The organism is Salinisphaera orenii subsp. orenii MK-B5, assembly GCF_003788635.1.
GTDB lineage: Bacteria > Pseudomonadota > Gammaproteobacteria > Nevskiales > Salinisphaeraceae > Salinisphaera > Salinisphaera orenii.
In genome coordinates, this window is sequence record NZ_AYKH01000034.1 from 1 (window position 1) to 55470 (window position 55470).

The following is a 55470-nucleotide window of genomic DNA, read 5'->3' on the forward strand; positions in this document are numbered from 1 at the left end:
GCAGGCCGCGGGCTTCGTCGTAGGACAGCCCGCTGATTCCGGACTGCGTCATCGACCGGCCCAGGGAGTGGGCCACGGCGAACGCCGAGGCGCGGCGATAGAAAGCGAACCGGCGTTCGTAGACCGGCAGCACGTCGTCGACCGTCTCGGCCTCGCCCAGGCGGTCCTCGAAATCACGACGCTTGGCTGCCAGCCAGTCCATGAAGGCCGCGTCGGCGGCCACGTCCTCGGCCAGCTCCAGCGTCCATGTCATGTCGGTCTGCAGCGTGCAGACGCCGATGAAGCGTCCGCCGACGGCTTCGCGCATCATGCGCGGCGGCGTGATCCCGAGCCAGAAACCTTCCGGTTTGCGATAGAGATAATAGGACTTGTCGGGCACCGGCTGGAAACGGAAATCGCTCTCCAGCACGAACATCGAAGTGAACAGCTCGGTGGTGACCTGTTCGATGTGCTTGGGCGGCACCTCGGCGAGCGCGCCGCGCTGGTCGTCCAGCGTGGCGAGCACCGTGGAACCGCCCTTGCCCTGGGGATTGGGATTTCGGGCCATGGCGTCTCGGGGTCCGGGTTCGGCAAGCGGTGACCGACACTGTAGGGCAGGGCAGCGTCCGCGTCAGGTGCTGTGGTCGATGCGTCGCGCCCGCCGCCGTCTCGAGCGCGTGCCTCAGATGCCCGGCCGCCGTCATGGAGGCCAAGCGATGTTGATCGGCCGATCGCGGCGCCCCGCTCGGGTAGCGTGCCGGGCGGCACCGCCGGTGGCCATCGATCCGCTACGCGATGCCCGTTGCGCCGGCCCCCGGCATCGGCGACGTTCGGCTGTACGAGGCCGCCCACGTGGAGGCCTCGGCGCTCTGCCGACGGGTCGTGACGAGCGCCGGTGGCCTGCGCGGTCGGGCGCCGCCGCAACATCGGGCCGCCCGTATCCTCGGTGCAATACGCCCGCCGCGGTCTGTGGGCCGGCGTCTGCGCCACGTCCAGCGACGCGGGCGCCAATGATCAGCCGCGGGTGCTCAGTGATTCCGCCTCTTATCGATAATCCCGGTGGCACAGTTCGAGCGTTTGATCGCGGCGCTTGCCGCTGCTGACCGGTTTCACGTGTCGTTCTGAAGCGCCGGGGGAATGTCGTCAGGCGGTCGGGACCGCGTTCCGCGATCGCCCGGCGATCGCAGGGCCCGGACGGTCGATGCGGCGCGGCGGCGCGCGAATCGGCAGAGCCTCCGCCGGAGCGTCCGCTACGCACGCGCATGGCGACATGGCGCGCCGATCCGGCGGCCGCGACGCGTCATTCCGGCCCGGTGGCCACCGGGCGCGCCGGATCGCTGCTCCAGGCGCTCCAGGAACCGGGATACAGCCGTGGCAGCGGGCGGCCGAGCACGGCGTGGGCGAGGATCAGCTGACAGGCGCTGATGCCGGAGCCGCAGTAGGCGATGACGTCGTCACCCCGTGGCAGGGCGCGTTCGAGATCGGCGCTCGGCAGAAAGGCGCCCTGCGCGTCCAGCATCGATGCGCCCGGTACGCTGCGCGCGCCCGGAATGTGGCCGGCGGCGGCATCGAGCGGTTCCACCTCGCCGCGGAAGCGTTCGCCGGCGCGGGCGTCCAGCAGCACGGCGTCGCCCCGGGCGACGTCGTCGGCGCTCGCGATCAGGCGATCATCGAATTCCGGCTGCCAGTCGCTGGTATCGGTCAGCGGGGCGCCGATCTCGACCGGGTAGCCGCCGGCCTGCCAGGCCGACCAGCCGCCGTCCAGCACGTGCGCGGCCGGGTGACCGGCCCATTTCAGCATCCACCAGGCCCGGGCGGCCGCGATCTGGCCGCCCGTGTCGTCGTAGACCACGACCGTTCGGTCGGGCGTGATGCCCCAGTCCCGCAGGCGTGCGGCGAAGTCGGCCTCGGCGGGTAGCGGATGACGGCCGCCGGCGGCCGACGGCGGTGCGGACAGGTCCCGGTCCATGTCGGCATGCCGGGCCCCGGGTATGTGGCCCTCGGCCCACAGGGCGTGGCCGGCGTCCGCATCGGTGAGCCGGGCACGGGCATCGAGCACCACGAGCGGTCGCTGTTCGGCCATCCAGTCGGCGAGCCGGGCGGCGCTGACGAGTGCAGATGACATGAGCGACCTCCGGAGCGTGTTCTGAAATCGGCGGGAATCGGCAGGCCACCCGTCCGTGGCGGTGATTGACCGGGCCGGGCGCCTCTGGAACCATCCGCGATCATCCATCCAGAACGCGGTCATGCGCAATACCTCTTCCGAATCCGCCGACGCCTTGGCCGACGGGCCGCTCGCAGCCCAGCTGCTCTCGCCGGAGACCTTCCCCCGCTTCGTGGACGACTGCATCGCACTCATCGGCGACGAGATCCGCAAGAAGGGCATGACCCTGCGCACCGCCTTCAAGGTGACGCAGAAAGTCAAGCCGGACATCACAGAGCGCACGGTGCGCGAACTCTCGCCCGATTTCGTGCACGCGCTCGAGCCCTGCTACGCCAAGTATCGCGCCGAAGGCGGCGAGGACCTGCGTGCGCATCTCATCGCGCACGAGGACGAGGTTGCGGATGCCATGCTGATCGCGGCCGATCGCCGCGCGGAGCGCATCCACAACCGCACCATCCACTCGGCCTACGGCCGCGTACGCGGACGCGCCCGGCGCGAGATCTCCGAGGCGATGCCGCAGATCGCGAGCGTGATCGCCCGCCACGCCGAATAGGCCTTTTAGAAGGGCGCGGCCCAGGTCGCGTCACCGAAAGCGAAGCCGGCCCCTCGGCATCCGTGCCGCGCCAGCCGCGCCGTCGTTGCGTTCCGGCGGCGGCTCCGGCGCGTCCCGCGCGGATTCCGTGCCACCGTGCGGCGTCTGCGCTGACGGCAGCGCGGTATTCTCTACGCGTCCGACGGCGGCGCTCGTCGTTGGCCGACGGGCGTGTGCCGGCGCCGGGCGGTGGTTGATTGGAGGCCGTGCCCGCTCCTGCGGCAACGATTCGTTCGGCGGGACGCCGACGCGACGGGCATCGGCTCCCGCGCAGTCGATCGGCCGCGCCGGACCGCACCGGCTGCTCGGGCCGGTCGAGGCGAGCGCCGTGTTCGATCTGGCTTGGACGGGCGGCGGGACACTGTGGGCGGCGCCGACACGCGGCAAGGTCGCCGTCATCGCGAGCATCGACAGCGCCGCCGTGGCCGGCCTGTCGCGATGATCGACCGCGGCCTCGCACGGTGCCGATGACCCGGTAGCGAGCACGCCGCCATCGCTCCGGCCGTGCGGTGTCGCGCCGGCGTGCCGGTCTCGGGTTTCGTCGCGTATGGACAGGCGCGCCCGGACGGCGACGGTGCCTACGCCGTCTCGATGGGAGGGCTGCGGGCGCGGCGGAGATGCAGCCGCCGGTCGGCCGCCGTATGGTGCGCGGCTGGACGGACGACGGCCCGTGCGGCCACAAGAACGAGCGGGAGGCGCATGGCGGACAATCAGGGCTCATCCCTCGGTCGGGATTTCGCCGCCGGCGCGCAGGCGGTCCTCCCGCTGCTGCTGAGCGTGCTGCCGTTCGCGCTGATCACGGGCGTCGTGGCGGTCCAGCTGGGCTTCTCGGCGGGCGTGGCGAGCGCGTTCTCCCTGGTGGTGTTCGCCGGTGCGTCGCAGATCGTGGCCATGCAGCTCATCCACGACGGGGCGCCGCTGGCGATCATTCTGCTGACCGTGGCCTTCATCAATCTGCGTTTCACCATGTACAGCGCCTCGATCGCGCCGTATTTTCGCGGCGCTTCGGCCGGCTGGAAGGCGCTGGCTGGCTATCTGCTCACCGATCAGGCCTATGTGCTCGGGCTCTACGGCTTTGCCGAACGCGACGGCATCGGCCGACGGCTGGCGTTCTATCTCGGCGTGGCGCTGCCGCTGTGGTTCGGCTGGCAGGTGGCGACCGTGCTCGGGGCCACGCTCGGCGCGCGGCTGCCGGCGGCCTGGGGGCTGGATTTCGCCATCCCGCTGACGTTCATGGCGCTGGTGATGCCGGCCCTGCGGGACGCGCCGAGCTGGGCGGCGGCCGCAACCGGCGGGGCCGTGGCGGTGGCGGCGCACGACCTGCCGTGGAATCTGGGCCTGATCGCCGGCGCGCTGGCCGGCATCGCTGCCGGCATGGCCGGCGCTCGGATTCGCGGCGACGAGCCGGAAGCGCCGTGAGCCCGCTGATGACCGGCATCACGATCGCCGCGGCGGGCGTGTTGACGTTCCTGCTGCGGTGGTCGTTCATCGGCGCCAGCGACCGTCTCGCGCTGCCGGCGGCGGTGCGCCGGGCCCTGCGCTTCGTGCCGGCGGCGGTGCTGTCGGCGCTGATCTGGCCGGCGGTGCTCGTCAGCGACGGGTCGCTGCACTTGGCCCCGGACAATCTGCGCCTGATCGCGGCGGTCGTGGCCGCCGTCGTGGCCTGGCGCACCCGAAACGTGCTCTACACCATCGTCGCCGGCATGGGCACGCTCTGGGCGCTGACGGCCGGGTTCGGCCTCTGACGCTCGCGCGGGGTTCAGGCGTGAGGGGAGGGCGGCGCCGGGCGTTCGTGATGCGCCGGTGGGCCCGGCTGGCTGTCGGATGGCCGGCCGCGCTCCCGGTGGACGGGATGCCGGGGCGTCGCGACAAGCGCTATCCGAGTTGACAGCGCCCGCCGGCCGGCGGGCGCCGTTGGGGGCAGGTCAGCCGCTGTCGGCGTGTCGCAGCGGCACCGCGGCCTCCGGGCCGAATACCAGCGAGGTGAAGCTCTCCTGAATGTAGAGCGAGACGCTGGATTCGGAATGGCTGCTGTAGCCGATGGAGAAGTCCTGGCCGACGTGCAGCACGAAGTCGCCACCGCGCATGCTCATCACCACCGCGCCGTCCACCGCCGGCGCCCAGACGATCGGCCCCTTGAGGATGCGCCGTACGTGTTCCATCACCGGATAGCCCTGCTGGGTGGTGCGGGTGAGCTCGGTGTAGCAGCGCGGGCCGAGCGCGATCGCGTAGGTGCCGTCGACGCCGGCGCTGCGCAGGGCGTCGGTCGCCTCGGCGACCAGACCCGGATACTGGCCGTAGTCGTCGTCGGCGATGGTCAGCGGGCGATGCTCGGCGGTCTCCATCACGCCGGTGATACCCGCGGCCGCGTAGCCGTTGAACAGGGCGCCGTCCTCCATGAGGGCGGCGCGGCGCGCGGCCTCGGTGACCGCGTCGAGGTCGATGTCCGGCGCGCCGCGGGCGGCCGCCTCGAGCTCGTCGCGATCCATCTCGAAGGGAATGCGGGCCTCGATCAGGGGCTGGACCTGGCGCTGGCGGATGCGTGCGGCCGGCTCGGGCGCGGCGTCGAGCGCCCGGACCCGGCCCAGATTCACCGCGGCGCGGTCCCAGCCGTGCGGGCCCTCGAAGTCGAACAGCTTGCGCCCGGCCAGCATGCGCTTGAGCGTCTGCCGGGCCTCGTCCTCGATCTCGGCCCAGGCGGCGGGGGTGATCGGTGCCAGTTCACGATGCAGATGGTTCATTTCAGTCCTCCCGCAGGCTGCCGACGCCGAGCGAGCCGTCGGCCGCGGCCGTGTCTTCGGCGGCGGTCTCGTCCACGGCGTCTTCCTCGGCGGCCAGAATGTCGCCCTGGGTGAACAGATAGGTGCGCATCTGGGCGTCCAGCGCCGGGTCGCGCCGCCGCAGCCATTCCAGCGTCATCATCGCGTGCTCTTTCTCCTCGTCGCGGTTGTGGCTTAGCAGCGCCTTGAGTTCGGCGTCGTCGGCGGCGTCGATGCGCTGGCTGTACCAGTCGACGGCCTCCAGCTCTTCCATGAGCGAGACGATGCCCCGATGGGCTTCCAGGGTCTGCGCGGACAACAGCTCGACGGGCTCGTGAAACGAATCACTCGATTCGGCCATGGGAATCTCCACAGGATTGTCGTGTCCATCATCGGGCCGTTGCACCGGTCCGCGTCAAGTCGGCGGCTGCGGCCGATGGCGGCGCGCAATCTTCGCCGTCGTGCGTGCCGGGCGTCCGGACCGTTGCCTGGCGCGCCGGTCGCGGCTGTCGTCGCGTCGATCAACGCGTGCCGGCGTCCCGGGTCTCCGCATCGAGCGCGGCCCACCACGGCGCATAGCGGCTGTTGGCCGGATGCCGGCGGCTTTCGTCGGGCGCGCCGTCGCACCACCACACCGGGCCGCGTTCACCCAGCGCGACCTTGGCGGTCTGGACGCGTTCGCGCGCCGCCCGCCTCTCGCCGTCGTCGGCGGCATCGCGGACCGCGCGTCGTGCGGCCATGAGGTCGCGCACCCGGGTGTCACGCTCGGTGTCGGTCAGGGACGGGTCGCTGCGGCGCCACAGGCGGCTGCGGGCGACGAAGTAGCGCCCGTCCGGCGTGATCGGATAGTTCGTGTCCGTCATGGGTGTCGGAGCCTAGTGGATCGTGCGCCTCCGTGCGCGAACGGTCTTGCGGTCCGTCGGGCGGTGCGGGTTTGTGCTCCCGGCCCGCTCGACCTGCGCCGATCGCTCTTGTCGGCGCCCGACGTTATCGATCATGCCGTATCCGGCCGGTGCGACACGACATCGATCGTCGATCCGTGGACACGCCGACAACGATCGAGCTGCACCGCGCGCCCGAGTGTTCGGCCGCACGGCCGTTGCAGGGCCATGCGAGCAGGCACTTTATATTCATGGCGTGAATGTCCGATATCAAATCCATTTACTGTTCGTATTCGTCGGCGCGCCCTAGAATGCGACCCCGATACCGGCGGGCGCGGCGGGCGGATTATCGCCCGAGCTAGCCGCCTGTGGTGTTCACTCAACCCGAGGGAAAAAACGACATGTCTCAGTACTCGAACGACGTTGATGCCGTGGCAGCGCTGCGCGACGCGAACGGCAGCGCCTGGGCTGCCATCAATCCGGAACACGCCGCGCGCATGCGCGCCCAGAACCGTTTCCACACGGGCCTGGATATCGCCAAGTACACGGCCAAGATCATGCGTGAGGACATGGCCGACTACGATCGGGACTCTTCGCAGTACACCCAGTCGCTGGGCTGCTGGCACGGCTTCATCGGTCAGCAGAAGGCGATCTCGGTCAAGAAGCACTTCGGCTCGCTGAAGAAGAGCTATCTGTACCTGTCCGGCTGGATGGTCGCCGCGCTGCGCTCCGAGTTCGGCCCGCTGCCCGACCAGTCCATGCACGAGAAGACCACCGTGCCGTCGCTGATCGAGGAGCTCTACACCTTCCTCAAGCAGGCCGACGCCTGGGAGCTGAACCACTACTTCCGTGACCTCGAAGAGGCCAAGGAAGCCGGTGACGAAGTCGCCGCGAAGAAGGCGCAGGAGAAGATCGACAACTTCGAGACCCACGTCATCCCGATCATCGCCGACATCGATGCCGGTTTCGGCAACGAAGAGGCCACCTATCTGCTGGCCAAGAAGATGATCGAGGCCGGCGCCTGCGCGATCCAGATCGAAAACCAGGTGTCCGACGTCAAGCAGTGCGGCCATCAGGACGGCAAGGTCACCGTGCCGCATGCGTCGTTCCTGGCCAAAATCAACGCCGTGCGCTATGCGTTCCTGGAGCTGGGTGTGGACGACGGCATCATCGTCGCCCGCACCGACAGCCTGGGCGCGGGCCTGACCCAGCAGATCGCCGTGTCCAACGAGCCGGGCGATCTGGGCGATCAGTACAACAGCTACCTCGACGGCGAAGAGATCACGGATCCCTCCGAGATCAATGCCTCCGATGTCGTGATCAAGCAGAACGGCAAGCTCGTGCGCCTGCAGCGTCTGGCCTCGGGCCTGTTCGAGTTCAAGAAGGGCACCGGCGAGGATCGCGTGGTGCTGGACTGCATCACCAGCCTCAAGAACGGCGCCGATCTGCTGTGGATCGAGACCTCGACCCCGAACGTGGCGCACATCGCCAGCATGGTCGATCGCATCCGCGAGGAAGTGCCGGACGCGAAGCTGGTCTACAACAACAGCCCGTCGTTCAACTGGACGCTGAACTTCCGTCAGCAGGTCTTCGATGCCTGGAAGGACGAGGGCAAGGACGTGTCCGCCTACGACCGCGCCCAGCTGATGAGCCCGGAATACGACGATACCGAGCTCGCCCGGGTGGCCGACGAGTGGACGCGGGACTTCCAGAAGGAAGGCGCGGCCAAGGCCGGTATCTTCCATCACCTGATCACGCTGCCGACCTACCACACCGCGGCCCTGTCGACCGACCAGCTCTCCAAGGGCTACTTCGGCGAACTCGGCATGCTGGCCTATGTGGAAGGCGTGCAGCGCAAGGAAATCCGCGAAGGTATCGCCACCGTCAAGCACCAGGACATGGCCGGTTCCAACATCGGCGATGACCACAAGGAGTTCTTCTCGCGCGAGAACGCGCTGAAGGCCGGTGGCAAGAGCAACACTATGAACCAGTTCGGCTGAACGCCGGGGTCATGGTGGCGGCGGGCGTCCGTCCGTCGCGCATAAAAAAGCGGGACCCTTGGGTCCCGCTTTTTTTTGTGTCTGAAACGGGCCCGCCGTCCCGCCCCGGCCGGATGGGGCGACGACGGGATTCTGCCTCAGGCGGGCTGGCCGCCGGCGTGGCCGCTCGCGGATGCGTCATGGGCGGTCGGCGCTTTGCGCTGGCGGCGAAGCGCCTGGAAGGTCACGGCCCCGACGGCGATGCCGAGCACCGCGCCGATCGCGCCGGCGGCGGTCAGCGCGAACAGCGAGATCACCAGCCCCGCCCCGGCGACGACGACCCAAGTCCAGCCGCTCGTGCCGGCCCGGGCACGCGGATAGTAGCGCTGCAGCGCGGCCGCGCTCAGGCCGGTGATGAAGGCGAGCCCGAACGCGCCCGCGCCGCCCAGCGGATCGCTGGCCGCCCAGCGCATGGTCACGATGACCGCAAACGCCAGCAGGCAGTAGCCGAGACAGACCAGAAAGAAGTCCAGCTCCCGCCGGAAGGGCGTCGAGCGGGCGTCGGGGTCTGCTTCGATGCGGCGCAGTCCGTCGACCAGCAGCTCGCGCTCGCGCGGTGTGAAGGCGCTGCCGGCCGTGGCCTCGGTCAGCTTGGTCTGAAGTGCACTCAGTTCCGGATCGCTTGGCATGCAATGTCCCCTTGGTTGAGATCGGTTCCTCGTCGGTCGCCGCCTACTCTCGCACGATCGGCCGCGCGGGTGGAGTCGACCTCCGTGGCATGCGCGTTCGCGCTCACGCGGGCCCGTTCGCCGCGCCTTAATCCCGGAACAGATCGGGCTGGCGTGGTGCGGTCGCCGCTTCGGGCTGATTGCGCAGCCAGCGCGCGATCACCGCGAGCACATAGGCCTGTTCCCCCGCGGACAGCGCGCGCTCGGCGGGAATGCGATGCCAGCGCGCCAGGCATGTCCGGCAGCAGGTGCCGGTGGCGTGCTGGGCCACGAAGATCGGGTGGTTGCGCCACGGGGTCTGGCGGCCGTCGTTGGCCGGCCGGGCCGGGGCCAGGCGATCGGCGACGAACTCGGCGCCGTGCGCGAGCACCGCATCCAGACCGCGCTGGGCCAGATAGTCGGCCTCGCGCCGGCCGAGCGCGAAGCGGCGGCGGAAACGGGATTGGGCCAGCCCGGCGAACAGATCGTCCAGATCGCGCATGCCGGCAGGATAACCGCTCGGGCGGCGTGGCTCGACGTCCGCGGCCAGGCGCGTAATACTGAGGACCATGACCGATTCGAACGCGGCCCCGGGCGGGCTGCCCAGCGGCATCACCCGCGAGGTGCTCGAACGCGACGGCCTGCGCGAGACGCTGCGCCGCCGCCATCCCGATCTGCCCATGATCTCGAACGCCGGCATGCGTGCCTCGATCCGCGACACGCTCGCCGCCCGGCCGCCGCTGGCGGGCGCGGCCGACGGCGTCTGGCTGTTCGGCTACGGCTCGCTGTTGTGGAATCCCTGCGTCGCGGTTGCCGAATGGCGGGACGCGCGTCTCTACGGCTATCACCGCGATTTCCGCATCCGCCTGACCCACGGCCGCGGCTGCCCCGATGCGCCCGGTCTGATGCTGGGGCTGGTCCGCGGCGGCTCTTGTCCCGGCATGGCGCTGCGCGTGGCCGTCGACGATCTCGACCACGAACTGCTCATGATCTGGCGCCGGGAAATGCTCACCGGCGTCTATACCCCGCGCTGGGTCCGGCTGCGCACCGACGCCGGACCGGTCGCCGCGATCGCGTTCGTGGTCAACCGCGCGCACGAGAACTACTGCGGCCGCCTCGACGAGACCGAGGTCGTGCAACTGCTGGCCACGGGCCACGGCGAAATCGGTTCGGCCGCCGACTATCTGGACAGCACGGTCGCGCGGCTCGATGCGCAGGGCATTCACGACCGCCGGCTGCGGCATCTGCGGGCCCGCGTGGCCGCGCAGCGCGCCCGCATGGCCGCCTCCAGCGGCTAGCGGCTTCGGCGCGGCACCGCCCGCAGGGCCGTGGCAGTCGACGGGGGCCGCGTGCGGCCGACGTGGCCCGGTTTGCCGACCAGCCCGGCGGACGCCGACGCGCGGACGTGGCGACGCCTGCAACGCGGTAGGGCCTCGGCGACGGCGCCGACGCTCGACCGTGCCGGCGCCGCGAGCGCGCGGCCACGCCCGTCTTGTCCAACCGAGCCCTTGCGAAGAACGTATCCGCGGCGCCGGGCGCCAAGGTTTTCGCGCCGTGGCCGTCCGCGGTATCGGCGGCGCGTTCCCCGAGTCAGCACCGTCGGCGCGGCTGGTCCAGCCCGAGCGCGCTCTATGCATGCGGTGAACGGCCGGCCGGGGCGATGATTCGCGGCGCGGGTTCCTGTCAGGCGGGCGCATGCCGGGTCCGGCCCGGCGCATTCGCATCGGCATCGTCGAACGGCGGCCAGACGCGGTTGCGGCCCGCGTCCTTGGCCGCGTACAGCGCCGAATCGGCGCCGTCGATGAGCTGGTCGACCCGGAAACGCGCCAGCGACCCGGCCATGGCGCCGATGCTTACCGTGACCACGTCGTGGTCATGGCGTTCGGCGTGGCGGATGCCGAAGCCCTCGACCGCGCGCCGGATGCGTTCGCTGATGCGCACCGCGTCGGCCAGGCCGGCACCGTGCAGCAGCACCAGAAACTCTTCGCCGCCGATGCGCACGGCCAGGTCGCTGTCGTTGCGCAGCCGGGCATAGAGCGCGCCGGCGATGCGCTGCAGGCAGGCATCGCCCTCGGGATGCCCGTGGTGGTCGTTGAAGGCCTTGAAGTGGTCGACGTCGATCATGAGCGCGGCCACCGACAGATCGCTGCCGTGCAGGCCCGTCTGCAGCGATTCGATCCGCCGTTCCAGCGCGTAGCGGTTGGCCAGGCCGGTCAGCGGATCGTGACGCGCGGCCAGCTCGGCCTCCTCGCGCTTGAGCCGGTCCTGCAGGCGGCGCAGAAAGGCATAGCGGGTGTCCCATTCCATGCGATAGCTGGCCGCGATTCCCAGATAGGCCACACAGGGCATGATCGTCAGGCCCACGAGCTGGGTGGCCACGGTGTTGGCGTGGGGCAGCAGGACCGCCAGATAGGCCGCGACGATGAGGGCGGTCGTGGCGGCGGCGAATCGGAAGTCCAGCCGCTGGTTGACGCAGGCATAGATCAGCACCGGCAGCACCAGAAACTGGTACTGGTCCGCGGAGGGGCCGCTGTTGAGCGCGTAGACGAAGAGAATCTGCGCCACCATGGCCAGCGGTATCGTCGCCGTGAGGGACTCGCGCAGGATCAGCCCCGGCTCCCGCCGCACGAGCCAGCCGGCCAGCAGGATCGCCGGCGTGACCACCAGCAGATGCGCGACCAGTGCGATCAGGAAGGTCTGCGGCAGCAGCAGAAAATCCACGATCAGAAACAGGTTGTAGATCAGCAGGGTGGGCCCGATCGTGGCGAGCGTCACGCGCGCCTGATGGCGCCGGCGGTAGGTCTCGAAGGCGCGCTCCACCGCCGGCGGAAAGCGCAGGCCCGGGCCGCGGTTGTCGATGCAGCGCCGGACTTCGGCGCGGGTGATGGTCGGTTCGCTCATGCGCAGGACCGAGGCTCTGGAATCATGGTTACCGCGGTTGTTCTAGCACGTCGTCGGCGGCGCTTGAATACGCCATTCCGACGATCACTCCGGGTCGACGCGTCCGCGCAGTGTCTTCTTGCGGCCGCGTCGTGTCTTGTTGTCCACGCGTTTTCGGCGGGCCGCGCGACTGGCGCGCGTGGGGCGTCGTTTCTTGCGTTCGCGCGTGGCCGCGCGGATCAGCGCCTGCAGTCGCGTGAGGGCGTCGGCGCGGTTGGCCTCCTGCGTGCGGTGACGCTGGGCCTTGATCACGATCACCCCGTCCGCCGAGATCCGCTGGTCGGCCAGCGCCAGCAGGCGTTCCTTGTAGACGTCGGGCAGCGACGAGGCCCGGATGTCGAAGCGCAGATGAATCGCCGTGGCGACCTTGTTGACGTTCTGACCGCCGGCGCCGCGGGCGCGAATCGCCCGCAGCTCGATCTCTTGCATGGATAGGCCGACGCGGCCGGAGATCGCGAGCATGGTCACCGTCCGGGCCGCCGTGGGGCCGGCCATTGGAGCCGCTGGTACCGGGGCGCGGTCACGACTTGAGCCGGTAGCCGGTCCGGAAGATCCAGGCGACCAGCGCCATGCAGGCGGCCAGAAACACCGTGATCATCACCAGACTGAGGCCCACGCTGACGTCGGCCACGCCGTAGAAGCTCCAGCGAAAGCCGGAGACCAGATACACCACCGGGTTGAACAAGGTGATCTTCTGCCACAGGGGCGGGAGCATGTCGATCGCGTAGAAGGTGCCGCCGAGGAAGGTCAGCGGTGTGACGATCAGCAGCGGGACGAGCTGGAGTTTCTCGAAATTGTCGGCCCAGATGCCGATGATGAAGCCGAACAGGCTGAAGGTGACCGAGGTCAGCACCAGGAACAGCAGCATCATGAACGGATGCGCGATCTCCAGATCCACGAACAGCGACGCCGTGGCCAGGATGATCAGCCCGAGCATGGCCGACTTGGTCGCCGCCGCACCGACATAGCTGATCACGATCTCCACGTAGGAGATGGGGGCGGAGAGCAGCTCGTAGATGGTGCCGATGAACTTCGGGAAATAGATCGCGAACGAGGCGTTGGAAATGCCCTGGGTCATCAGCGTCAGCATGATCAGCCCGGGCACGATGAAGGCGCCGTAGCTCACGCCGCCGACCTCGTCGATGCGCGAACCGATCGCCGAGCCGAAGACCACGAAGTACAGGGACGTCGAGATCACCGGCGAGACCACGCTCTGGAAGAGGGTGCGCCAGGTGCGTGCCATCTCGGTCTTGTAGATCGTGGCGATGGCGTGGAAATTCATGCGCGGCCTCCCGTGTTGACCAGATCCACGAAGATCTCCTCCAGCGAACTCTTCTGGGTGTCGACGTCGCGCAGGCCCACCCCGGCGGCGTCGAGATCGCGGAACAGCGCGGATATGCCGGCCGCGCGGTCGCGGCTGTTGTAGGTGTGGACCAGCGCCCAGCCGTCCTCGCTCACGGTCAGATCGTGATCGGCGAGCGCCGCCGGCAGGCGTTCGAGCGGCCGGTCCAGCTGCAGGGTCAGACGCTTCTCGCCGAGCCGACGCATCAGTTCGTGGGTTTCTTCGACCACGATCAGCTCGCCGGCGTTGATCACGCCGATGCGGTCGGCCATCTGCTCGGCCTCCTCGAGATAGTGGGTGGTCAGAATGATGGTGACCCCGGACTCGCGCAGCGCGCGCACGACCTGCCACATGCTGCGACGCAGTTCGACGTCCACGCCCGCCGTGGGTTCGTCGAGAAACAGGATGCTCGGCTCGTGGGCCAGCGCCTTGGCGATCATCACGCGCCGCTTCATGCCGCCCGACAGCGTCATGAGCATGGCGTCGCGCTTGTCCCAGAGCGACAGCTCGCGCAGGACCCGATCGACGCGTTCGGGATCCTTCGGCTTGCCGAACAGCCCGCGGCTGAAGGCGACGGTGGCGCGGACCTTCTCGAACTGGTCCGTGGTCAGTTCCTGCGGCACCAGCCCGATCTTTTCGCGCGCCGCGCGATAGTCGCTGATGATGTCGTGGCCGTCGGCGGTCGCACGGCCGCCGCTCGGGTTGACCAGACCGCAGAGAATGCTGATCAGCGTCGTCTTGCCGGCGCCGTTCGGGCCGAGCAGGGCGAATATCTCGCCGCGCGGAATCTCCAGGTCGATGCCCTTGAGCGCGGTGAAGCCGGAGGGGAAGGTCTTGGTCAGACCGTGAATCGAGATGATCGGTGACGACACGGACGGTCCTCGGGTCGAGCGGACGGACGGCGGCCCGCGTAGGGTACGCCAGCGCGGCTGCGGCGCAACGCCCGCCCGCATGCGGCGGCGGTCGAACGCGCCCTCCGCCGTCCCGGGCCACGGCGCGGGACGGAACGGACGCGCACGGATGTGCCGCAACGGGCCGCGGCCGCTCGCCGCGGCGGGCCCGGCCGGTGCGGTTCAGCGGCCGCGGGAGCCGCGACGGCGGCCGACGGCGCGGCATTGGTGTGCCGGCGCCTCGGCGTTGGCCGGCCGTCCTCCGCGCCCCGGCGCTGCCTACCCTCAGGCGATGAAGTCGATCAGCGCGCGGTTGAATTCATCGGCGTGGGTCGCGTTGATCGCGTGCGGCCCGCCCTGGATCACCGAGACCGAGCTGTCGCCGATCATGTCCGCCGCGCGTTTGCCGCTGACCTCGAAGGGCACGATGGCGTCGGCATCGCCGTGCAGGATCAGCACGGGGACGTCGATGCGCTCGAGATCGCCGCGGAAGTCGGTGCGGCCAAAGGCGGCGATGCAGTCGAGCGTGCCCTTGGGCGAGGCGAAGGAGGCGATCTGGCGGTGGTACTGCCGGTTGGCCTCGCTGACCAGCAGGCCCTGCTCGCTGCTGAAGAACTGGGTCGTGAAGTCCTCGAGAAAGGCGATGCGGTCGCCGCGCACGCCGTCCTCGAACTGGGCGATGGTGGCATCGTCCAGGCCGCCGTCCGGATTGTCGTCGCTCTTGTAGAGATACGGCGGCACCGCCGCGGCCAGCACCGCGCGGGCGATGCGCTCGGAGCCGTAGCGGCCGAGATAGCGCGCGACCTCGCCGCCGCCCATGGAAAAGCCCACCAGCGTCGCCTCGCGCAGGTCGAGGTGGGTCAGCAGGGCCTGCAGATCGGCGGCGAAGGTGTCGTAATCGTAGCCGCTCCAGGGCTGCGACGAGCGCCCGAAGCCGCGCCGGTCGTAGGTGATCACGCGATGCCCGGCCTCGATCAGGGCCCCCACCTGGGGCTCCCAGCTGCGGCCGCTCATCGGCCAGCCGTGGATCAGGACCACCGGTCGGCCGCTGCCGTGATCCTCGTAGTAGAGCTCGACCGGGGCCTCGTTCTCCGTCGCAACCTGTAGAAACGCCATGACGTTTGTCTCGCTTTTCGTGTCGGAACTGCAGTCTCGCCCGAGTGCGCCGGCAGGGCAATGCGGCGGCGGTGCAACCCCGCCACCGGCCGGCTGCGTACTGGACCGATACGCTTCGTGACTGTATAAAAATACACAATGGAAACCGTACGCAAACTCGCCATCCTGGCCGATGCGGCCAAGTACGATGCGTCCTGTGCGTCCAGCGGCAGCGCGCGCCGCGATTCGGTCGGCGGACGCGGTGTCGGCTCGGCCGGCGGCTCGGGCATATGCCATGCCTATGCGCCGGACGGGCGCTGCATCTCGCTGCTCAAGATCCTGCTCACCAATTTCTGCATCTACGAGTGCAGCTACTGCATCAACCGCAATTCCTCGAACGTGCCCCGGGCGCGATTCACGACTGAGGAAGTCGTCGACCTGACCCTGGCGTTTTACAAGCGCAACTACATCGAGGGGCTGTTTCTGTCCTCCGGCGTCATCCGCACGCCCGACTACACCATGGATCAGCTTGTCCGGGTCGCGCGCAGCCTGCGCGAGGATCACGATTTCCGCGGCTATATCCATCTCAAGACCATTCCCGATGCCGACGGCGAACTGCTGGCCGCCGCCGGCCGCTACGCCGATCGCCTGTCGATCAACGTCGAGCTGCCGACCCAGGACGGGCTCGACCGGCTCGCGCCGGAAAAGGACCACCGCACCATCAAGCTGTCGATGGCGCGCATCCGTGCCCGAAGCGAGGCGCACGCCGAGGACCGGCGCGCCGCCCGACGCGTGACCAGTGCGCGGCCAAAGGCGGCCGGCCCGGGCCGGTTCGCCCCGGCCGGCCAGTCCACCCAGATGATCGTCGGCGCCGAACCCTCGACCGACGCGGACATCCTGTCGACCACGGCGGATCTGTACGCTGCCTATCGGCTCAAGCGGGTCTATTTCTCCGCCTTCTCGCCCATTCCCGACAGCTCGGCGGCGTTGCCCGCGCGGCGCACCTCGCTGATGCGCGAGCATCGCCTGTATCAGTCCGACTGGCTGCTGCGCTTCTACGGCTACGGCGCCGACGAGATCACGGCCGGCGGCGACGACCGCGTCACGCCCGGCATGCTGGATCTGGACGTCGACCCCAAGCTCGGCTGGGCGCTGCGCAACCGCGGTTTCTTTCCCGTGGACCTGAACCGCGACTCGCGTCCCCGGCTGCTGCGCGTGCCGGGGCTGGGCGTGAAATCGGTGAATCGGCTGCTGTCGATCCGGCGCTGGCAGCGGATCCGGCTCGAGGACCTGGTCGCGCTGAAGGCCGGCATCGCCCGCGCCATGCCGTTCATCGTCTGCGCCAATCACCGGCCCGCGGTCGCGGATGCGCCCGGCGCCGCGCTGCGCGCCCGGTTTGCGCCGCCCGCCGCCGCCCAGCAGACTTTCGACTTCTGATGGTCCGGCTGGCGACGAGCGGGGGTGGCGATGACAGCGAACACGACGCCGGTATGCGTGCTGACCGGCGACATCGTGCGTTCCGGCGCGCTCTCGGCCGAGACGCTCGATGGCGTGATGGCGGGGATCGAGGCGTTCTCGGGCGTCGTCGCCGCCTGGCCGGGGGCGCCGGACGTGCGCGAGGAGCGTTTTCGCGGCGACGGCTGGCAGCTGTATCTCGGCGCGCCGCGCTGGACGCTGCGCGCGGCCCTCGGCCTGCGGGCGGCGATCCGGTCGCGGCACCCCTCGGTGGAGACACGTCTGGCCGCGGCGTTCGGCCCGGCTCGCCTCGGCGCGCGGCTGGCCGCCTCCTCGGGCGCGGCCTTCGAGGCGTCGGGGCGGGCGCTCGAGGGGCTCGGCACGCGTCGGCTGTGGCGCTTCGGCGGCGGGCTCGGGTCCGTCGCCCTGGACGATCTGGCGGACGGCCTGTTCGCGGTCTGCGATCGCTGCTCGCAGGGCTGGACCGGACGCCAGGCCGAGGTGTTCGGCCGGCTCGCGGTGCCCGATGCACCGGCGATGATCGACGTGGCCGCGGCGCTGGAGGTCGCGCCGCAGACGGTGCACGCGCATTTCGAGCGGGCCGACGGCCACGCGTTGCTCGATGCCGTGGCCCGCTTCGAGGCCGCAGTGGATTCAGTCGTTCCGGGCCCATCAGTCGAATAAAGCTGATTTCTAAAAATCAGCCGAATAAGGCTGATATAACATCGCTCGGACGTCGCGCCACCGGTGCCCGGTGGGGCCACGGATACAGGAGGCGACCGTCATGCTCGCGACATTGACGATGCTGGCGTTCGCGCACGTGCTGGCCGATTTCGTGCTCCAGAGCCGCGCGATGGTCGCGCGCAAGCATCGGCGCGCCGTTCTGCTCCGGCATACGGCGATCGTGGGCGCGACCGCGTTCGTCGCGCTCGCGGCCTGGACGCCGGCTGCGCTGATCGCGGTCGCTGTCGCCACCCTCGCGCATGCGGGCATCGATGCCGCCAAACTGGCGCTGGCGCGGCGCGCCCGGCATCCCTTCGCGGCACTGCGGCTGTTCGGTGCCGATCAGTGCGCCCATCTGTTGTCGATCGGCATCGTGGCCGCGCTCCTGCCGCAGGCCTACGCCGAGGGGCTGTGGCCGGCGGTGCTCGGCTCGACTGCGGCCCAGGGGCTGGCGGCCGCGGCCGCGCTCGTCACCGGCGTCACCGCCGCGACGCGGGTGGGCGATCTGATGCTCGCCCAGCTGCTGGCCGGGATCCGGCACTCGCGTTCGGCCGGATCGCCAGGGTCCGCGGCCGGCCGGGCCGAGGATGCCGGTGGCGCCGACGAGCTGCGCGCCGGGGCCTGGATCGGCTGGCTGGAACGCGGTCTCGTCTTTCTGTTCGTGCTGCTCGGCGAGTTCAACGCTATCGGCTTCGTGATCGCCGCCAAATCGATCCTGCGCTTCGAATACGCGCGCGACCCGGCCAAGAGCGAGCTGGTCATCATCGGTACGCTCGCGAGTTTCGGCTGGGCGGTGCTCACGGCGCTGGCGACCGCGGCCGCTCTCGACGGTCTGTGGCCCGCAGGCGCGGGGTGACCATGCACCAGCCGTCCCTGTTCGGACAGGCGGAGGCCGGCGCCGAGCGCACCGTGGTGCGGTTCGCGCCCGATTTCGAGGCCTGGCGGCATGCCGCGTGTGTCCAGTGGCGCGCCGGCCGCGCGCCGGACGCGCTCTGGTGGCAGGCCGATCCTGCGGCGCGCGGCGACGAGCCGGCCCGGGTCGTCGGGCCACGCGTGCCGAAGGCCTTCGGAGCGCTGGCGCGCGCGGTGGCCTGCCACCGCAGCGTCGATCGCTGGGCGCTGCTCTACCGGCTGCTCTGGCGTGTCTCCCACGGCGAACGACATCTGTTGGCGCTGGCCGGCGACGCCGACGTGGCGCGGGCCAACCGCTATGCGAAAGCCGTCCGGCGCGATGCCCACAAGATGAAGGCATTCGTGCGCTTCCGCGCGGTTCCGGACCCGGAGGCGATCGACGGCGAGCCGCGCTACGTGGCCTGGTTCGAACCCGAGCACGAGATCATCGCTCACGTCGCCGATTTCTTCGTACGGCGTTTCGCCAACATGCGCTGGTCGATCCTCACGCCGGATCGCTGTCTGCACTACGAGGGCCGGGGCCGGCCGTGGTTCTCGGCGGGCACCCACGCGGCCGCTGCCCCGGCCGGCGACGCGCTGGAGGACGCCTGGCGCGTCTACTACCGCAGCATCTTCAATCCCGCGCGCCTGAAGCGGCGGGCGATGCAGTCGGAAATGCCGGCGAAGTACTGGAAGAACATGCCGGAAGCCGAGCTGATTCCGTCGCTGATCGCCGGTGCCGATGCTCGCGTCGCGGCGATGGAGGCGCAGTGTGGCGGCTCGGAGCGGCTGCGCTGCGGCCCGCGTCCCGAGCGCCCGGCGGCCCGGGAGGCGGCCGCGGTCGCACGCACGCCGGAGGCCTCGCTGGAACGGCTGCAGCTGCAGGCCGCGGCCTGTCGCGGCTGTCCCCTGTGGCGGCCGGCGACCCGCACGGTGTTCGGCGAGGGCCCCGCGGATGCCCGCATCGCGGTCGTCGGCGAGCAGCCGGGCGACGCCGAGGATCTGGCCGGGCGTCCGTTCGTCGGCCCGGCCGGCCGTCTGCTCGACCGCGCGCTGGCCGAGGCCGGCCTGGATCGCGCCGCGCTCTATCTGACCAATGCCGTCAAGCACTTCAAGTTCACACCCCGGGGCAAGGCGCGTATCCACGCCAAGCCGGCCTACCGCGAAGTCGCCGCCTGCAGGCCGTGGTTGGACGCCGAACTGGAACTGCTGCGGCCGGCGCTCGTGGTCTGCCTCGGCGCGACCGCGGCGCGGACCCTGCTCGGGCGGCCGGTCACGGTGGCCCGCCAGCGCGGCCGGATCGTCGAGGTCGGCGAGCGCGCCTGTCTGGTCACCTTCCATCCCGCACACGTGCTCCGCAGCGGCGCGGACGGCGACTACCGCGACTTCGTCGCCGATCTGGCCCGCGCGGCACGGCGCGCGCATGAGGGCGTGCGGCCGGTCTGACGAGATCGTAGCGGGCGCCCGGTGGGCGGCGCGTGGCGCATGAGATCGCGAACCGGCCCGCGGGCCGGCGGCCGACCGCCAGTCGTCGATCGTCGATGCCCGGACGCGTTCAAGACCGCCGCGGCCATGATCGCCCGCTTGTCCGACACACCGGGGTCGGCGTGGCCCGAATGCGCGGGTAGACTGTGTCGCGACAGTCCGCGGCAACGATGCGAGAGGCGACAGGCATGGGCAAATCGCTGCAGGATCAACTGCTGGCCAAGGGCGTGGCGCGGCCCAAGCAGGCCAAGAAGGCGCGGCGTGAGAAGGCCGCCCGGGACAAGGCCGCGCGGCAGCAGGGCGCAGCGGCCGATGCGCCGGACACCGCCCGCGAGATCGCGGCCGCGGAGGCGGCCAAACGCGAACGCGACCGGGCGCTCAACGCCGAACAGAAGCGCCGCCGCGAGGCCCGCGAGCGGGACGCATCGGTCGCCCAGCTGATCGAGGGCCACGCAGTGGCCGCCCAGGGCGACGCCGACGACGCGGTGCAGTACAACTACCACATCGGCGACGCGATACGGCGCATCGCCGTGAGCGACCGCCAGCGCCGCGACCTCGCCGCGGGCCGGCTCGGCATCGTCCGCCACGGCGGCCGTGCCGTGCTCGTGCCCCGCGAGGCCGCCGAGCGCATCGCCGCGCTCATGCCCGAGGTGGTCTGGCGCGCCCGGCCGGAGGACGATCCGGCGCCTGATCCGGACGACCCCTATGCCGACTATCCGGTGCCCGATGACCTGATGTGGTGAGGCCGTGCCCGCCGTTGCACCGACAGTGCACGGTTTTGCCGCTCGCTGCATCATGAACAGGCATGCCCGCCGGCTCGTGACGCCCGCGCCTGTGTCGGCCGGGACCGACGGGTCGGGCGTGCGGCAGGTGTGGGCACACGAGGTCGGATGTCCGGCCTTGACGCGTTTGGCCCGCCGCGGCGCGGTGTAGCCCCGCCGCTGTGCCCGCGGCCCGGCGCGTGACACCGGGGCTTTTCGAGCCGGCCTGGACCTGTCTGTCGGGACACGAAGCCCGGAGTGGTCCGGCTCTTGCATGCAACGGATGCAAATTCGCCGAAGCGTCCGCTCTCCCATGAAATCGACCGCCCCCGTTCACCGAGCCGCTCTTGCTGCGTTGCTGCTCGGTTTCACCGGCGCCGCGGCACTGGCCGCCGACAAGGCCGATAGCTTTGAGCCCGAGCAGGTGACCATGGAGTCGGCCATCGACCCGGGCGCGAACGTGCTGGTCAATCAGGCGAGCTGGGACGGGGCCAGCCGTATCCATGTGTTCAACCAGGACGATCTGAAGTACCAGGGCGTGCTGTCGATGGGGCTGACGTCGCAGTTCGAGATCAGTCCGGACGGCAGTCGTGTCTACACGCTGTCCGACTACATGGAGCGCTACACCTATGGGCCGGTTCACAGTGTGGTGCAGATCTTCGATCTGGAAACGCTCACGCCCGTCGCCGAGATCGAGGTGCCGAACAAGGCGGTGAAGGCGATCGGCATGAACCAGCTGATCGAAGTCAGCGCCGACGGCAAGCGGCTCTACGTGCAGAACGCCACGCCCGGCACCTCGGTCACGGTGGTGGACCTCGACAGCCGCGAAGTGGTCTCGGAAGTGCCCACACCGGGCTGCTACGGCATCGTCCCGGCAGCGTCGGGCCATCGCTTCACGACGCTCTGCGGCGGCGGCACGCTCCAGACCTTCGATGTCAGCGGCGAGGAGTACGCGCACACCACGTCGGACAAGATCTTCGACGTCGACGAGGACGCGCTCTACGTCGACGCGGTGCGCACGAAGTCGGACAAGCTCGTGTTCACCTCCTTCAACGGCAATCTCTACATCGTCGATGACAGCGGCGACACTCCGGTGCTGGAGCGGAAACTGAAGGTCGCCGAAGGCCTGGACGGCGACTGGGCGCCGGGCGGTTATGGGGTGACGACCTACAACGCGGCGACCGACACGGTCTTCATGATCATGCACGACGAAGCCTACGAGGGCAGTCACAAGGACGGCTCGGACGAGATATGGGCGTACAGCCTCGCCGATGAGGCAATCGTCTCGCGCTCGGCCGCGCCGGACCTGATCGCGATCTCCGTGACCCAGGGCGAGACGCCCGTGATCTACGGCTCCAACGAGATGGAGGAGACCGTGGATGTCTACCGGGCCGAGGGTGACGGGTTCGATTTCGAGAAGACCGCCTCGGACGACCACGTCGGGTGGACGACCTCGCTGTCCGTGGTGGCATCGCCGTGATCGCCCTGGCCAGCGCCGCCGCGAGCGTGTTCGTCCTGCTGGTCATGCTGCGTGCGGTCACGCACAAGGTGCTTGATTTCAACGAGCTGCAGGGGTTCGTGGCGGACTATCGCGTGGTGCCGGAGTCGCGCGCGGCGACGGCCAGCGCCGGCGTGGTCGCCGCCGAGTTCGCCATCGTCGCGGCCATCGCCCTGCCGGCGACCCGGCCCATTGGCCTGCTGGCCGCCACCGCGTTGCTGTCCGGCTATGCCGGCCTGATCGCGCTCAATCTGGCGCGTGGTCACAGACGCATCGAATGTGGCTGCGGCGGGGCGCCCCAGGTGCTCGGCGCAGCGCTGATCGTGCGCAATGCCGTGCTGGTGCTGCTGGCGCTGTTCGCCGCGGCCACCCCGGCGCGGCTCGAGAGTACGGCCGAAACCGTGGTCGTGACCTCCAGCGGGCTGTGTCTGCTCGCACTCTATGTGCTGTTCGAGCAGCTCAACGCCAACCGTCAGTACCTGAAGACCTCAGAGGCTCGATCATCATGACCGCCATCTATTTCGCGCTCGCCGTGCTCGCCCTCGCCGTGGTGGTTTTGTGTCTCGGCTTCGTCGTGCTCGCGCGCCAGATCGGGGTGCTCTACGAGCGCATCGCGCCGATGGGCGCGCTGATGAACGAGTCGGGGCCCAAGGTGGGCGAGGCCTCGCCGCAGCTCACGCTGGACAGCCTGAACGGTGGCCGGCTCACGATCGGGGCAGAACGCGAGTCGGCCACGCTGCTGTTTTTCCTGTCGCCCACCTGTCCGATCTGCAAGAAGCTGATTCCGGTCCTGCGTTCGGTGCGCGCGAGCGAAGGCGATTGGCTGGACGTGGTATTGGCCAGTGACGGTGAGGAGGGTCGTCAGCGCCGTTTCATCGACCACGTCGGTCTGACGGATTTCGACTATGTCCTCTCGACCGAGCTGGGGCTGGCCTATCGCGTTTCGCGGCTGCCTTACGCGGTGCTCGTGGACGCCCACGGCACGGTGCGCGCCAAGGGGCTCGTGAACACGCGCGAGCAGATCGAGAGCCTGTTCAACGCCCACGATCTGAACGTGGCCTCCATTCAGCGCTATCTCGGCGAAGAAGCGCATTCCTAATCGACCGCCCAGGAACCCGACATGAAGCGATTTCTCGACGCCCTGTTCGCAGGCACCGACGCCCGCGCTGAGGCACTGGTCCGCCGAACCGCCCAGCGTTACAGCCGCCGCAGCTTCATCGGCAAGGCCGGCCTGTTCATGGCCGGCACCGCGCTGCTGCCAGTGCTGCCCTTCGATCAGGGCGGGCGCGCCCATGCCGCGGAGGACGAAGACAGCGGCGATCCGAACGACGAGATGTCCTGCGATTACTGGCGCTACTGCGCGATCGACGGCAATCTCTGCAACGACTGCGGCGGCACCATCACCACCTGTCCGCCGGGGGCGGAGCCGTCCAAGGTCTCCTGGGTCGGCACCTGCCGCAACCCGAACGACGGCAAGGACTATATGGTCTCCTACGCCGACTGCTGCGGGCGGGCGATGTGCACCGGCAAATATTGTGTGAACAGCGAGCGCGAGCGGCCCGGTTATCAGATGGGGCTGCACAACGACATCAACTGGTGCATGGCCAACAAGTCGATGGGCTACCACTGCACGGTGGCCGTGCTCGTCGGCATGAACGAGGCGGGTTGAGACCGCGCCGCGATCCGAAGCCGTGCCCGCGTCGCGTTCGACGCGCGGTGGTTCGCGATCGCCTGATTTCCGCGATACTCGGCCTCGGGCTGGCACTGGCCGCTACGACCGCCCAGGCCGGCGCCGAGGGCGATTATGTTCTGCGCTGCAGCGGCTGTCACCGGATGGGCGGAGCCGGCAGCGCCCGCGGCGGTGTCCCGGACCTGCGGGGCTCGGTCAGCTCCTTCGCCCAGAGCGAAGCCGGCCGTCGCTATCTGATGCACGTGCCCGGGGTGACCACCTCGGGCCTGGACGATGCGGATATCGCCGCGGTGATGAACTACGTCATGGATCGCTGGGGCGCCGAGTCGCACAGCGACGATGTTGCCGCGTTCACCGCTGCCGAGGTCGCGGCGCTGCGCGCCGAGCCGGTGGACAACGTGGTGCGTTTCCGACGCACCGTGGTCAAGGACCTGCGCGCTCGCGATCTGCCCGTGGCGGCCTACCCCTGGCCCTGACGCCTGACGCCTGGCGCCGTGCCGGGCTGATCGCCCGTTTGCGGGCCCGCGCCGGGCGCGCCACCATGCGGCGATGAACCGCTGGCGTGCTGCGGACATCCCCGAGCAGACCGGGCGCGTCGCCCTCGTGACCGGCGCGGCCGACGGCATCGGTCGCGAGACCGCGGCGGCCCTGGCCGGTGCCGGCGCGACTGTGGTGCTCGCCTGCCGCGACCCGGCCCGAGGCCGGGCCGCGGCAGCGGCGATCCGCCGGCGTCATGCCGCCGGGGCGCTGCGAATCGAGGCGGTCGACCTCGCCGATCTCGCCTCGGTGCGGCGTTTCGCCGGGCGCTTCGCGCGGGCCCATGGCCGGCTCGATCTGCTGATCAACAACGCCGGCGTGATGGCGCTGCCCGAGCGGCGCACGGCCGATGGTTTCGAGTATCAGATTGGCGTCAATCATCTCGGCCATTTCGCGCTGACCGGCCTGCTGCTCGATCGCCTGTCCGCCGCCGACGCGGCGCGTGTTGTCACGGTCGCAAGCCTCAAGCACCGCTTCGGCGTGGTTGATCCGGCGGATCTGGACATGGTGCGGCGCGGCTATGATCCGCGGGCGGCCTACGCCCAGTCCAAGCTCGCCAATCTGCTGTTCGCCTTCGAGCTCCAGCGCCGGCTCGCAGCCGTGGGACGGCCGGTGGCGAGTGTTGCCGCACATCCCGGCTATGCGGCCACGGACCTGCAGCTGGCCGGCCCGCGCGAGCGCAGCGCCCGCTGGCACATCCGCGCGGCACGGCTGGCCAACGCCCTGTTCGGCCAGTCCGCTGCCCGAGGCGCGCTGCCGAGCCTGTACGCCGCCACGGCCGCGTCGGTGCGCGGCGGCGACTACATCGGCCCCGACGGCCCGCGCGAGCTGTGGGGGCATCCGGTGCGGGTACGCCCGCGCCGGAATGCGGGCTGTGTCGATGTCGCCCGTGCGCTCTGGGCGGTGTCGCTGGCGCGCACGGGCGTGCATTATCCGGTGTGAACGTGGGACAACGGAGGCTCGAACATGAGCGCCACGGACGGGCCCGAACGCGGGCGGCTGAGTCAGGTCACCCATTTCACCGCGAACCTGTCGCGCAACGCCGTCAGCGCCCTGGCCCGGCGCGTTGGCGGAATGACGCTGGAGATCGGCCGAACGCTCATCCTCGACCGGGCTCAGCGTCGCGTGCTCTCCGAGGAACAACAGGCCTGGATGAGCCGCGCCGGTGAGGCGGTCCGCGACGCGCGCCGTACGGCCGGCCTGTCGCGCGACGATCTGGCCCGCGCGCTGGATCTCGAGGACAAGAGCCTGCTCCAGGCCGTGGAGCAGGGCTCGGCCACGGTCTCCTTCGAGCTGATTCTGCGGCTGACGTCGCTGCTGGCCCGCAACGATCCGGTTCCGTTCCTGATCCAGCTCGTGCGCGGCTTCAATCCGCGGCTCTGGGCGCTGGCCGAGGACTGGGGCGTGGGACGGCTGCCGACCATGGTCGAGCGCGACCGCCAGTGGATGAACATCTACCGCGGCAACGAGGCGGCCCGGCAGCTGCCCGACGCCGCGTTCGACGAGGTCATGGCGTTCTGCGAGAGCGCGTTGACCATGGCGGTGGCGTTCCGCCAGGACCGCCCCGCGCCGTCGTCGTCTTCGGGCGAGGCCGCGGATCGATCCGGCCCGACGTCTTAGGCCTGTTGAGGTGTCGTACGTGCGCCGTGTTGGAGACCGCAACGTGCCCGGCAAGGCGCGAGCCGCCGGCTCCGGGCGTGCCACGACCCAGGCTTGCAAACCGCCGGGCGCCCTTAGTCGATCTTTCATGGGCCGGACCTTCGGGTGAAAGCGCCCACGAAATAAACGAGATGCGGCAATCCAGCGTTGCAGCACGCTGGCGCAGAGTGGCTACGCCTCGTCTTGCCGCATAACAGCGCTCGGCGCGGACACCGACGAAACCTCAACGGGCCGTATCGGGCGGTCAACGCTTCGAACGCCGCGTTGGAGACGACAGATCGTGCCCGATAAGGTGCGAGCCGCCGGTCGTGGCACGCCACGATCCGCACTTGCAACACCTCAGGGGCGGGTGGATTGCTCGTGGTCTGCTCAACGCTTCCGGCAGGCGCTGTCTAGCGGCAGGCCGAGGCGTCGTGCGCGCCGTGGCGTTGCTCGGTGCTGGCGTGACGGAACCCCGCATGGCCGCAGGACGACGCTTGCAACGGCTTGCGTGGAAGCCGGGAGGTCGCGGCTTGTTCGCCGGGGGTGGCTGTCGCATCGCTCGCGCCGTCGTCGATGGCCGGCCGTGAACCGCGAGGGCGGTCTCGACGCCTCGGCACTTGAATCCGGCGGTCCGGGAAGCAACCGTCAAGACATCACTCCTACAGGACGCTGCATGCAAACCGTCAAGATCGATCTCGTCTCGGATGTCGTCTGCCCCTGGTGTCCGATCGGCGAGGCGCGCCTGCGGCAGGCGATGACGCAGCTCGCCGACGAGCTGCGCTTCGAGGTGGAATGGCATCCGTTCCTGCTCAACCCGGACGTGCCGCCCGAGGGCCGGCCGATACTGGCGCACCTGAGCGAGAAATACGGCCGCAGCGAGAGCGAGATGCAGGCTTCGCAGGCCGAGATCGTCGCCGCGGCGCGCGAGCTCGGGCTCGACTTCGAGCAGGCGCTGGCGCGTCGTTCCTGGAACACCTTCGACACCCACCGTGTGCTCGCCCACGCCAAGGACCACGGCTGCGACGCGGCCATGAACCGGGCCCTGTTCGCAGCCTATTTCGGCCGGGCTGAGAATCCGACCGATCCGGCGGTGCTGGCCCCGATCGCCGAGTCGCTGGGTCTGGACGGCGCCGAGGTGCGTGCGATCCTCGCCTCTGATCGCTACAGCGAACGGGTCCGAGCCGAGATCGAGCACTGGCGCGCGCTCGGCGTCTCCTCGGTGCCGTCGTTCATCGTCGACGGCCGCTATCTGCTCGCGGGGGCGCAGCCGCCGGCGGCGCTGGCCGATGCGCTGCGCCGGATCGCGACCGAGGAAGACGCCGAGCGCGTCTGAGCTCAGTCCGGCGGGCGGTCGCCGACCTCGGCCGCGGGCGTCGCGGCAGTCGGCACCGGCGCCTCGCTCAGGCGCGCGCGTACGTTCGGCAGATAGTCCGGATACTCGCGCTGGACGAAGTCCAGCAGGGCCTCGCGCATGCGACAGCGCAGATGCCAGAGTTCCACCGAGTCGCCCGCGCTCATCAGAAAACGGATCTGCATGGCATGCTCGCCGGCCTCGACCACCTGGGTGGTGCCGATGGTGCGGTCCCAGGCGGCGTCGGCTTCGAGCATGCGCTCGAACGCCGCGCGCAGCGGCGCCACCGGCATGCGGTAGTCCAGCCACATGAACACCGGCCCCATGAGGCTGGTCGGTCGGCGGGTCCAGTTCTCGAACGGGTTCTCGATGAACCACTGCAGCGGCACGACGAGCCGGCGCAGATCCCAGGTGCGTAGCACCACGTAAGTGGTGGTGACTTCCTCCACCCAGCACCATTCGTCCTTGAACTTGAGTACGTCCTCGATCCGAAAGGGCTGCGACAGCGCGATCTGCAGGCCGGCGAGCAGGTTGGTCAGGACCGGGCGGGCCGCGAAACCGAGAATGATGCCGCCGATGCCGGCCGAGGCCAGCAGGCTGGTGCCGAGCTGACGGATGGATGGGAACGTCATCAGCGCCGCCGAGATGCCGATGATCGCGATCAGCACGGTCAGCCCGCGGGTGAGAAACCGCGCCTGCGTCTCGAGCTTGCGTGCGGCGTGGTGGCGGCCGTCGATCGCCGGATTCAGGCGCACGATGACGTCGCCGATCGCGGCGGTCGCCTTCAGCGCGGCCCAGGTCAGCGCCAGAATCAGCGCGAGGCTGTTCATGTGGCGCGTGGCCGCGATCCACGGCACGCCGTCGTCGGCGGCGTGCCATACCGCCTGCAGGGTGAGCAGAAAGATGACCACGCCGCCGGCGGTGTCGCACTGCTCCAGGAAATCGCGGGCGATCGCGCGCCGCTGGATCAGGCGATAGCCGAGCTTGATCAGCAGCGCATAGCCGGCGGTCGCGGCGAGAGCCGCGATCAGCGCGGTGGCGGTGGTCATCACCCAGGCGGAAACGGCCGGGTCAATGCCCTCGAACATATGGGCCCTCGGTTGGCGGCCGGGGCGACGATCGGCCCGGTCTCGACGATGGCAAGCAGTTTTCCTGCCATCGTCGTCGGCGGCAACCGGTGCATCGCGCGTGAGGCAGGGGATCTCTCAGCGTGCGGCGCCGGCGTGGCGGGGTATTGTCAGGCGGACGCGGCGGCATGGTGCTGCTTCGCGCGGTGCCGCCGAATCCACCGACGCCTATCGGGCGGACGGCGTTGGCGCGGAGGCCGGCCGCGCACTCCGTGCCAAGGAAATGCCCCGCGACCGATACGCGGCGAGGCGATTCGGGCGTCGAGCCTGACAAAGATCGTGGCGTGTCCACCGGGCCCGGCGGATTCGACCGGTTGCGCCGCCTTGCACGCGGCATCGGCGGCGACGCGCGCTCGGGGCCGGGGCGATCGGCAAGCGCGACGAGCGATCTCAGGTGACCATGGCCCCGAGCGAGTACAGGCCGAAGCAGGCGCCGACCAGCAGGCCGGAGGCGAGCAGGACGAGCGTGCCGTTCACCGCGTACTTGATGGTGGTGTAGCGGCCCGGGTTGGTTTCCTTGAGTTCGCGCGTGTTCGACAGCATCGGCGCGAGCCGCGCGAAGACGCTGTTGGCCAGGCCGCGTTCGTCCTCTTCGGTATTGGGCACGACGGTCGCGCGCATCAGGCGCTTGTAGAAGAAGTTCACGACCGGGCCGACGACGCGGGTGGGGCGCTCGACGTCGCACATGAGGATCACGCGGTCCTCCTCGGCGTCGTTGTGCGCGTAGTGCAGATAGGTCTCGTCGAACAGCAGCGCCTTGCCGTCGCGCCAGGAGTAGTCGGTGCCGTCGATGTTGATGTAGCAGGCGTTGGCGTTCGGCGTGGCCAGGCCGAGGTGATAGCGCAGCGAACAGGCCGCGGGGTCGGCGTGGCGGGTGAGCTTGGAGCCGACCGGCAGCACCGAGAACATGGCCCCGTTGACGCAGGAGACCTGCTCGAGCAGGCGCGTCGTCTCCGGGCACATGCGCTTGGCCGAATTGTGGGTGGTGCCATACCAGCGCAGGTAGAACTTGCTCCAGCCGTACTTGTAGAAGGTGCGAAAGCCGATGTCGTAGTAGCCGCCGGAACCGGCCTGCTTGGTCTGCTCGAAGACATCGTTGCGGTGCAGGGCGAGCGCCTCCTCGCGGATGGTGCGCCAGTTGCGCTGGATGACGTCGAGCTCCGGAAACCGGTCGAGGTCCATGATCGGCTGACGCGCCCGCTCCTGCGTGAACAGATACAGCAGGCAGTTGAGCGGGCTGAAGATCGGCCAGCCCTTGCGCAGATACTGTTTGAAGCTGTCGTAGCGAACGCGGCCGCGAAACCGGTAGACATAGAGGATCGACGCGGCGATGAACGTGAACACCAGCGCGAGGGGTAGCAGTAGTTCCACTTCGGCTCCTTGAGCGCGGTCTGCGCAGCAGACGGGCGGCGCCGACGAAGCGGCGCACGGTTTTACACACGCGCCAGCCTGCCGGTATCCGTATTAACACGGCGTCAAGACTGCAAGGTGCAGCATTCGGTCGCATTCCGGATGAGTCCGCTACCGATGCGCGGAACGCCACACGCCGGCGGCCCTTCCGGATCCGGCCTGGCTCGGCACGATGCGAGGTGTCCCGGCAGCGCGGCCGTGCCTCGCCGGGCGCCTGGAAAGGGCGCGCCGTCGGGGTCGTGCCTGTCGGGATTCGATCGGGGCGAGCGGCTGCGCTATCGTCTTTCGGCCGCGTTCAGTCGCGCGCAATGGGATGCAGGCCATCGTCGCCATCGTGGCCGGCGTCGATGGATTCGGGCCGGGCGCCGTTCGCCGTGAACGGTGTTCCGAAGCAAGGGCAGGGGATAACGATCACATGGATGACAGCAGGTTCGCGGGCAGGATACGCGCCGCGGTGTTCGCGTTTCTGGCACTGAGTCTGCCGCTGGGGCTCGGCGGCTGCGTCTGGCAGGCGGCCCAGTTCTGGGTCGCGGGCGATCAGGTCGAGCTGCGCGAGACTGACCCCGCCGCGCGACCGGCGCCGCGAGACCGGCCGCAGCTGCTGGTGCTCGCCATCGACGGCATCGACCGGGCGCTGCTGTATCGCATGCTGCGCGCCGGCGAGCTGCCGGAAACCGCCCGCCTGCTCGGCGGCGACGGCGCGGGCTTTCCGCATGCCGCCTTCGACGACAGCCTGCTGGCCACGCTGCCGACGTCGACGGCGGTGTCGTGGGCGACCATGATGACCGGTGTGGACCCGGCGGTGCACGGCGTCGCCGGCAACGAATACTTCGTGCGCGAGACCGGTGAATTCGCCGCGCCCGTGCCGGTGACGATCTCGAATGCCACCCAGGTCTTCCAGATCTACACCGAGGGCTACGCCAACGATCTGCTGGAAGCGCCGACGGTCTACCAACGTCTGCGCGAGAGTGATCCCGGCGTGCGCGTCTGGGTCGGCATGCATCAGTTCTACGCCGGTGCCGATCGCCTGATTCTGACCGACCGGACGGCGATGCTCGATGCCTTCCACTCGCTGTTCCAGACCCATGTGCTGGACTGGTTCACCGAGGACGACTCCCTGTCGCTGTTCCGTGAGCTGGACGAGGAGGTCATCGAGAACATGGACGATCTGCTGGAAAGCGAGGCCGCCGCCGACGTCATCACCATCTACCTGCCCGGGCTCGATCACTACGCCCACATCACCGACGCGCCGCCGGACGAGAGCCGTGCGACCTACCTCAGGCAGGGTATCGAGCCGATGATGGCCGAGCTGCGCGAGACGCTCGAGGAGACCGGTGCGCTCGACGACCGCTATGTCCTGCTGATGTCCGATCACGGCCACACCGGGGTGGTCCACGACGACGCCCATTCGCTGGGCATCGACGGCGCCGGCGAGCCGCGTCAGGTGCTCGAGGCCGGCGGTTTCACCGTGCGGCCGTTCGATCTCGAAGTGGCGGACGACGTCTTCTTCGACGCGGTGCTCGCCTACCAGGGGGCGATGGCCTACGTCTATGTGGCCGACCGCAGCACCTGTGCGGCCCACACCAGCCCCTGCGACTGGCGCCGGCCCGCGCGGCGATCGGATATCGACGGTGCTGCCGAGCTCTATCACCGCAACAATCTGCAGGGCCTGCTCGTGCCCGAGATGCAGGACACGCTGGATCTGATCCTCGTGCGCCGACACCGGGACGGCGGCGACGTGTTCGAAGTCTATCGCGGCGACGGCCGCAGCCAGTCGGTGGCCGACTATCTGGCCGCGACCCCGCGGCCGGCCTACCCGCAGCTGGCGGCCCGCCTGCGCGAGCTCACCGAGGGCCCGCACGGCGATCGCGCCGGCGACGTGATCCTGATCGCGCACAACGGCGATCGCGAACGCGCCGATGAGCGCTACTACTTCGCGCCGCTCTATCATTCGTGGCACGGCAGTCCGTCCCACCGCGACTCCGATATCCCGTTGATTCTGGCCCATCGGCAGAAGGACAGCGCGGAGCTCGAAGCGCTGATCGACTCGGTGCTGGCCGGCCGCCACCCGCAGCGCCGTGTCGCCGATCTGATCCTGCGGCTGCGTCTGGGCGCGTCGGCCATGGACTGAGTCGCGGCCCGCGGCTTGCCCCGACCGGCGCCGGCGGGCCACATTGGCGCCTGTGATCCCGCCCGGGCCGTCGTCGATGAGCGCAGACCGCGAGACCGACCCCCGTATCGCCATCATCGGGACCGGCTTCGGCGGCCTGTGCATGGCCATCCGGCTCAAGCAGGCCGGTATCGACACCTTCACCCTGTTCGAGAAGCACGATCGCATCGGCGGCACCTGGCGCGACAACACCTATCCCGGTGCGGCCTGCGACGTGGAGTCGCATCTGTATTCGTTCTCCTTTGCGCCCAAGCCGGACTGGTCGCGCAAGTTCGGCGATCAGGCCGAGATCCTGGCTTATCTCCAGGCGTGCGTGGCGCACTACGGTCTGGCGCCGCACATCCGCTTCGGTGTGGAGATCGCGGCGGCCGACTACGACGAGGCCGGCGGGCGCTGGCGGCTCACCACCACCGACGGCGATCGCCACGACGCGAACGTGCTGGTCACCGCCTGCGGCCAGCTCAACCGGCCGGCGCGGCCCGAGATCCCCGGGCAGGCGGACTTCGCCGGGCCGGCGTTTCACTCCGCGCGCTGGCGCCACGGCGTGGACATGGCCGGCCGCCGTGTGGCCGTGATCGGGACCGGCGCCAGCGCGATCCAGTTCGTGCCGCGGCTGGCCGAGTCGGCGGCGCGCCTGTCGGTGTTCCAGCGCTCCGGCGCCTGGGTCATTCCCAAGCCGGACCGGGCCTTCAGCCGGCGTGAGCAGCGCCGGTTCGCCCGCTGGCCGTGGCTCGCCCGGTGCCACCGCGGCTTGGTCTACTGGAAGAACGAAGCCCGGGCGCTCGCCTTCACGCGCTGGCATCGGATCCTGCAGGTCTTCGCCTGGGCGGCCCGCCGGCAGGCGCGTCGTCAGATGCGCGACGACGACAAGCGCCGCCGGCTCGTGCCGGACTACGCCATCGGCTGCAAGCGCATCCTGATGGCCAACGACTGGTACCCCGCGATCGACCGCGATCACGTCGACTTGGTCACCGCGCTGATCGCGCGGATCGAGGCCGATGCCGTGGTCACCGACGACGGCCGCCGTCATCCGGCCGACGTGCTGATCTACGCCACCGGCTTCCACGCCACGGACTTTCTGGCGCCGATGCGCATCACCGGGGCCGGTGGCCGCGAGCTGGCCGCCGCCTGGGGCGAGGGGGCGAGCGCCTACAAGGGCATCTCTGTGTCCGGTTTTCCCAACATGTTCCTGCTCTACGGCCCCAACACCAATCTCGCCCACAACTCCATCGTCTACATGCTGGAGGCCCAGGTGGACTATGTGATGCAGTGCGTGCAGGCCCTGCGCGACCCCGGCCTGCGCAGCATGGACGTGCGCCCGGAACGCGAGGCCGACTACACCCGGCGCATCCGCTCACGGCTCGAGGATACGGTCTGGGCCGGCGACTGCGGCTCCTGGTATCGCACCGCGGCCGGTCATCAGACGAACAACTGGCCCGGCTTCACCTTCACCTTCCGGCGGATGACCGCGCGGCTGGACCCGGACGACTACCGGTTCGAACCCGCCTCCGTAGCCGGCCAATGAGTGACGGACCGGACGCCGAAACCATCGTCGCCGCAATGCGCGCACTGCTGGATGCACGGGAAGCCGGACGCACCGTCTGTCCCTCCGAGGTCGCCCGACGGCTGGCGGGCGGCAATGACGGCGATTGGCGCGCGCTGATGCCCGCGGTGCGGCGCGTGGCCGCCGAGCGTGCCCGGGCCGGCGAGCTGGTGGTCACCCAGCGGGGCCGGGCGGTGGACGCCCTCCGCGCCCGCGGCCCGATCCGCATCGGCTACGCCGACTGACCGGACGCGCCGGGCGCGGATCGCGGCCTGATACACGTCGCCGCGCGACGTGCCGGCCGTCGCGCCCCTGATCCGCCACGGCCGGCGTCGGTAGCGGCCGCCCGCGACGCCCGCCTCGATGCGGTCCCGACATCCCGCGATGCAGGCGGATCTCCCGCCGTCTTGCGGTGGCAGACGCGTGGCGCTGTGTTTGCAGCGTTGTCGACGCCCGCGTCGTCGTCTGCCCTGCATCGTCGTTTGCCCTGGCGCCACGGCCACATTCGCCGGGCCTCGCGGCGCCGCGGCGATGCCCGTGCGTTCGCCGCAGCGGGGTGATCCGGCCGCGCATCGCCCATGCGTTCGCGACCGCGACGCACCGACGGCGGCTCGGGTCAGGTCAAGGCCATAGGGGTCTCGGCGGCGGCGGCGCGAGCGTCAGTAGCTTCTGGTGCAGCTGAACCAATCTGGTGCAGCGTCAGGGTGCGCAGGATGTCCGCCACGGGGCCCGGATGGCCGGCAAGTCGTTGACGCGGCGACGGCTTCGCGCGTCGCTCCGCGGCTGGCACGGATTCTGCGAGATTCGCCATGCCGCCGCGCTGGGGATCAATGGCGATCCGCGACTGCCAGCCGGTCGGCCGACAATCGAGAGGACACCAACAACGGCGTGCATCGATCTGCCCGGAGCGGATCGATGGGCGCCTTTTTTTTGGAAGCCGAACCATGCACAGACCAGCCACGGGATGCCCGGATTCGATTGGCGCGGCGATCGCGAGGCCCCCGGTCCGCGCGCTGTCGCGGCTCGTGGCCGCGCCCGCGGGATTCGCGTGCTAGGCGTTGTCTGAGTCGGCATGCCATTCATCGAAGGCGTCGGCGGCCGGGCTGCGGGTGGTTCTGGTCGATCTCGAACCCTGGTCCGTGGACCGGCTCGACGTGGCCCTTGCGGAGGCCGGCTTTCAGGTGCTGGCCTGCGTTTCCGAGCCGTCGGCGCTGTTCGATCGCGTGATCGAACTGGAGCCCGATGTCGTGATCGCCAGCTCCAATTCGGCCCGGCGCGACACGCTGGAATCGCTCATGCACATCGGCGAGCGCTACCCCAAGCCGATGCTCATGCTCTCCGATGCGATCGACCCGGATACCGTCGGCGACGCCGCGGCGGCCGGCATCAGCACGTATGCGGTGCAGGGCGTGTCCGCGGACATGCTGCGGTCGCTGATCGAGGTGACGGTCGGGCATTTCCGCGCCCGCGAACAGCTGCAGGCCGAGCTGGACAGCACCCGCCGGCAGATGTCGGAGCGCGAGGTCATCACCCGCGCCAAATGCCTCCTCATGGAGCGCTACGGCATGACCGAGGCCAACGCCTACACGACGCTGCGCAACATGGCGATGGCCCGGCGCCGCCGGTTGATCGCGGTGGCGCGCTGGGTGCTCGAGCGGGGGACGGTCTGATGCCGCGCCGCGTGCCGGTGGGGGCAGGCGAGCCGGTATCCGGGCCGCCGGCGATACCGATCATCGTCAATGCCGTAGCGACCGACGGCCGGCGTCTGGCGCCGGTCACCGATCCGGCACTGCGCGGTAACCGGTTCGTGCCCCTGCGCAATGCGCACACGGCAAGCGTCGACCCGGCCGCCCGGCGGCGGCAGCTGACCGACGGCCGGTCTCGCACCGTCGTTCCGCGACCGCCGGCACGGTCGTTGCAACCGCAGTCATGGATTCAACGCCCGCGCGTCGCCCGGCAGTTCGCTGCCCTCCAATGGCGGAATGCGTCGCGCAGGCACGGACTGCAGCCAGGGGCGTACGGCCGGTCGACGGCGGTACGCCCTTTTTCGTGCACGGGAGATGGAATTTGATGGCCGATGACGATCGCAACCCGCAGCGCCCGAATCGCCACGTGCCGCTGGGCGATCCGTTCGATGTCGAGGTGCTTCTGCATCAGCCGCATGCGCACGATCACGCCGCCACGGACGCCGGTATCGCCGGTCCGGCCGCGGTCGATCGCGAGCGCCTGGTCGATCGGCTGGTGGAGAGCACGGTCGTGCGTGCGGTGTTCGGCCATCGCGACGGCGCGCGCCGGCGTTTCCTGAAGGCCATGGGCGGCGGCACCGCGGCCGCCGCGCTGTCGAGCGTGTTTCCGCTCAAGGCAGCCAAGGCGGCCGTGCATCAGGAGCTGGACGATCTCGGCGGCCTCGAGAAGCGCCAGCTCAAGGTTGGCTTCGTGCCGATCACCTGCGCCACGCCGATCATCATGGCCGACCCGCTCGGCTTCTACCGCAAGCAGGGTCTCGACGTGGAGGTCGTCAAGACGCCGGGGTGGGCGGTGGCCCGGGACAAGGCGGTGAGCCTCGAGCACGACGCCGCCCACATGCTCACGCCCATGCCGCTGGCGATCGACATGGGCGCGGGCTCGGCGCCCATGCCCTTCTACATGCCGGCGGTCGAGAACATCAACGGCCAGGCGATCACGCTGCACCGGGATCATCGGGAGCGGCGCGATCCGCGCCAGTGGCGGGGCTTCCGGTTCGCCGTGCCCTTCGACTATTCCATGCACAATTTCCTGCTGCGCTACTACGTCGCCGAGCACGGGCTGGACCCGGACCGCGACATCGAGATCCGGGTGCTGCCGCCGCAGGACATGGTGGCCAACCTGCGCCGCGGCAATGTCGACGGCTATCTCGCCCCGGACCCGTTCAACCAGCGCGCGGTCCACGAGGGCGTGGGCTTCATCCATCTGCTCACCAAGGAGATCTGGGACGGTCATCCGTGCTGCGCGTTCGCGGCAAGCCGGCACATGGCCGAATCCATGCCCAACACCTTCGGCGCCCTGTTCAAGGCGATCGTCGATGCGACGCACTATTCCTCCGATTTCGGCCACCGCCGCGAGATCGCCGAGGCGATCGCCCCGGCGCGCTATCTGGACCAGCCGGTCAGCGTGGTCGAGCAGGTGCTCACCGGCCACTTCGAGGACGGTCTGGGCGGCGTCCACAACGTTCCGGATCGGATCGACTTCGATCCGTTTCCCTGGCACGCGATGGCGGTCTGGATCCTCACCCAGATGAAGCGCTGGGGCTATGTCCGCGGCGATGTCGACTATCAGGGCATCGCCGAGCGTGTCTGTCTGGCCACCGACTGTGGGCGGGTCATGCGCGATCTGGGTTACGCCCCGCCGGTCGAGACCCGCCGCCACTACACGATCATGAACAAGCGTTTCGACTCGACAGCGCCCGAGGCTTACGTCGATAGCTTCGCCATTCGCCGGACGCCGTGACCATGCGGCCCGGCACCGGCCGCGGGAACACCGCGGTGCCATTCGAACGAGACCGCACCGCGGTCCCGTCGCCGCGCGACCAAGGCGCGGCGTTACCGCCACTCATATGACCCATCGCAGGGAGGACGTCATGGAAAAACAGGCAATGACACGCGCGATTCTCGACGCCAAGAAGGCCAGGGGGATGCGCTGGACCGAGATCGCCGATCAGATCGGCATGTCGCCGGTGTGGACCGCCTCGCTGGCCCTCGGCGAGTCGTCGGCGCCGGAGGACATCGCCCAGAAGCTGTGTGCGGTGCTGGATCTGGGCGACGACGTGGCCGACGCGCTTCAGGTCTGCCCGCTCAAGGGCCAGTGGATGGACAAGACCGTGCCCACCGACCCGATGATCTATCGCTTCTACGAAATCATGGCGGTCTACGGCCCGGCCGTGAAGGCATGTGTCCACGAGGAATTCGGCGACGGAATCATGTCGGCGATCGATTTCAAGATGGATGTGGAGCGCGAGCCCGACCCGAAGGGGGACCGCGTCAAGATCGTGATGAGCGGCAAGTTCCTGCCCTACGTGCGCTGGTAGCGCGGGATCGCGGTGGCGGCTGTGTCACGGCCGCCACCGCGCCAGCCGACGCTTTTCGAATGCTTTCGATTCAATAAACCGGGGATTACTCGATGTCCTATCTGCAACCTGCCGAATTCGTCAAGAAAATGGTGGATTCCGGCGAATCCAAGATCTATATGGGTCGTCGCGACACCATCATCCGGGGCTACATGGCAGGGGCCATCCTGGCGCTGGCGGTGGTGTTCGCGGTGACCATCACGGTCAACACCGGCAATGCGCTGCTCGGCGCGGCCCTGTTTCCGGTCGGCTTCTGCATGCTCTATCTGATGAGCTTCGATCTGCTCACGGGCGTGTTCATGCTCACGCCGCTGGCCTGGCTGGACGGCCGGCCGGGCGTGACCATTCCACGCATCCTCGAGAACTGGGGGCTGGTGTTCATCGGCAATCTGCTGGGCGCGCTCACCGTGGCCTTCATCATGGCGGTCAATTTCACCTACGGCTTCTCCAGTCCGATCAACGAGGTCGGCCAGGCCATCGCCCATATCGGCGAGGGGCGCACGATCGGCTATCGCGACCACGGCTTCGGCGGCTGGATGACGCTGTTCATCCGCGGCTGCCTGTGCAACTGGATGGTCTCCATGGGCGTGGTCGGCGCGATGGTCTCGACCTCGGCCACCGGCAAGATCGCCGCGATGTGGATGCCGATCATGGTGTTCTTCTATCTCGGCTTCGAGCATTCGGTGGTCAACATGTTCCTGTTCCCGCTGGGCATTATTCTGGGCGGCGGCTTCACGGTCTGGGACTATCTGCTCTGGAACGAGATCCCGACCGTGCTCGGCAACATCGTCGGCGGTATCTCGCTGACCGGTCTCACGCTGTACACGACCCACGTACGCACTCAGGCAAAGCGCGAGTTCGGGTGATCGCGTTCGTCGCCGACCTTGCGGCGCGGCCGCGCGCGGCGACGATCCGCATGAGCCTACGGGGCCGGCGCCCGTCGCCGCGCCCCGTTTTCGCGTGACCGACCGGGACACCGTCATGTCCGAACAGCTGCGCATAGCGGCCGGCCAGTACTCCAGCGCCGGTCGCAAGGCGATGAACCAGGATTTTCACGGCCTCTGCACGCCGGAGGGGCCGGCGCTGGCCTCCAAGGGGATCGCCATCGCCCTCGCCGACGGCATCGGCAGCAGCGAGGTCAGCCACGTCGCCAGCGAAACCGCGGTCGCCGGCTTTCTCGACGACTATTACTGCACGTCCGAGGCCTGGTCGGTCCGCCGCTCGGCCGAGCGCGTGATCACCGCGACCAACGCCTGGCTGCACGCCCAGACACGCCAGAGCCCGTATCGTGAGGATGCCGACCGCGGCTATGTCTGCACCTTCAGCGCGCTCGTGTTGAAGGCCGCGACCGCCCATGTGTTCCACGTCGGCGATGCGCGTATCTATCGATTGCGCGACGGGCGTCTGGAGCAGCTCACCGAGGACCACCGGGTGGCCATCGGCGGCGGTCAGAGCTATCTCGCCCGGGCGCTGGGTGTGGGCGAGCGCATCGACATCGATTATCGCGGGCACTCTATCGCGACCGGCGATGTCTTCGTGCTGCTCACCGACGGCGTCCACGAGCATGTCGACGACGCGCGCATCGCCGAGATCGTGGCGGCGCACGGCGAGGATCCCGACGCCGCCGCGAAGCAGCTTGCGGCCCGGGCATTCGAGGCCGGCAGCGAGGACAACCTGATCGCGCAGGTCGTGCGCGTCGAGGCGGTGCCGCACAGCGATCCCGAGGATATCGCCGAGCGGCTGACCCGGCTGCCCCATCCCCCGGAGCTCGAGGCGCGCGACAGCTTCGAGGGCTACGAGATCGTGCGCCAGCTCCATGTCTCGTCACGCAGCCGCATTCATCTCGCCCGTGAGATGGAGACCGACCGCCCGGTCGCCCTCAAGACCCCGGGCAGTGATCTGCGTGACGATCCGGTCCTGCTCGAGCGGTTTCTGCTGGAGGAATGGATCGCGCGGCGTCTCGACAGTCCCCATGTGCTCAAGCCGGCCGGCCGCCGCCACCGGCAGGCGCACGTCTACGTCGCCATGGAATACATCGAAGGCACGACGCTGACCCAGTGGATGATCGACCATCCGCGTCCGGAGATGGCGGCCGTGCGGGAACTCGTCACCCAGATCGGCAAGGGCGTGCTGGCCTTTCACCGCCAGGAGATGATTCATCAGGACCTGCGCCCGGATAACATCCTCATCGATGCCACCGGCACGGTGAAGATCATCGACTTCGGCGCGGTCGAGGTCGCGGGCATCAGCGAGAGCGCCGGGCGGCTGGGGGCCGACGAGATCCTGGGCACCGAGCAGTACGCCGCACCCGAGTACTTTCTGGGCGAGCGCGGCACGGTGCGCTCGGATCTCTTCTCGCTCGCGGCGATCACCTACCAGATGCTCACGGGCCGGCTGCCCTACGGCACGCGGGTTCCCCGCGCTCGCAGTGCGGCCGCGCAGCATCGCCTGAAATACAGCAGCGCGATCGCCTACAACGCCGATGTGCCGCTCTGGGTGGACGGCGCGCTGAAGAAGGCGCTGCATCCGAACCCGGACCGGCGCTACGCCGAAGTCGCCGAGTTCGTCTACGATCTGCACCACCCGCGCAAGGCCTTCATGGCCGATCACGCCCTGCCGCTGATCGAGCGCGACCCGAACCGCTTCTGGAAAGGGCTGTCCGCCGTGCTCGGCCTGACGGTGATCGGGCTGTTCGCCTATATCGTGCGAATCGGTGGGGGCGTCTGAGCGAAGACGCTCTCGTCACGGATGTCAGAAATCCACGAACGGCTCCCCGGTGCCGCCGGCGGCCATCGCCGGCAGATGTTCGATGGCGTCGTGGATGATCTCCAGGTGCCGGTGGCAGTCCTCGCGGCTGGCCGCGCCGCCGAGACAGATACGCACGGCCTCGGGCGCCGGCGCCCGCATCGCGAACGCATCCGAGACCACCGCCGCGATACCGTGGCCCTGCAGGCGCGTGGCCAGCTCGATGCGGTTCCACGGCGCGGGCACCGGCAGCCACAGGTGAAAGGCCTCGGGCTGGCTGTGGTAGGCGATGCCGTCGAGCACGCGCGCGGCCAGGCGCTGGCGCGCGATCGACTCGGCGCGAATCGCGCGGGTGGCCGCGCGTAGCGTACCGTCCTCGATCCAGCGGGTGGCGAGCTGGATCATCGCCGGGTTGGCCATCACCGAGAGCGTGGCCAGCGTCGACGACAGCCGTGCCGTGTAGCGCACGTTGGGGGTGACCAGATAACCGATACGCAGCCCCGCGCCCAGCACCTTCGACAGCCCGGCCACATAGAAGGTCAGCTGCGGCGCGAGGGTAGCGATCGGCGCCAGGCGCTGCCGCGGCAGGCAGCCGTAGGGGTCGTCCTCGATGATGGGTACGCCGTAGCGCAGGGCGATATCGGCGATCGCCGCCCGGCGCTCGGCCGGCAGCGTGGCCGTGGTCGGGTTGTTGAAGGTCGGGTTCACGTACAGCGCTTTCGGCGGATGCGCCGCGCACAGGGCCGCGAAGGCGTCCGGGTCCAGGCCGTCGCGATCGGCGGGCAGGCCGACCGGGCGGATGCCCAGATGGGCGGCGATGCCCTTGATACCGGGGTAGGTCACCGCCTCGCAGGCCAGCGTATCGCCGGCGCGCAGCAGGGCAGCCATCAGCCCCAGCAGGGCCGCGTGGGCGCCCGGACACACGAGGATATTGGCAGGATCGGCGCCCGGCAGGCGGCGGGCCATCCACGCCGCGCCGGCCTCGCGGTCGGCGCGCGAGCCGCCGAATTCCTGATAGCGCAGCAGATCGTAGAGATCGCCCTGCTGGCCGAGCCGGGCGAACCCTTCGCGCAGACGGGCGACGAGCGCCGGATCGCGCGGCTCGGGCGGCATGTTCATGCTCATGTCGATCGGCCCGACCGCGCTCGCCCGATGGACGGGGTCGGAGCGCACCTCGCCGCGTACATAGCTGCCGCTGCCGGGCCGGCCGTCGATCAGCCCGCGCTCGGCGGCTTCGGCATAGCTGCGCGCAGCGGTGCTGAAGTTGATGCCCAGCGCTGTGGCCAGCGCCCGCAGCGGCGGCAGCTTTTGCTGGGCCCGTAGCCGCCCGGCCTGGATATCGTCAGCGATCGCATCGGCGATCGCATGGTAGGTCGGCCGGTCGCTGTCGGCGAGTGCGGCCGCCCAGCGGCTCAGGTCGTTGCCCATGGATGCCCTCGAATCGTGCGATCGCGCGCCGTGTCCCCGTTTCGGTGCGCGTGGTGCAGGCCGATCGAGACGCGGGCGGCGGCCCGACGCTCGATCGGCAAAGCCCGCATGGTAGACGCTAGCACACTTTTCGCCGACTTTTCGCCGAATGATCGGCAAATGATCGCACCATTAAAGCGATCATTTGGCACGGGCGTTGCAACACCCTGGCGCAGTCGGTGCGCATGTCGCCGCCGGCGGCCAGCCGTTCAAGCCACGCACGGGAGAGATGCGATGCCAGAAGTGACCACGCCGAAAACGCAGAAGGGCGATTATTTCGTCGACTACGAGGACAAGGTCTTCGAGGACGTCCAGGCCGAACCGGGCGAGAAGGCGCTCGTGACCTTCCATACGGTGGCCTTCGAGGGGTCGATCGGGCTGGTGAACATGCTTCAGGCCAAGCGTCTGCTGCGCAAGGGCTTCGAGACCAGCATCCTGCTCTATGGCCCGGGCGTGACGCTGGGCGTGCAGCGCGGCTTTCCGACCATTGGTGACGAAGCCTTTCCCGGCCACCAGAACTACGAGAACCAGCTCAAGGCGTTCATGGACGAGGGCGGCAAGGTCTACGCCTGCCGCTTCGCCCTGCAGGCGCTCTACGGCCACGGCGAGCCGGCGCTGGTCGAGGGTATCCAGCCGATCAGCCCGCTGGACGTGCTCGATATCCAGCTCATCGCGCGGCGCGACAACGCCTATGTCGTCTCCACCTGGACCATGTAGACCCGTGCGTCGCCACGCCCCGGCCCCGACGATCGCGGGCCGGGGCCGCGCGCATCTCGACGCGCCACCGATGAGCCTCTTGCCATGACATTGCCTACCCACAACCGCCTGCGGGTGGCGGCGGTACAGCTGCAGCCCGTCCTCGACGACGCCCACGGCACCGTCGAGCGCGTGCTTGCAGAGATCGCGGCCGCCGCGGCCGACGGCGCGCGGCTGGTGGTTTTTCCCGAGACCGCGGTGCCGTACTACCCGTACTGGTCGTTCGTGCTGCCGCCCATGACCATGGGCGACAGGCACCGCGCGCTCTACGAGCACGCGCCCGCGGTGCCGGGCCCGGTCACCGAGGCGGTGGCGGCAGCGGCGCGCGAGCACGCGATCGTGGTGGTGCTGGGCGTGAACGAGCGCGACCACGGCACGCTCTACAACTGCCAGCTCGTGTTCGATGCCGACGGCACCATCACGCTCAAGCGCCGCAAGATCACGCCGACCTATCACGAGCGCATGGTCTGGGGGCAGGGCGACGGCGCCGGCCTGCACGCGGTGGATACCGCGGCCGGGCGGATCGGTGCGCTGGCCTGCTGGGAGCACTACAACCCGCTGGCCCGCTACGCGCTTATGGCCGATCACGAACAGATCCACTGCAGCCAGTTTCCCGGCTCGCTGGTGGGCCCGATCTTCGCCGAGCAGCAGGAGGTCACCCTGCGTCACCACGCGCTGGAATCCGGCTGCTTCGTGGTCAACGCCACGTCCTGGCTGGACGCCGACCAGATCGGGAGCGTCACCCCCGACGAGGCACTGCAGAAAGGCCTGCGCGGCGGCTGCTACACGGCGATCATCGCGCCCGACGGCTCGCACGTCGTCGAGCCGCTGCGCGATGGGCCGGGCCGGCTGGTCGCCGAAATCGACCTGTCGCTGATCACCAAGCGCAAGCGAATGATGGATTCGGTCGGCCACTACGCCCGCCCGGAACTGTTGTCGTTGCACATCGACCGGCGCGCGCATCACGCCGCGCACGGCGTGCCGCAAGACGAGGCGCGCACCCCGTACCCATCCGCTCTCGAATCCGAGGAAGTCGACCATGGCGAACCCGAGCCGCAAGCTCCGCACCGAAATGCAGTCGCTGGGTCTGCGCCTGGCTGACCCGTCCCAGGGCGCGCCGAGCCGGCGCGGCGGCGCGGGGCCTTCCGACCACAAGGCCGTGACCATCGACGGCGCGACCGTGATGGTGCCGGTGCATACCGGCCACTCGAAGCGCTCGCCCTTCGAGACCGACGGCGAGGGCCGCCTCACCCGCAACGGTGAGCCGGTCACCACGATCCAGTTCGCCCCGCAGCCGCGCTTCTATGCGCGCAGTACCGCCGACGGCGTCCCCTACTGGCAGATCGCCCAGCTGCACAGCACCGACGTGCTCGCCACCACGGTGTTCCAGACCTGCGTGCGCTACGGCCGGCGTGCGACCTCCTGTCAGTTCTGCGCCATCGGCCAGTCGCTGGCCGATGGCCGCACCATCAACCGCAAGACGCCGGCACAGCTGGCCGAAGTGGCCCGGGCCGCGGTCGAACTGGACGGCGTCAAGCACATGGTGATGACCACCGGCACGCCGAACTTCACCGATCGCGGCGCGGCGATCCTGTGCGAATCCGCGTTTGCCGTGCGCAGCGCGGTGGATCTGCCGATTCAGGCCCAGTGCGAGCCGCCGGACGACCCGGTCTGGTTTGCGCGCCTGAAGGCGGCGGGCGTGGATTCGCTCGGCATGCATCTGGAAGCGGTCACGCCCGAGGTGCGGGCGCGCATCATGCCCGGCAAGGCCGAAGTCACGCCCGATGCCTATCTCGAGGCCTTCGAACAGGCCGTGGCCGTGTTCGGGCGCGGTCAGGTGTCGACGTACATCCTGGCCGGGTTGGGCGATACGCGCGCGGCCATCCTCGCGATGAGCGAGGAGCTGATCGCGCGCGGGGTCTATCCGTTCGTGGTGCCGTTCGTGCCGATCACCGGCACGCCGCTGGAAAACCACGAAGCGCCGAGCGCGGCGTTCATGGAATCGCTGCTGGCGCCGATCGGGCGCATGCTCGTCGACGCCGGCATGAAGTCGTCGGACATCAAGGCCGGCTGCGGGCGCTGCGGTGCCTGTTCGTCGTTGTCGGCCTACGAAAGCGCGAGCGCGTGATGCTGCTAGACGGCGACGACTACAAGATCGTGCCTTTCGTGCCGGGCGGTTACAGCATCAAGCGCGCCGACCGCGCCTGGGAGGTGCGCGCCGCGCACGCGCTGCGCCGCCAGGTGTTCTGCGCCGAGCAGGGTCTGTTCGCGCACGACGACCGCGACGGCCACGATGCCGGCGCGTTGCCGATCGTCGCGCTTTCCTGGAACGCCGGCATGGCCGAACGCGTGGTCGGTACCGTGCGTATCCATGCCCACGAGAACGGCCTGTGGCGCGGTTCGCGTCTGGCGGTCGCGCGCGGCTACCGGCGCACTGCCGGCCTCGGCCGCGAGCTGATCCGCGTAGCGGTGGGCAGCGCTCATGCGCGCGGTGCGACGCGTTTTCTGGCGACGGTCCAGCAGGCCAATATCAGTTTCTTCGAGAGCCTGCACTGGCGGCTGCTGGATATGGCCACGGTCTGCGGCGCGCCCCACGGGCTGATGGAGGCCGACCTCGCCCATTATCCGCCCTGCGCGGATCACGAATGCGCCGTGGTCGCGCCGCGGCGGCGCGCGGCATGAGTGCCGCGACGCAACGGCTGGATATCGTCGCCGCACGGGCCCGCGCGGCCGGCGGCATCGCGGGCAAGACCGATATCGCCGCGGTCATGAATACGCTGCTGCCCGACCATGCGCAGGACGCCGCCCCCATCCGCATCGGCGACGACTGTGCCGCCATCCCTCAGCACGGCCCCGACGGCGACGGCTATCTGCTGTTCGCGATCGAGGGCTTCGTCAACGCCTTCGTGCAGCGCATGCCCTGGTTCGCCGGCTACTGTGGCGTCATGGTCAATATCAGCGATATCGCGGCCATGGGTGGGCGCCCGACCGCCGTGGTCGATGCGGTCTGGAGCCGCGACACCGAGCGCGCGCGCCCGATCGTCGAAGGTCTGGCGGCGGCCGCCCGTGCCTACGACGTGCCCGTGGTAGGCGGCCACAGCAATGCCCACAGCGGCCACGAACAGCTATCGGTGGCCATCGTCGGCCGTGCCAAGCGGCTGCTGACCAGTTTCGACGCCCGCCCGGGCGACGTGCTGGTCGCTGCCATCGATCTGCGTGGGCGCTACCGCGAACCGTTCTCGCACTGGGACGCCAGCAGCGCGACGCCCGGCGCGCGCCTGCGCGGCGATCTGGAGCTGCTGCCGGCCCTGGCCGAAGCCGGGCTGTGCCACGCCGCCAAGGACATCAGCATGGCCGGCGTCGTCGGCACCGCGATGATGCTCGCCGAGTGCTCGCGCGTCGGCGCGGTGATCGATATCGACGCCGTGCCGTGCCCGCCGGCGATCGCGCCCGAGCGGTGGCTGTGCGACACCTTTCCCAGCTTCGGCTTCGTGCTCGCGGTGGCGCCGGCCCATGTCGATGCCGTGGTCGCTCGTTTTCAGGCGCGCGACATCGGCTGCGCGGCGATCGGCCACTGCGACGCCAGCCAGCGCCTGTACCTGCGCGAAGGCGCGGCCGAGCGCGAACTCTGGAATTTCGAAACCCATCCCTTCATGGCCTGCACGCCCAGCCGGGCGGGCGTGGCCACCGATGCCGGAACCTGTTGCCATGCCTGAAACCTGGTTCAACGTCCGCTGGCCGGACGACAGTCGCAGCCGCTGCTATTCGCCCTCGAGCACAACCACCGAGTTCTTCGAGGCCGGCGCGGCCTATCCGGTGCCCGAATTCATGCGCCGCAGCCGCGACGCGCTCACCCACGCCGGCGAGCGCGTGCGCGCAAAGTATGGCTATGCCTGCAGCGCCTCGGCCGAACAACTCATCGCCATCGAACGCCGAGCGATGGCGTTCTCCGGCGATGCCGCCGCGCGCGTGCTCGTCGAGGGCTTCGAACGATGAGCGCGCCACAACGTCGCGGTCCCGCGATCGAGCGCCACTGGCCGGTCGTCGTCATCGGCGGCGGCCAGGCCGGGTTGTCGGCCAGCTACTGGCTGCAGCGCCATGGCATCGAGCATGTCGTCATCGAGAAGAACCGCGTCGGCCATGCCTGGCGCCACCTGCGCTGGGATACGTTCTGTCTCGTGACGCCCAACTGGCAGTGTCGGCTGCCGGGGTTCCCCTACGACGGCGACGATCCGCACGGCTTCATGCCGCGCGACGAGATCGTGGCCTATCTGGAGCGCTATCGGGATTTCGTCGATCCGCCGCTGCGCGAGGGCGTGACCGTGACCCGCGTGGGCCAGTGCGAGGACGAGGGCGAAGACGCCGAGCCGGGTTTCATCGTCGAAACGACCGACGGCACGGCCACCGCCGACCAGGTCGTGCTCGCCGTCAACGGCTACCACGTACCGCGCGTGCCGCGCCTCGCCGAGCGCCTGCCGGCGGCCGTGCAGCAGTGGCATTCCGTGGACTATCGCAATCCGCAATCACTGCCCGCGGGCGGCGTGCTGGTCGTCGGCACCGGCCAGTCCGGCTGCCAGATCGCGGAGGATCTGCATCTGGCCGGGCGCCGCGTGCACCTGTCCGTGGGCAGCGCGCCGCGGGCGCCGCGTGCCTACCGCGGACGCGATTCGGTGGACTGGCTCGAACGCATGGGCACCTACGACGTCACCGTCGACGAACACCCCGAGCCGGCCGGGAAACTGCGCCACAAGGCCAACCATTACATGACCGGGCGCGACGGCGGCCGCGAGATCGACCTGCGCCGTTTTGCGCTCGAAGGAATGCAGCTCTACGGCCGTGTCGCCACCGTCGAGGCCGACGGCACGCTCGCTTTCGAGCCCAACCTCGCCGCCAATCTCGACGCGGCGGATGCCACCTACTGCAAGATACGCGACAGTATCGATGCCTATATCGCGGCCCAGGGCATCGACGCGCCGCCCGCCGAGCCGTTCGTGCCCGTCTGGCAGCCGCCGAGCGAGCCGGCGCAGCTCGACCTCGTCGCTGCCGGTATCACCAGCGTGATCTGGGCCACCGGCTTCGCCAGCGATTTCCGCTGGGTCGAACTGCCCCTGTTCGACGGCGCCGGCGAACCCGTACACCGGCGTGGCGTAACCGGCGTCGACGGCGCCTATTTCCTCGGCCTGCCCTGGCTCAACACCTGGGGATCGGGTCGTTTCGCGGCGGTCGGCGCGGATGCCGAACATCTGGTCGAGCGAATCGCCGAACGGGCCGCCGCACCCCAGCGCGCCGTGTCTTAGCGACTAACCTTGGAAAAGTCGCCACTCGGGCGCTCTGCGCGACCGACAGCTCGCCGGCGTCAAGACCGCGATCGAGCGGCTGGAACCATGCTCGACGGCACTCCGCCGGTGCCATGGCTGCGGCCCTACGAGCGCCTGCATATCGACGGTCTACGCTCGATGCTGTTCGTGCACACCAATGCGATTTTGCCGCCGGTCATGCGTAAGCCCAGTGCAGCGGATTCGGGCTGCCATCCCGAGAAGCTCGAGGCTTCGGTCGGCGCGAGGGGCGATGGCTGTGTAAAAAAACCGCGCTCCCTCTGAGCGGCAACGCGACGATCGGCTCGGCGGGTGCAGCTTTGTGCGAGACGACAGCCGCAGCATTCGCACGTCGGAAGGGCGTAATCGCACTCGTGTCATGGAAGCGATGCCTGCGCACCATGCTATTTCCATCCCATTCGCCAGACCGTCTGATCCTTGAGCTCACGCCAGGCCAGCGTGAACTCTCGGCCGGTCAACACGGCTTGCAGTACCACTGTGACGACGTTGTCTTGCTCGTCGCGCTGCAGTCCGGTGACGATGAAGTGCTTTTCCTTATGCTCCGGCCGGACGGCGGTCCATTTGCTATGCGCCAGCTTGTTCGGGTTGATGGCATTCATGGCGTGCCTACGCTATTCAATCCACGTTGCGTCGGCCATGGCGTATCGAAGCCGAGCCGGCCGACGCCCGGCCACTTGATCGCGAGATCGGCCGGATCGATGCCCCAGACGAGACCGAACAGGTTGATTTCGATGCCTTCGTCCCAGGCGGCCAGCACGCCGAGCGCACCGTGAAGCGAGAGCTGGTAGCCGCTGGCGCTCGGTGCGGGGGCGATCAGGGTGTCGTCGAGATAGTCCTTGCCGATGGCGGTGGCGGGCAGTTCGACGTTGAGTTCGGGCACCTTGCGCACGAGCCAGGCGGTGAAGGTGTTGCTGTTCGGGCCGGGCCAGATCCGGTACTCGCTGAACGGGTATTCGGGCATGGCCTTGTTGATATGGTCGATCGCGCGTTCGGCTACGCCGCCGCGCAGATCGAGCAGCAGGCGCGGCAGCGCGCCCGCCCAGCGCCGATCCGGGGCGCCTTCCCGCGACGACAACGCGGGATGGCTCCATGCGGTCACGTGGTGCGCGGTGTAGGTGGTGGCGCCCGCCGGCTTGGTCGCGACCCAGGTGTGCACGGCGAACAGACCGCGCCAGCTGAAGGTGCGGGCGGCATAGACTTGGACCACGGCTTCGGGCGTGTGCGCGGGAGCGGGTGCCAGGCCTGCTGACGAGCGGTCGGTGTCGTACCAGGCGCCGCCCAGCGTGACGTCCTCGTCGGCCAGCATCGCGACCGGGCCGGAGAGAGCGAGCGCCGCGATCGCCAACAGGCCGAAAAACCCGCGCCGGACGGCCGTCACGGGTGCGGCGCTCGCGGGGCGGCGAACGGAACGCGGGCGGGCCGTCGGTTCTCGTTGCGCGGTCGCGGAAGCGGAGTCGGCATGGCTGCATTCTGCCGTAGAACCGCGCGCGGCGTCGGGACGGGCGGCACGATGTGGTCTCGCTGTCGTGGCCGAGGCGCGGCGCCAGACATCGCGCCTGCGCGTAGGTTCTCATGCGCCGTTGTCATCGTAGGCGAATGCCGGTTTCGCGCCGTACCCGGGCGTAGCGGTCGATCGTGCATGCCCTCAGGCTCGGCGTGGTGGCCGACCGGAAACCGTTGCCGAAACGACCGGCCTCAACGTCGGCCTTGCCGTCGCCGCGCGCGCTGCCGGCTCGAAGCACGTCGGCGAGCGCCTTATGCGCGCTCCCCGTGCGGTGTTCACGCCTTGCGCGTCGCCGCCATATCCCGAAGACTCGACCCATCCGTTTCGAAATTCCGGCAATGGCCGACGCCATGAAGAGAGCCTGTGTCTGTATCGCCGCCGTGGTGTACGCGGTGGCGGGTGTGGCGTTCGGCCCGGCGTTGGCCGATGACTCGGAGCCGATCCGTATCTATGTCGACGAGTATGCCGAAGGCCAGGTGATGAGCCACGTGGCCAAGAAGGTGATCGAGTCGGAGTACGGCATTCCGGTGGAGTTCAAGAACGTGGCGGTCGGCCCGGCGTTCCTCGGCGTCGCCAAGGACGAGCGCTCGCTGTTTCTCGTGGCGTGGCTGCCGCGCACGCATGCGGCCTACATGGAGCGCGTCGGCGACGAGGTCGACAACCTCGGCGAGCTGTTCGACGGCGCGCGCCTGGGCTGGGCGGTGCCGGCCTACGTGCCCGAAGACGAACTGGGCACGATCGCCGACATGGGCAAGGCCGACGTACGGGAAAGACTCGGCGGCACCATTCAGGGCATTTCGGCCGGTGCCGGCCTCATGCAGGTCTCGGAAGAGGTCATCGACGACTATGGCCTGGACGACTACCGCCTGATCACCGCCAGCAGCGCGGCGATGACGGCCGCACTCAAGCGCGCGATCGACGACGAGGAATGGATCGTCGTCACCGCTTGGAGCCCGCACTGGAAATAGGAACGCTTCGACCTGCGCTATCTCGAGGATCCCGACGGCGTCCTCGGCGGGCGCGAGCACGTGGACGCCATCGCCAGCAAGCCGCTGGCCGAGAGCGCGCCCGAGGTGCACGCGCTGATCCGGCGAATGCACTACAGCCTCGACCAGATCAACGCGGCGCTGGTGGATGCGGAAGAGACGTCCTACGAGGCGGCGGCCCAGACCTTCATCGACGAGCATCCGGAGGTGATCGCCGAGTGGGTGGGGCAATAGTCTTCGGCACCGGCACGGTGAGCCGGCCCAGCCGTAGGGATGCGCTCAGTGCTCGCCGGGCGCGTTGCGCTGCGACGGAGGTCGTCCGAACGGCTTGATGCGCGATTGTGGATCGACCGCGTCACGATGGCGGGCCGCGGCTCCGGCCCACCACGACGGCTGTGCGAAGGTGCGCCCCATGTAGTCGCGCCAGTTCTCGGCGTTCGCGTGGCGCTGCGGCGCGCCTTGCTCGTCCCGGACCTCAGGCGCCGCCGGAATCGGGATCATTGCTGAGACCGGCAGGCAGCCGTGTTCCGATAGAAACGTTGCATGGCCATCGCCGCGCGGGTCCCGCCCCACTGGCCGGCCGAGTAGGTGACGATCGCGCTCGGCTTGTAGGAAACAGCGAGCTGCCGACGTGATTGAGCGGTTGGGCCAGCGCCGGACTCATGCGGTGGTTGTATCCCGCGCTCACCAACACGTAGCTATCCGCTGCGTCGATGCGTTCGGTCAGGGACTGGAAGGAGGCGGGCACGTCACGTCGGCCGTAGGCGAAATGCGGCTTGAAGCGGGGCTGAAATCGAAATCCAGCGGATCGATCCGTTCGATCTCGTGGCCGTCGCCGCGGGCCTCGATATGGCGGCCGCAGGCGCGGGCCACGCGCAGACCAAGGCGCGCCGGTTTCGGCAGCGTGCTGTCGCGAGCGCTGCCAAGAAAGACGAGATATTTCATGATCGTATCCGAACGGGCCCGGCGCTCGAACGGATACTGCCGGGTGTAACTGTGACCGGTCGCGACGGTGCGATTACGTGGGTATCGTTCAGACGCCGGGTGATGCCCGCGACGGGTCGCGAGTGGATTGGCCTTCGCGCCACGGCCAGGTCGACAGCCGCACGTGCCAACCGGCCGGCGTGCGATACGCGAGGCTGACCTCCACGGCCGCCCGAGCGTGGAGCGATGTCTTCGACAAGGTCTCGGCGCCGGCGAGCAGTTCGTGCGCGCTATCCAGTGCGACGCGGGGCGTGATGGCCATGGCATGATCGCCGTACTGTAGCCAGCGCGGCAGCCCGGTCTCGTCGAAATGCGCCCGCGGCGCGGCCGTATGAGCCAGGGTCACACGTTGCCACAGCTCGCGATAGAGCCCGCGGGGGTGGCATTCCTCGAGCGTGTTCTCATCGACGAAGCGCATCTCGCCGATGTCCTTGTCGAGCGTGGGCGCGAGGTCGACGAGCCGGTGCCAGGTACAGAAACGGCCTTCCACGCGGGTGAGGCCCGCGAAGGCGGTCTGGCGGGCGATCCAGGCGAGCTGATCCCGGTCGCAGTCGGCGAGCGTGGCGACGCCGGTGAAGTCGGGCCGGTCGGCGGGCACGCGCAGGTCGGCGTGCCAGTCGCCGGCCTGCAGCCAGAATACCTGTGTGTCGCGGTCGACGAAACCGGGTTCGCCCTCGGCGGGTTCGGCGTAGAGCGTGCGCCGCCACAGGCCGTGGTAGCGCGTCGGGACATGGCTCATGTCGGCGGCCGCTCGCCGGCTGGATGTGCCGATCCGGCCGGCGGCCGCGACCCGCGGGAACGTCGCTGCGCGCCTGCCCTTCGGATCGTGGTGCGACTTGGCCGCAGGCGCCGGCTTCGCGCAGTCGGTCCAGAGCGCGCACGCCGGCAGATTCTCGTGTGCGGCAACGTCGCACGGCACAGGACAACGCAGAAAGCCGGCCGCGTATTCGTGACCCGCCGCACTATCCGGCCTCGTCCTTGTGGCGCGCGTGCTGGCCCAGACTACCCGCGCCGCGCGCGCCGTCGGGTAGGGCGATCTCACCGGCGGCCAGACGTTTCTTGAGATAGTTGAAGGTCTGGATGGTCTGTGCCCACAGATGATCGCCCGCCGCGAGCGGTTCGTAGCGCGGGGTGTCGCCTTCGGCGATCAGCTCCGGCAGGGGCGCGACCTCGGTGTGATAGTCGGCGGCGAAGAACAGCGGGAAGCTGTAGCGCTCTTCGGCGACCTTGCGTACCCGATGCGAGGTGGCCACGAACGCGCCGTTGGTCCAGATCTCGAGCATGTCGCCGATGTTCACCACCAGCGCGTCGTCGCGGTAGGGCACGTCGACCCATTCGCCGGCGCCGTTCATCACTTCCAGGCCGGGCGCGGTCGGGCGCAGCAGGGTGAAGCATTCGTAGTCGGTGTGCGCACCAATGCCTTGGGCGTCGGTCGCGTTCGGGTCGAACGGATAGTGGATCAGGCGCAGCTGACTCGGCGGCTCGGTGACGTGGCCCAGCAGCGCGTCGTATTCGAGGCCCAGGGCGTGCTCGAAACCGCGCATCAGCGCGCGCCCGACATCGAAGACATCCTGGTAATAGGCATAGACGTCGTCGGCGAAGCCGTCGAGATCGGGCCAGACGTTGGCCCCCAGCATGGGCGTGCCGGCCACAACTTCCGGATGGTCGGCGGGTAGCTCGAAGGATAGATCGAAGGCTTCCTTGGCATCGGCCTTGGTCGGGTCAGGAGCTTCCTCGCCGGCGGGTACGTAGCCGCGGTGGTTGTCGGACTTACCGATGTAGTAGCGCATCTTGTCGTCGTAGGGCAGATCGAAGAAGCGCTGGGTCTGTTCGAACAGCGCGTTCTGGCGCGCTTCGCTGATGCCGTGATTGACCACGTAGAAAAAGCCGACATCGCGTGCGGCGGTGGCGAGTTCCTCGGCCACGGCCCGGCGCGCGGTCTCGTCGGCCGCGAACAGCGGGCCGATATCGATGGCCGGGATAGACTGGAAATCGGTGGGCTGGCGTGAGGTCATGTCGGCCTCCTGAGCTTTGATGAGCGGTTGGGCTGAACGGATTCGGGCGGGATGCGGGACGTGATCATTCGTCTTCGAGCACGACCACCGGCTGGCCGGCGGCCACCGCGGCGCCTTCGGCGATCGGCAGGCGAGCGACGCGCCCGGCCTGAACGGCGCGGACCTCGACTTCCATCTTCATGGACTCGACCAGGGCGACCAGCTGGCCGTCCTCGACGGCCTCGCCTTCGGCGACCTGCAGCTTCCACAGGCTGCCGGAGACCGGGCTGTCGATACCGGTCTCGCCCGCGGCCAGGGCCTCGGATTCGGCCGGCTCGGGAATATGGTCCTCGAAGGTGAACTGGCCGTCAGCCCGCCAGCGCGCCATCTCCTCCTGGAAGGCGGCCTCGCGGCGTTCGCGAAACGTCTCGATGGATTCCTGATGGGCATCGAGCCAGGCTTCGTGTTCGGCCAGCGAGAAGGTGACCGTCTCGGTTTGCAGGTCGAAGCGCCCGTGCAGGAATTCGCGCCGGATCTCGGTGAGTTCGTCGTGGCTGACTTCGTAGAAGCGCAGCTGGTCAAAGAACCGCAGCAGCCAGGGATTCTCGAAATGGCGCGTCTCGCGATAGCGGTTCCACATCTGCAGCGTGCGGCCGACGAACTGGTAGCCGCCCGGGCCTTCCATGCCGTAGACGCACAGGTAGGCGCCGCCGATGCCGACCGAGTTCTCGGCGGTCCAGGTGCGCGCGGGGTTGTACTTGGTGGTGACCAAACGCTGGCGCGGGTCGAGCGGTGTGGCTACCGGCGCGCCGAGATAGACATCGCCCAGGCCCATGACCAGATAGCGGGCATCGAAGACGATGTCGCGGATCTGGTCTTCGTTGTCGAGCGCGTTGATACGGCGGATGAAATCCAGATTGCTCGGACACCAGGGCGCGTCCGGGCGCACGGTGCGCTGGTAGATACGGATCGCCTCGTGGCAGGCCGGATCGTCCCAGGACAGCGGCAGGTGCACCACGCGCGATTCGACCTCGAGCTGTTCGACGTCGCGCAGCGCCCGTTCGGCGTGTTCGAGATGTGCCAGCAGATCGGCCAGCGCGAGCGTGTTCGGGTCGTAGTGGATCTGCAGCGAGCGGATGCCGGGGGTGAGTTCGGCCATGCCGGTCAGCGGGTGCTCGCGCAGCCACAGCATCCAGGCATGGGCACGAAAACGCAGCGCGATCTCGAGCGCCATCTCGCCGAACTCGATCAGCAGGAAGTCGTCGCCCGCACGGCGGTAAACGATGCGCTCGCCGGCCTCGGCCGCCGGCACCTCGCGCAGCACCGGGTGGCTACGCTCGGCGACGAGGCTCGGCGCGCGGGTGGCGGCGAGCGTATCCAGGCGGGCCTGCCGATCGGCCTCGAGCGCACGCGCGGTGTTCAGCGATACCGGTACGAAGCGCACGCTGTCGCCGGCGGCGAGCTGGCCGAGCTTCCAGCGCTCGGCGCGCACGGTGGTCGCGGGGCAGACGAAACCGCCCAGCGACGGTCCGTCCGGGCCCAGGATGACCGGCATGTCGCCGGTGAAATCGATGGTGCCGAAGGCGTATGCGTTGTCGTGGATATTGGACGGGTGCAGCCCGGCCTCGCCGCCGTCCTCGCGGGCCCATTCGGGGCGGGGGCCGATCAGGCGCACGCCGGTGCGGTTGGAATGAAAATGCACGTCCCAGTCGTGGTCGAAGAACGTGTCGATATCGTCTTCGGTGAAGAAGTCGGGCGCGCCGTGCGGGCCGTAGAGAACGGCGATCTCCCAGTGGCGCCCGGTCTCGGTGGGCGTGCCGAACACGGGTACGACATCCGCGGGCAGGGCGCGGGGCGTGATCGCATTGCGGGCGGCCAGCGGCAGGACATCGCCGCTGCGCAGGGCGCGGCCGACGTGGCCGCCGAACTGGCCGAGCGTGAAGGTCGCACGCGAGCCGAGATAGGGCGGGCTGTCGATGCCGCCGG

55 protein-coding genes and 2 pseudogenes (1 of these 57 only partly in view) are annotated in these 55470 nt (G+C 69.3%); 35 read left to right on the top strand and 22 right to left on the bottom strand.

Annotated elements, in window-relative coordinates:
• Together SAOR_RS12140 and SAOR_RS12145 are read right to left on the bottom strand one after the other, a co-directional pair.
• Window positions 1-547: C1orf50 family protein (locus SAOR_RS12140; RefSeq protein WP_123631664.1), on the bottom strand; the 547-nt coding region annotated here is incomplete at its 3' end.
• A 732-nt stretch (window positions 548-1279) separates the two neighbouring features.
• Complete coding sequence (locus SAOR_RS12145; RefSeq protein ID WP_123631665.1) at window positions 1280-2104, bottom strand: sulfurtransferase; 825 nt, start codon at window positions 2102-2104, stop codon at window positions 1280-1282.
• Between the two features lie 55 nt (window positions 2105-2159).
• Between SAOR_RS12145 and SAOR_RS12150 the strand changes: the two genes are divergently transcribed.
• From SAOR_RS12150 to SAOR_RS12160, 3 genes are all read left to right on the top strand, one after another.
• Window positions 2160-2696: a DUF6918 family protein gene (locus SAOR_RS12150; protein ID WP_123631666.1), complete on the top strand. Its 537-nt coding sequence runs from the start codon at window positions 2160-2162 to the stop codon at window positions 2694-2696.
• A gap of 738 nt (window positions 2697-3434) precedes the next feature.
• On the top strand, window positions 3435-4154 hold the full coding sequence (locus SAOR_RS12155) for an AzlC family ABC transporter permease (RefSeq protein ID WP_123631667.1): 720 nt from the start codon (window positions 3435-3437) through the stop codon (window positions 4152-4154).
• A gap of 8 nt (window positions 4155-4162) precedes the next feature.
• Window positions 4163-4480, top strand: coding sequence for an AzlD domain-containing protein (locus tag SAOR_RS12160; RefSeq protein WP_123631803.1), 318 nt, complete (start codon window positions 4163-4165; stop codon window positions 4478-4480).
• 180 nt (window positions 4481-4660) lie between these two features.
• Here SAOR_RS12160 and SAOR_RS12165 read toward each other — a convergent pair whose 3' ends face one another.
• The 3 genes from SAOR_RS12165 to SAOR_RS12175 all read right to left on the bottom strand — a co-directional run bounded on the left by SAOR_RS12165 (window position 4661) and on the right by SAOR_RS12175 (window position 6357).
• A complete protein-coding gene (locus SAOR_RS12165) occupies window positions 4661-5476 on the bottom strand; it encodes a family 1 encapsulin nanocompartment shell protein (RefSeq protein WP_123631668.1) in 816 nt (271 codons plus the stop codon).
• Between the two features lies 1 nt (window position 5477).
• Window positions 5478-5855: an encapsulin-associated ferritin-like protein gene (locus SAOR_RS12170; protein WP_123631669.1), complete on the bottom strand. Its 378-nt coding sequence runs from the start codon at window positions 5853-5855 to the stop codon at window positions 5478-5480.
• Window positions 5856-6015: 160 nt separating this feature from the next.
• Window positions 6016-6357, bottom strand: coding sequence for a hypothetical protein (locus tag SAOR_RS12175; RefSeq protein ID WP_123631670.1), 342 nt, complete (start codon window positions 6355-6357; stop codon window positions 6016-6018).
• A gap of 419 nt (window positions 6358-6776) precedes the next feature.
• On the opposite strand from SAOR_RS12175, the gene SAOR_RS12180 reads away from it, so the two are divergent.
• Window positions 6777-8375 carry an isocitrate lyase gene (locus SAOR_RS12180; RefSeq protein WP_123631671.1) on the top strand — a complete coding sequence of 533 codons (1599 nt, stop codon included), beginning with the start codon at window positions 6777-6779 and terminating at the stop codon, window positions 8373-8375.
• Between the two features lie 137 nt (window positions 8376-8512).
• Here the strand turns inward: SAOR_RS12180 and SAOR_RS12185 are convergent, their stop codons facing one another.
• Complete coding sequence (locus SAOR_RS12185) at window positions 8513-9043, bottom strand: hypothetical protein (protein ID WP_123631672.1); 531 nt, start codon at window positions 9041-9043, stop codon at window positions 8513-8515.
• Between the two features lie 127 nt (window positions 9044-9170).
• Entirely contained in the window at window positions 9171-9632 is a 462-nt protein-coding gene (locus SAOR_RS12190) for a DUF4186 domain-containing protein (RefSeq protein ID WP_245965468.1), read from the bottom strand.
• Between SAOR_RS12190 and SAOR_RS12195 the strand changes: the two genes are divergently transcribed.
• The gene (locus SAOR_RS12195; protein ID WP_123591213.1) at window positions 9631-10359 is read left to right on the top strand and encodes a gamma-glutamylcyclotransferase; all 729 of its coding nucleotides are present in this window, start codon (window positions 9631-9633) and stop codon (window positions 10357-10359) included. The genes SAOR_RS12190 and SAOR_RS12195 overlap by 2 nt on opposite strands.
• Before the next feature lie 385 nt (window positions 10360-10744).
• Here the strand turns inward: SAOR_RS12195 and SAOR_RS12200 are convergent, their stop codons facing one another.
• From SAOR_RS12200 to SAOR_RS12220, 5 genes are all read right to left on the bottom strand, one after another.
• Complete coding sequence (locus tag SAOR_RS12200; protein ID WP_123631673.1) at window positions 10745-11962, bottom strand: GGDEF domain-containing protein; 1218 nt, start codon at window positions 11960-11962, stop codon at window positions 10745-10747.
• 84 nt (window positions 11963-12046) lie between these two features.
• Complete coding sequence (gene arfB / locus SAOR_RS12205) at window positions 12047-12463, bottom strand: alternative ribosome rescue aminoacyl-tRNA hydrolase ArfB (protein ID WP_123631674.1); 417 nt, start codon at window positions 12461-12463, stop codon at window positions 12047-12049.
• A gap of 58 nt (window positions 12464-12521) precedes the next feature.
• On the bottom strand, window positions 12522-13283 hold the full coding sequence (locus tag SAOR_RS12210; protein ID WP_123591215.1) for an ABC transporter permease: 762 nt from the start codon (window positions 13281-13283) through the stop codon (window positions 12522-12524).
• Window positions 13280-14215 (bottom strand): ABC transporter ATP-binding protein, encoded by a 936-nt coding sequence (locus tag SAOR_RS12215; RefSeq protein WP_245965469.1) that lies wholly within the window; start codon window positions 14213-14215, stop codon window positions 13280-13282. The genes SAOR_RS12210 and SAOR_RS12215 overlap by 4 nt, the downstream gene beginning before the upstream one ends.
• Window positions 14216-14518: 303 nt before the next feature.
• On the bottom strand, window positions 14519-15349 hold the full coding sequence (locus tag SAOR_RS12220; RefSeq protein WP_123631676.1) for an alpha/beta fold hydrolase: 831 nt from the start codon (window positions 15347-15349) through the stop codon (window positions 14519-14521).
• Window positions 15350-15487: 138 nt separating this feature from the next.
• Between SAOR_RS12220 and SAOR_RS12225 the strand changes: the two genes are divergently transcribed.
• From SAOR_RS12225 to SAOR_RS12285, 13 genes are all read left to right on the top strand, one after another.
• Window positions 15488-16765: a putative DNA modification/repair radical SAM protein gene (locus SAOR_RS12225; protein ID WP_123631677.1), complete on the top strand. Its 1278-nt coding sequence runs from the start codon at window positions 15488-15490 to the stop codon at window positions 16763-16765.
• A gap of 30 nt (window positions 16766-16795) precedes the next feature.
• The gene (locus SAOR_RS12230; RefSeq protein ID WP_123631678.1) at window positions 16796-17467 is read left to right on the top strand and encodes a hypothetical protein; all 672 of its coding nucleotides are present in this window, start codon (window positions 16796-16798) and stop codon (window positions 17465-17467) included.
• A gap of 100 nt (window positions 17468-17567) precedes the next feature.
• Complete coding sequence (locus SAOR_RS12235; RefSeq protein ID WP_123631679.1) at window positions 17568-18362, top strand: DUF3307 domain-containing protein; 795 nt, start codon at window positions 17568-17570, stop codon at window positions 18360-18362.
• A 2-nt stretch (window positions 18363-18364) separates the two neighbouring features.
• Entirely contained in the window at window positions 18365-19843 is a 1479-nt protein-coding gene (locus SAOR_RS12240; RefSeq protein WP_123631680.1) for a UdgX family uracil-DNA binding protein, read from the top strand.
• A gap of 227 nt (window positions 19844-20070) precedes the next feature.
• On the top strand, window positions 20071-20625 hold the full coding sequence (locus SAOR_RS12245; protein WP_185015671.1) for a DUF2058 family protein: 555 nt from the start codon (window positions 20071-20073) through the stop codon (window positions 20623-20625).
• 331 nt (window positions 20626-20956) lie between these two features.
• Window positions 20957-22123, top strand: a complete 1167-nt coding sequence (locus SAOR_RS12250; protein WP_185015672.1) for an amine dehydrogenase large subunit — start codon at window positions 20957-20959, stop codon at window positions 22121-22123.
• Window positions 22087-22650, top strand: coding sequence for a MauE/DoxX family redox-associated membrane protein (locus tag SAOR_RS12255; protein ID WP_123631683.1), 564 nt, complete (start codon window positions 22087-22089; stop codon window positions 22648-22650). Before SAOR_RS12250 ends, SAOR_RS12255 begins: the two co-directional genes overlap by 37 nt.
• Complete coding sequence (locus SAOR_RS12260) at window positions 22647-23240, top strand: thioredoxin domain-containing protein (RefSeq protein WP_123631684.1); 594 nt, start codon at window positions 22647-22649, stop codon at window positions 23238-23240. Before SAOR_RS12255 ends, SAOR_RS12260 begins: the two co-directional genes overlap by 4 nt.
• A 21-nt stretch (window positions 23241-23261) precedes the next feature.
• Window positions 23262-23810 carry a methylamine dehydrogenase light chain gene (locus tag SAOR_RS12265; RefSeq protein WP_123631685.1) on the top strand — a complete coding sequence of 183 codons (549 nt, stop codon included), beginning with the start codon at window positions 23262-23264 and terminating at the stop codon, window positions 23808-23810.
• 47 nt (window positions 23811-23857) lie between these two features.
• On the top strand, window positions 23858-24307 hold the full coding sequence (locus SAOR_RS12270) for a c-type cytochrome (RefSeq protein ID WP_123631686.1): 450 nt from the start codon (window positions 23858-23860) through the stop codon (window positions 24305-24307).
• A 73-nt stretch (window positions 24308-24380) separates the two neighbouring features.
• Window positions 24381-25310 carry an oxidoreductase gene (locus SAOR_RS12275; RefSeq protein WP_123631687.1) on the top strand — a complete coding sequence of 310 codons (930 nt, stop codon included), beginning with the start codon at window positions 24381-24383 and terminating at the stop codon, window positions 25308-25310.
• A gap of 24 nt (window positions 25311-25334) precedes the next feature.
• A complete protein-coding gene (locus SAOR_RS12280; RefSeq protein ID WP_185015673.1) occupies window positions 25335-25988 on the top strand; it encodes a helix-turn-helix domain-containing protein in 654 nt (217 codons plus the stop codon).
• A 694-nt stretch (window positions 25989-26682) separates the two neighbouring features.
• Window positions 26683-27342 (top strand): DsbA family oxidoreductase, encoded by a 660-nt coding sequence (locus tag SAOR_RS12285; RefSeq protein WP_123631688.1) that lies wholly within the window; start codon window positions 26683-26685, stop codon window positions 27340-27342.
• A 2-nt stretch (window positions 27343-27344) separates the two neighbouring features.
• On the opposite strand, the gene SAOR_RS12290 is transcribed toward SAOR_RS12285, so the two are convergent.
• Both SAOR_RS12290 and SAOR_RS12295 read right to left on the bottom strand, forming a co-directional pair.
• Window positions 27345-28448, bottom strand: a complete 1104-nt coding sequence (locus SAOR_RS12290) for a mechanosensitive ion channel family protein (protein ID WP_123631689.1) — start codon at window positions 28446-28448, stop codon at window positions 27345-27347.
• Between the two features lie 429 nt (window positions 28449-28877).
• A complete protein-coding gene (locus SAOR_RS12295) occupies window positions 28878-29858 on the bottom strand; it encodes an aspartyl/asparaginyl beta-hydroxylase domain-containing protein (protein WP_123631690.1) in 981 nt (326 codons plus the stop codon).
• Window positions 29859-30312: 454 nt separating this feature from the next.
• On the opposite strand from SAOR_RS12295, the gene SAOR_RS12300 reads away from it, so the two are divergent.
• The 8 genes from SAOR_RS12300 to SAOR_RS12335 all read left to right on the top strand — a co-directional run bounded on the left by SAOR_RS12300 (window position 30313) and on the right by SAOR_RS12335 (window position 40439).
• Window positions 30313-32028 (top strand): alkaline phosphatase family protein, encoded by a 1716-nt coding sequence (locus SAOR_RS12300; protein WP_185015674.1) that lies wholly within the window; start codon window positions 30313-30315, stop codon window positions 32026-32028.
• Between the two features lie 76 nt (window positions 32029-32104).
• The gene (locus SAOR_RS12305; protein WP_123631692.1) at window positions 32105-33592 is read left to right on the top strand and encodes a flavin-containing monooxygenase; all 1488 of its coding nucleotides are present in this window, start codon (window positions 32105-32107) and stop codon (window positions 33590-33592) included.
• Entirely contained in the window at window positions 33589-33855 is a 267-nt protein-coding gene (locus tag SAOR_RS12310; RefSeq protein ID WP_123631693.1) for a DUF3253 domain-containing protein, read from the top strand. The genes SAOR_RS12305 and SAOR_RS12310 overlap by 4 nt, the downstream gene beginning before the upstream one ends.
• A gap of 813 nt (window positions 33856-34668) precedes the next feature.
• Entirely contained in the window at window positions 34669-35280 is a 612-nt protein-coding gene (locus SAOR_RS12315; protein WP_123631694.1) for an ANTAR domain-containing response regulator, read from the top strand.
• A 400-nt stretch (window positions 35281-35680) separates the two neighbouring features.
• A complete protein-coding gene (locus SAOR_RS12320; protein ID WP_123631695.1) occupies window positions 35681-37096 on the top strand; it encodes a CmpA/NrtA family ABC transporter substrate-binding protein in 1416 nt (471 codons plus the stop codon).
• Between the two features lie 130 nt (window positions 37097-37226).
• On the top strand, window positions 37227-37673 hold the full coding sequence (gene cynS / locus SAOR_RS12325) for a cyanase (protein ID WP_123591231.1): 447 nt from the start codon (window positions 37227-37229) through the stop codon (window positions 37671-37673).
• Between the two features lie 92 nt (window positions 37674-37765).
• Window positions 37766-38578: a formate/nitrite transporter family protein gene (locus tag SAOR_RS12330; protein ID WP_123631696.1), complete on the top strand. Its 813-nt coding sequence runs from the start codon at window positions 37766-37768 to the stop codon at window positions 38576-38578.
• 115 nt (window positions 38579-38693) lie between these two features.
• A complete protein-coding gene (locus SAOR_RS12335; protein ID WP_123631697.1) occupies window positions 38694-40439 on the top strand; it encodes a bifunctional protein-serine/threonine kinase/phosphatase in 1746 nt (581 codons plus the stop codon).
• A 24-nt stretch (window positions 40440-40463) separates the two neighbouring features.
• Here the strand turns inward: SAOR_RS12335 and SAOR_RS12340 are convergent, their stop codons facing one another.
• Window positions 40464-41885, bottom strand: coding sequence for an aminotransferase-like domain-containing protein (locus SAOR_RS12340; RefSeq protein ID WP_123631698.1), 1422 nt, complete (start codon window positions 41883-41885; stop codon window positions 40464-40466).
• A 273-nt stretch (window positions 41886-42158) separates the two neighbouring features.
• Here SAOR_RS12340 and SAOR_RS12345 point away from each other — a divergent pair, with 273 nt between their 5' ends.
• The 8 genes from SAOR_RS12345 (at window position 42159) to SAOR_RS12380 (ending at window position 48280) form a co-directional block, all read left to right on the top strand.
• Window positions 42159-42641, top strand: coding sequence for an MSMEG_0572/Sll0783 family nitrogen starvation response protein (locus tag SAOR_RS12345; RefSeq protein ID WP_123631699.1), 483 nt, complete (start codon window positions 42159-42161; stop codon window positions 42639-42641).
• 84 nt (window positions 42642-42725) lie between these two features.
• Window positions 42726-43781: a Nit6803 family nitrilase gene (locus tag SAOR_RS12350; protein WP_123631700.1), complete on the top strand. Its 1056-nt coding sequence runs from the start codon at window positions 42726-42728 to the stop codon at window positions 43779-43781.
• Window positions 43720-44808: an MSMEG_0568 family radical SAM protein gene (locus SAOR_RS12355; protein WP_123631701.1), complete on the top strand. Its 1089-nt coding sequence runs from the start codon at window positions 43720-43722 to the stop codon at window positions 44806-44808. Before SAOR_RS12350 ends, SAOR_RS12355 begins: the two co-directional genes overlap by 62 nt.
• On the top strand, window positions 44808-45362 hold the full coding sequence (locus tag SAOR_RS12360; RefSeq protein WP_123631702.1) for an MSMEG_0567/Sll0786 family nitrogen starvation N-acetyltransferase: 555 nt from the start codon (window positions 44808-44810) through the stop codon (window positions 45360-45362). The genes SAOR_RS12355 and SAOR_RS12360 overlap by 1 nt, the downstream gene beginning before the upstream one ends.
• Window positions 45359-46396 (top strand): sll0787 family AIR synthase-like protein, encoded by a 1038-nt coding sequence (locus SAOR_RS12365; RefSeq protein WP_123631703.1) that lies wholly within the window; start codon window positions 45359-45361, stop codon window positions 46394-46396. The genes SAOR_RS12360 and SAOR_RS12365 overlap by 4 nt, the downstream gene beginning before the upstream one ends.
• A complete protein-coding gene (locus SAOR_RS12370; protein WP_123631704.1) occupies window positions 46389-46676 on the top strand; it encodes an MSMEG_0570 family nitrogen starvation response protein in 288 nt (95 codons plus the stop codon). The genes SAOR_RS12365 and SAOR_RS12370 overlap by 8 nt, the downstream gene beginning before the upstream one ends.
• Window positions 46673-47977 carry an MSMEG_0569 family flavin-dependent oxidoreductase gene (locus SAOR_RS12375; RefSeq protein WP_123631705.1) on the top strand — a complete coding sequence of 435 codons (1305 nt, stop codon included), beginning with the start codon at window positions 46673-46675 and terminating at the stop codon, window positions 47975-47977. Before SAOR_RS12370 ends, SAOR_RS12375 begins: the two co-directional genes overlap by 4 nt.
• 87 nt (window positions 47978-48064) lie before the next feature.
• The gene (locus tag SAOR_RS12380) at window positions 48065-48280 is read left to right on the top strand and encodes a hypothetical protein (protein ID WP_123631706.1); all 216 of its coding nucleotides are present in this window, start codon (window positions 48065-48067) and stop codon (window positions 48278-48280) included.
• A 119-nt stretch (window positions 48281-48399) separates the two neighbouring features.
• On the opposite strand, the gene SAOR_RS12385 is transcribed toward SAOR_RS12380, so the two are convergent.
• The 3 genes from SAOR_RS12385 to SAOR_RS12395 form a co-directional block, all read right to left on the bottom strand.
• The gene (locus SAOR_RS12385; RefSeq protein WP_123631707.1) at window positions 48400-48615 is read right to left on the bottom strand and encodes a TIGR02450 family Trp-rich protein; all 216 of its coding nucleotides are present in this window, start codon (window positions 48613-48615) and stop codon (window positions 48400-48402) included.
• Window positions 48612-49394, bottom strand: a complete 783-nt coding sequence (locus tag SAOR_RS12390; RefSeq protein WP_245965471.1) for a DUF3750 domain-containing protein — start codon at window positions 49392-49394, stop codon at window positions 48612-48614. Before SAOR_RS12390 ends, SAOR_RS12385 begins: the two co-directional genes overlap by 4 nt.
• Window positions 49395-49599: 205 nt before the next feature.
• Window positions 49600-49872: a hypothetical protein gene (locus SAOR_RS12395; protein WP_123631708.1), complete on the bottom strand. Its 273-nt coding sequence runs from the start codon at window positions 49870-49872 to the stop codon at window positions 49600-49602.
• On the opposite strand from SAOR_RS12395, the pseudogene SAOR_RS17135 reads away from it, so the two are divergent.
• Window positions 49871-50740 (top strand): annotated as a pseudogene (locus SAOR_RS17135) (glycine betaine ABC transporter substrate-binding protein). The gene SAOR_RS12395 and the pseudogene SAOR_RS17135 overlap by 2 nt on opposite strands.
• 45 nt (window positions 50741-50785) lie before the next feature.
• Here SAOR_RS17135 and SAOR_RS17335 read toward each other — a convergent pair.
• The 4 genes and pseudogenes from SAOR_RS17335 to uca all read right to left on the bottom strand — a co-directional run.
• Window positions 50786-51451 (bottom strand): annotated as a pseudogene (locus SAOR_RS17335) (NADPH-dependent FMN reductase).
• Between the two features lie 88 nt (window positions 51452-51539).
• Window positions 51540-52229 (bottom strand): hypothetical protein, encoded by a 690-nt coding sequence (locus SAOR_RS12415; RefSeq protein WP_123631711.1) that lies wholly within the window; start codon window positions 52227-52229, stop codon window positions 51540-51542.
• A 223-nt stretch (window positions 52230-52452) separates the two neighbouring features.
• On the bottom strand, window positions 52453-53505 hold the full coding sequence (locus SAOR_RS12420; protein ID WP_123631712.1) for an isopenicillin N synthase family dioxygenase: 1053 nt from the start codon (window positions 53503-53505) through the stop codon (window positions 52453-52455).
• 64 nt (window positions 53506-53569) lie between these two features.
• Window positions 53570-55470 carry the 3' portion of an urea carboxylase gene (gene uca / locus SAOR_RS12425; protein ID WP_123631713.1) on the bottom strand. 1702 nt of this gene lie beyond the right edge of the window, so 1901 of the gene's 3603 nt are visible here — the last part of the coding sequence; the start codon falls outside the window, past its right edge — the gene reads right to left on this strand; the stop codon is at window positions 53570-53572.

Coding starts and splice junctions, on each gene's coding strand:
- SAOR_RS12310 (WP_123631693.1), top strand. CDS start 33,589: ATGAGTGACGGACCGGACGCCGAAACCATCGTCGCCGCAATGCGCGCA.
- SAOR_RS12380 (WP_123631706.1), top strand. CDS start 48,065: ATGCTCGACGGCACTCCGCCGGTGCCATGGCTGCGGCCCTACGAGCGC.
- SAOR_RS12365 (WP_123631703.1), top strand. CDS start 45,359: ATGAGTGCCGCGACGCAACGGCTGGATATCGTCGCCGCACGGGCCCGC.
- SAOR_RS12370 (WP_123631704.1), top strand. CDS start 46,389: ATGCCTGAAACCTGGTTCAACGTCCGCTGGCCGGACGACAGTCGCAGC.
- SAOR_RS12305 (WP_123631692.1), top strand. CDS start 32,105: ATGAGCGCAGACCGCGAGACCGACCCCCGTATCGCCATCATCGGGACC.
- SAOR_RS12375 (WP_123631705.1), top strand. CDS start 46,673: ATGAGCGCGCCACAACGTCGCGGTCCCGCGATCGAGCGCCACTGGCCG.
- SAOR_RS12160 (WP_123631803.1), top strand. CDS start 4,163: ATGACCGGCATCACGATCGCCGCGGCGGGCGTGTTGACGTTCCTGCTG.
- SAOR_RS12275 (WP_123631687.1), top strand. CDS start 24,381: ATGAACCGCTGGCGTGCTGCGGACATCCCCGAGCAGACCGGGCGCGTC.
- SAOR_RS12350 (WP_123631700.1), top strand. CDS start 42,726: ATGACATTGCCTACCCACAACCGCCTGCGGGTGGCGGCGGTACAGCTG.
- SAOR_RS12290 (WP_123631689.1), bottom strand. CDS start 28,448: ATGTTCGAGGGCATTGACCCGGCCGTTTCCGCCTGGGTGATGACCACC.
- SAOR_RS12155 (WP_123631667.1), top strand. CDS start 3,435: ATGGCGGACAATCAGGGCTCATCCCTCGGTCGGGATTTCGCCGCCGGC.
- SAOR_RS12165 (WP_123631668.1), bottom strand. CDS start 5,476: ATGAACCATCTGCATCGTGAACTGGCACCGATCACCCCCGCCGCCTGG.
- SAOR_RS12235 (WP_123631679.1), top strand. CDS start 17,568: ATGCTCGCGACATTGACGATGCTGGCGTTCGCGCACGTGCTGGCCGAT.
- SAOR_RS12250 (WP_185015672.1), top strand. CDS start 20,957: ATGAAATCGACCGCCCCCGTTCACCGAGCCGCTCTTGCTGCGTTGCTG.
- SAOR_RS12260 (WP_123631684.1), top strand. CDS start 22,647: ATGACCGCCATCTATTTCGCGCTCGCCGTGCTCGCCCTCGCCGTGGTG.
- SAOR_RS12420 (WP_123631712.1), bottom strand. CDS start 53,505: ATGACCTCACGCCAGCCCACCGATTTCCAGTCTATCCCGGCCATCGAT.
- SAOR_RS12360 (WP_123631702.1), top strand. CDS start 44,808: ATGCTGCTAGACGGCGACGACTACAAGATCGTGCCTTTCGTGCCGGGC.
- arfB (WP_123631674.1), bottom strand. CDS start 12,463: ATGCTCGCGATCTCCGGCCGCGTCGGCCTATCCATGCAAGAGATCGAG.
- SAOR_RS12180 (WP_123631671.1), top strand. CDS start 6,777: ATGTCTCAGTACTCGAACGACGTTGATGCCGTGGCAGCGCTGCGCGAC.
- SAOR_RS12355 (WP_123631701.1), top strand. CDS start 43,720: ATGGCGAACCCGAGCCGCAAGCTCCGCACCGAAATGCAGTCGCTGGGT.
- SAOR_RS12175 (WP_123631670.1), bottom strand. CDS start 6,357: ATGACGGACACGAACTATCCGATCACGCCGGACGGGCGCTACTTCGTC.
- SAOR_RS12170 (WP_123631669.1), bottom strand. CDS start 5,855: ATGGCCGAATCGAGTGATTCGTTTCACGAGCCCGTCGAGCTGTTGTCC.
- SAOR_RS12185 (WP_123631672.1), bottom strand. CDS start 9,043: ATGCCAAGCGATCCGGAACTGAGTGCACTTCAGACCAAGCTGACCGAG.
- SAOR_RS12330 (WP_123631696.1), top strand. CDS start 37,766: ATGTCCTATCTGCAACCTGCCGAATTCGTCAAGAAAATGGTGGATTCC.
- SAOR_RS12340 (WP_123631698.1), bottom strand. CDS start 41,885: ATGGGCAACGACCTGAGCCGCTGGGCGGCCGCACTCGCCGACAGCGAC.
- SAOR_RS12265 (WP_123631685.1), top strand. CDS start 23,262: ATGAAGCGATTTCTCGACGCCCTGTTCGCAGGCACCGACGCCCGCGCT.
- SAOR_RS12285 (WP_123631688.1), top strand. CDS start 26,683: ATGCAAACCGTCAAGATCGATCTCGTCTCGGATGTCGTCTGCCCCTGG.
- SAOR_RS12385 (WP_123631707.1), bottom strand. CDS start 48,615: ATGAATGCCATCAACCCGAACAAGCTGGCGCATAGCAAATGGACCGCC.
- SAOR_RS12200 (WP_123631673.1), bottom strand. CDS start 11,962: ATGAGCGAACCGACCATCACCCGCGCCGAAGTCCGGCGCTGCATCGAC.
- SAOR_RS12210 (WP_123591215.1), bottom strand. CDS start 13,283: ATGAATTTCCACGCCATCGCCACGATCTACAAGACCGAGATGGCACGC.
- SAOR_RS12320 (WP_123631695.1), top strand. CDS start 35,681: ATGGCCGATGACGATCGCAACCCGCAGCGCCCGAATCGCCACGTGCCG.
- SAOR_RS12300 (WP_185015674.1), top strand. CDS start 30,313: ATGGATGACAGCAGGTTCGCGGGCAGGATACGCGCCGCGGTGTTCGCG.
- SAOR_RS12345 (WP_123631699.1), top strand. CDS start 42,159: ATGCCAGAAGTGACCACGCCGAAAACGCAGAAGGGCGATTATTTCGTC.
- SAOR_RS12190 (WP_245965468.1), bottom strand. CDS start 9,632: ATGGTCCTCAGTATTACGCGCCTGGCCGCGGACGTCGAGCCACGCCGC.
- SAOR_RS12145 (WP_123631665.1), bottom strand. CDS start 2,104: ATGTCATCTGCACTCGTCAGCGCCGCCCGGCTCGCCGACTGGATGGCC.
- SAOR_RS12195 (WP_123591213.1), top strand. CDS start 9,631: ATGACCGATTCGAACGCGGCCCCGGGCGGGCTGCCCAGCGGCATCACC.
- SAOR_RS12245 (WP_185015671.1), top strand. CDS start 20,071: ATGGGCAAATCGCTGCAGGATCAACTGCTGGCCAAGGGCGTGGCGCGG.
- SAOR_RS12230 (WP_123631678.1), top strand. CDS start 16,796: ATGACAGCGAACACGACGCCGGTATGCGTGCTGACCGGCGACATCGTG.
- cynS (WP_123591231.1), top strand. CDS start 37,227: ATGGAAAAACAGGCAATGACACGCGCGATTCTCGACGCCAAGAAGGCC.
- SAOR_RS12335 (WP_123631697.1), top strand. CDS start 38,694: ATGTCCGAACAGCTGCGCATAGCGGCCGGCCAGTACTCCAGCGCCGGT.
- SAOR_RS12395 (WP_123631708.1), bottom strand. CDS start 49,872: ATGGCGTCGGCCATTGCCGGAATTTCGAAACGGATGGGTCGAGTCTTC.
- SAOR_RS12280 (WP_185015673.1), top strand. CDS start 25,335: ATGAGCGCCACGGACGGGCCCGAACGCGGGCGGCTGAGTCAGGTCACC.
- SAOR_RS12220 (WP_123631676.1), bottom strand. CDS start 15,349: ATGGCGTTTCTACAGGTTGCGACGGAGAACGAGGCCCCGGTCGAGCTC.
- SAOR_RS12225 (WP_123631677.1), top strand. CDS start 15,488: ATGGAAACCGTACGCAAACTCGCCATCCTGGCCGATGCGGCCAAGTAC.
- SAOR_RS12240 (WP_123631680.1), top strand. CDS start 18,365: ATGCACCAGCCGTCCCTGTTCGGACAGGCGGAGGCCGGCGCCGAGCGC.
- SAOR_RS12415 (WP_123631711.1), bottom strand. CDS start 52,229: ATGAGCCATGTCCCGACGCGCTACCACGGCCTGTGGCGGCGCACGCTC.